The 57,141-nt window shown below is 71.3% G+C and carries 53 protein-coding genes (1 of these 53 only partly in view); 30 read left to right on the forward strand and 23 right to left on the reverse strand.

What is annotated here, in order from left to right:
• The coding region (locus tag VT52_RS15910; RefSeq protein ID WP_071387452.1) for a PP2C family protein-serine/threonine phosphatase at positions 1–1,281 on the forward strand (1,281 nt) is incomplete at its 5' end.
• Between the two features lie 197 nt (positions 1,282–1,478).
• A complete protein-coding gene (locus VT52_RS15915; protein ID WP_046418669.1) occupies positions 1,479–2,939 on the forward strand; it encodes an aminopeptidase P family protein in 1,461 nt (486 codons plus the stop codon).
• A gap of 94 nt (positions 2,940–3,033) precedes the next feature.
• Here VT52_RS15915 and VT52_RS15920 read toward each other — a convergent pair whose 3' ends face one another.
• A complete protein-coding gene (locus tag VT52_RS15920; protein WP_046418671.1) occupies positions 3,034–3,591 on the reverse strand; it encodes a GNAT family N-acetyltransferase in 558 nt (185 codons plus the stop codon).
• A 22-nt stretch (positions 3,592–3,613) separates the two neighbouring features.
• Positions 3,614–4,060, reverse strand: a complete 447-nt coding sequence (locus VT52_RS15925; RefSeq protein ID WP_046418674.1) for an ATP-binding protein — start codon at positions 4,058–4,060, stop codon at positions 3,614–3,616.
• Between the two features lie 212 nt (positions 4,061–4,272).
• Between VT52_RS15925 and VT52_RS15930 the strand changes: the two genes are divergently transcribed.
• The 9 genes from VT52_RS15930 (at position 4,273) to VT52_RS15970 (ending at position 14,134) form a co-directional block, all read left to right on the forward strand.
• Positions 4,273–5,124 (forward strand): hypothetical protein, encoded by an 852-nt coding sequence (locus tag VT52_RS15930; protein WP_046418676.1) that lies wholly within the window; start codon positions 4,273–4,275, stop codon positions 5,122–5,124.
• A 125-nt stretch (positions 5,125–5,249) separates the two neighbouring features.
• Positions 5,250–6,020, forward strand: coding sequence for a YcnI family copper-binding membrane protein (locus tag VT52_RS15935; protein ID WP_046418677.1), 771 nt, complete (start codon positions 5,250–5,252; stop codon positions 6,018–6,020).
• 158 nt (positions 6,021–6,178) lie between these two features.
• Complete coding sequence (locus tag VT52_RS15940) at positions 6,179–6,838, forward strand: SCO family protein (protein WP_046418681.1); 660 nt, start codon at positions 6,179–6,181, stop codon at positions 6,836–6,838.
• Positions 6,835–7,287 carry a copper chaperone PCu(A)C gene (locus VT52_RS15945; RefSeq protein WP_046418683.1) on the forward strand — a complete coding sequence of 151 codons (453 nt, stop codon included), beginning with the start codon at positions 6,835–6,837 and terminating at the stop codon, positions 7,285–7,287. The genes VT52_RS15940 and VT52_RS15945 overlap by 4 nt, the downstream gene beginning before the upstream one ends.
• 14 nt (positions 7,288–7,301) lie before the next feature.
• Positions 7,302–9,209: a copper resistance CopC/CopD family protein gene (locus VT52_RS15950; RefSeq protein ID WP_046418686.1), complete on the forward strand. Its 1,908-nt coding sequence runs from the start codon at positions 7,302–7,304 to the stop codon at positions 9,207–9,209.
• Positions 9,210–9,217: 8 nt separating this feature from the next.
• Positions 9,218–10,492, forward strand: coding sequence for an iron uptake transporter deferrochelatase/peroxidase subunit (efeB, locus tag VT52_RS15955; protein ID WP_046418688.1), 1,275 nt, complete (start codon positions 9,218–9,220; stop codon positions 10,490–10,492).
• A gap of 130 nt (positions 10,493–10,622) precedes the next feature.
• Entirely contained in the window at positions 10,623–11,555 is a 933-nt protein-coding gene (gene pheA / locus VT52_RS15960) for a prephenate dehydratase (protein WP_046418691.1), read from the forward strand.
• A 507-nt stretch (positions 11,556–12,062) separates the two neighbouring features.
• Complete coding sequence (serS, locus tag VT52_RS15965; RefSeq protein ID WP_046418693.1) at positions 12,063–13,340, forward strand: serine--tRNA ligase; 1,278 nt, start codon at positions 12,063–12,065, stop codon at positions 13,338–13,340.
• On the forward strand, positions 13,337–14,134 hold the full coding sequence (locus VT52_RS15970; protein WP_046418694.1) for an HAD family hydrolase: 798 nt from the start codon (positions 13,337–13,339) through the stop codon (positions 14,132–14,134). The genes serS and VT52_RS15970 overlap by 4 nt, the downstream gene beginning before the upstream one ends.
• 166 nt (positions 14,135–14,300) lie before the next feature.
• On the opposite strand, the gene VT52_RS15975 is transcribed toward VT52_RS15970, so the two are convergent.
• From VT52_RS15975 to VT52_RS15995, 5 genes are all read right to left on the reverse strand, one after another.
• Positions 14,301–14,540 carry an SGM_3592 family protein gene (locus VT52_RS15975; protein WP_046418697.1) on the reverse strand — a complete coding sequence of 80 codons (240 nt, stop codon included), beginning with the start codon at positions 14,538–14,540 and terminating at the stop codon, positions 14,301–14,303.
• An 88-nt stretch (positions 14,541–14,628) separates the two neighbouring features.
• Complete coding sequence (locus VT52_RS15980) at positions 14,629–15,348, reverse strand: ABC transporter permease subunit (protein ID WP_046418699.1); 720 nt, start codon at positions 15,346–15,348, stop codon at positions 14,629–14,631.
• Positions 15,349–15,358: 10 nt separating this feature from the next.
• Positions 15,359–16,270, reverse strand: a complete 912-nt coding sequence (locus tag VT52_RS15985; protein ID WP_046418702.1) for an ABC transporter ATP-binding protein — start codon at positions 16,268–16,270, stop codon at positions 15,359–15,361.
• Positions 16,267–17,175: a membrane protein gene (locus VT52_RS15990; protein WP_046418705.1), complete on the reverse strand. Its 909-nt coding sequence runs from the start codon at positions 17,173–17,175 to the stop codon at positions 16,267–16,269. The genes VT52_RS15985 and VT52_RS15990 overlap by 4 nt, the downstream gene beginning before the upstream one ends.
• Positions 17,165–18,157, reverse strand: a complete 993-nt coding sequence (locus tag VT52_RS15995; RefSeq protein ID WP_046418706.1) for an ABC transporter ATP-binding protein — start codon at positions 18,155–18,157, stop codon at positions 17,165–17,167. Before VT52_RS15995 ends, VT52_RS15990 begins: the two co-directional genes overlap by 11 nt.
• Positions 18,158–18,402: 245 nt before the next feature.
• Here VT52_RS15995 and VT52_RS16000 point away from each other — a divergent pair, with 245 nt between their 5' ends.
• The 5 genes from VT52_RS16000 to VT52_RS16020 all read left to right on the forward strand — a co-directional run bounded on the left by VT52_RS16000 (position 18,403) and on the right by VT52_RS16020 (position 23,642).
• The gene (locus VT52_RS16000) at positions 18,403–19,245 is read left to right on the forward strand and encodes a M24 family metallopeptidase (RefSeq protein WP_046418707.1); all 843 of its coding nucleotides are present in this window, start codon (positions 18,403–18,405) and stop codon (positions 19,243–19,245) included.
• Entirely contained in the window at positions 19,242–20,999 is a 1,758-nt protein-coding gene (locus VT52_RS16005) for an SDR family oxidoreductase (protein WP_046418708.1), read from the forward strand. The genes VT52_RS16000 and VT52_RS16005 overlap by 4 nt, the downstream gene beginning before the upstream one ends.
• A 180-nt stretch (positions 21,000–21,179) precedes the next feature.
• A complete protein-coding gene (locus tag VT52_RS16010; protein WP_046418710.1) occupies positions 21,180–21,728 on the forward strand; it encodes an RNA 2'-phosphotransferase in 549 nt (182 codons plus the stop codon).
• A 42-nt stretch (positions 21,729–21,770) separates the two neighbouring features.
• Complete coding sequence (locus VT52_RS16015; RefSeq protein WP_046418711.1) at positions 21,771–22,673, forward strand: LLM class flavin-dependent oxidoreductase; 903 nt, start codon at positions 21,771–21,773, stop codon at positions 22,671–22,673.
• Positions 22,674–22,772: 99 nt separating this feature from the next.
• Entirely contained in the window at positions 22,773–23,642 is an 870-nt protein-coding gene (locus tag VT52_RS16020; RefSeq protein WP_046418713.1) for an HAD-IIB family hydrolase, read from the forward strand.
• Between the two features lie 135 nt (positions 23,643–23,777).
• On the opposite strand, the gene cydD is transcribed toward VT52_RS16020, so the two are convergent.
• The 4 genes from cydD to hisC all read right to left on the reverse strand — a co-directional run bounded on the left by cydD (position 23,778) and on the right by hisC (position 31,365).
• Positions 23,778–27,308 carry a thiol reductant ABC exporter subunit CydD gene (gene cydD / locus VT52_RS16025; RefSeq protein ID WP_046418714.1) on the reverse strand — a complete coding sequence of 1,177 codons (3,531 nt, stop codon included), beginning with the start codon at positions 27,306–27,308 and terminating at the stop codon, positions 23,778–23,780.
• Positions 27,309–27,367: 59 nt separating this feature from the next.
• Positions 27,368–28,372 (reverse strand): cytochrome d ubiquinol oxidase subunit II, encoded by a 1,005-nt coding sequence (gene cydB / locus VT52_RS16030; RefSeq protein ID WP_046418717.1) that lies wholly within the window; start codon positions 28,370–28,372, stop codon positions 27,368–27,370.
• Between the two features lie 15 nt (positions 28,373–28,387).
• Positions 28,388–29,896 (reverse strand): cytochrome ubiquinol oxidase subunit I, encoded by a 1,509-nt coding sequence (locus VT52_RS16035; RefSeq protein ID WP_046418719.1) that lies wholly within the window; start codon positions 29,894–29,896, stop codon positions 28,388–28,390.
• Between the two features lie 389 nt (positions 29,897–30,285).
• On the reverse strand, positions 30,286–31,365 hold the full coding sequence (gene hisC / locus VT52_RS16040; RefSeq protein ID WP_046418720.1) for a histidinol-phosphate transaminase: 1,080 nt from the start codon (positions 31,363–31,365) through the stop codon (positions 30,286–30,288).
• A gap of 429 nt (positions 31,366–31,794) precedes the next feature.
• Between hisC and VT52_RS16045 the strand changes: the two genes are divergently transcribed.
• The 3 genes from VT52_RS16045 (at position 31,795) to VT52_RS16055 (ending at position 35,181) form a co-directional block, all read left to right on the forward strand.
• Positions 31,795–32,907, forward strand: coding sequence for a LacI family DNA-binding transcriptional regulator (locus VT52_RS16045; protein ID WP_078967094.1), 1,113 nt, complete (start codon positions 31,795–31,797; stop codon positions 32,905–32,907).
• Positions 32,908–33,212: 305 nt separating this feature from the next.
• Complete coding sequence (locus tag VT52_RS16050) at positions 33,213–34,292, forward strand: metallophosphoesterase (RefSeq protein ID WP_046418724.1); 1,080 nt, start codon at positions 33,213–33,215, stop codon at positions 34,290–34,292.
• Positions 34,293–34,473: 181 nt separating this feature from the next.
• Positions 34,474–35,181: a hypothetical protein gene (locus VT52_RS16055; protein WP_079175071.1), complete on the forward strand. Its 708-nt coding sequence runs from the start codon at positions 34,474–34,476 to the stop codon at positions 35,179–35,181.
• Positions 35,182–35,262: 81 nt separating this feature from the next.
• On the opposite strand, the gene thiC is transcribed toward VT52_RS16055, so the two are convergent.
• Positions 35,263–37,047 (reverse strand): phosphomethylpyrimidine synthase ThiC, encoded by a 1,785-nt coding sequence (gene thiC, locus VT52_RS16060; protein ID WP_046418726.1) that lies wholly within the window; start codon positions 37,045–37,047, stop codon positions 35,263–35,265.
• Between the two features lie 242 nt (positions 37,048–37,289).
• On the opposite strand from thiC, the gene VT52_RS16065 reads away from it, so the two are divergent.
• On the forward strand, positions 37,290–38,735 hold the full coding sequence (locus VT52_RS16065) for a YibE/F family protein (RefSeq protein ID WP_206306524.1): 1,446 nt from the start codon (positions 37,290–37,292) through the stop codon (positions 38,733–38,735).
• Between the two features lie 162 nt (positions 38,736–38,897).
• Here the strand turns inward: VT52_RS16065 and VT52_RS16070 are convergent, their stop codons facing one another.
• The 4 genes from VT52_RS16070 to VT52_RS16085 form a co-directional block, all read right to left on the reverse strand.
• Positions 38,898–39,335 carry an SsgA family sporulation/cell division regulator gene (locus VT52_RS16070; RefSeq protein WP_046418728.1) on the reverse strand — a complete coding sequence of 146 codons (438 nt, stop codon included), beginning with the start codon at positions 39,333–39,335 and terminating at the stop codon, positions 38,898–38,900.
• Between the two features lie 98 nt (positions 39,336–39,433).
• Positions 39,434–40,204, reverse strand: a complete 771-nt coding sequence (locus tag VT52_RS16075; protein WP_240509772.1) for an IclR family transcriptional regulator — start codon at positions 40,202–40,204, stop codon at positions 39,434–39,436.
• 290 nt (positions 40,205–40,494) lie between these two features.
• Complete coding sequence (locus VT52_RS16080; RefSeq protein WP_046418730.1) at positions 40,495–40,707, reverse strand: DUF5326 family protein; 213 nt, start codon at positions 40,705–40,707, stop codon at positions 40,495–40,497.
• Between the two features lie 152 nt (positions 40,708–40,859).
• A complete protein-coding gene (locus VT52_RS16085; protein WP_046418738.1) occupies positions 40,860–41,177 on the reverse strand; it encodes a cupin domain-containing protein in 318 nt (105 codons plus the stop codon).
• A gap of 59 nt (positions 41,178–41,236) precedes the next feature.
• Here VT52_RS16085 and VT52_RS16090 point away from each other — a divergent pair, with 59 nt between their 5' ends.
• The 5 genes from VT52_RS16090 to VT52_RS16110 all read left to right on the forward strand — a co-directional run bounded on the left by VT52_RS16090 (position 41,237) and on the right by VT52_RS16110 (position 45,012).
• Positions 41,237–41,614, forward strand: a complete 378-nt coding sequence (locus VT52_RS16090) for a phage holin family protein (RefSeq protein ID WP_046418739.1) — start codon at positions 41,237–41,239, stop codon at positions 41,612–41,614.
• A gap of 7 nt (positions 41,615–41,621) precedes the next feature.
• Positions 41,622–42,143 (forward strand): low molecular weight protein-tyrosine-phosphatase, encoded by a 522-nt coding sequence (locus VT52_RS16095; protein ID WP_046418741.1) that lies wholly within the window; start codon positions 41,622–41,624, stop codon positions 42,141–42,143.
• Entirely contained in the window at positions 42,140–43,288 is a 1,149-nt protein-coding gene (locus VT52_RS16100) for a cystathionine gamma-lyase (protein ID WP_046418742.1), read from the forward strand. The genes VT52_RS16095 and VT52_RS16100 overlap by 4 nt, the downstream gene beginning before the upstream one ends.
• 286 nt (positions 43,289–43,574) lie before the next feature.
• Positions 43,575–44,057, forward strand: a complete 483-nt coding sequence (locus tag VT52_RS16105; RefSeq protein ID WP_046418747.1) for an NUDIX domain-containing protein — start codon at positions 43,575–43,577, stop codon at positions 44,055–44,057.
• Positions 44,058–44,145: 88 nt separating this feature from the next.
• A complete protein-coding gene (locus tag VT52_RS16110; protein ID WP_046418749.1) occupies positions 44,146–45,012 on the forward strand; it encodes a GNAT family N-acetyltransferase in 867 nt (288 codons plus the stop codon).
• A gap of 67 nt (positions 45,013–45,079) precedes the next feature.
• Here the strand turns inward: VT52_RS16110 and VT52_RS16115 are convergent, their stop codons facing one another.
• Both VT52_RS16115 and VT52_RS16120 read right to left on the reverse strand, forming a co-directional pair.
• Positions 45,080–45,499, reverse strand: a complete 420-nt coding sequence (locus VT52_RS16115; RefSeq protein WP_046418752.1) for a GlcG/HbpS family heme-binding protein — start codon at positions 45,497–45,499, stop codon at positions 45,080–45,082.
• A gap of 117 nt (positions 45,500–45,616) precedes the next feature.
• Positions 45,617–46,825: an MFS transporter gene (locus VT52_RS16120; protein ID WP_046418755.1), complete on the reverse strand. Its 1,209-nt coding sequence runs from the start codon at positions 46,823–46,825 to the stop codon at positions 45,617–45,619.
• 144 nt (positions 46,826–46,969) lie between these two features.
• On the opposite strand from VT52_RS16120, the gene VT52_RS16125 reads away from it, so the two are divergent.
• Positions 46,970–47,428: a MarR family winged helix-turn-helix transcriptional regulator gene (locus VT52_RS16125; RefSeq protein ID WP_046418757.1), complete on the forward strand. Its 459-nt coding sequence runs from the start codon at positions 46,970–46,972 to the stop codon at positions 47,426–47,428.
• A 9-nt stretch (positions 47,429–47,437) separates the two neighbouring features.
• The gene (locus tag VT52_RS16130; RefSeq protein WP_046418759.1) at positions 47,438–47,890 is read left to right on the forward strand and encodes a GNAT family N-acetyltransferase; all 453 of its coding nucleotides are present in this window, start codon (positions 47,438–47,440) and stop codon (positions 47,888–47,890) included.
• Positions 47,891–47,983: 93 nt separating this feature from the next.
• On the opposite strand, the gene VT52_RS16135 is transcribed toward VT52_RS16130, so the two are convergent.
• The 3 genes from VT52_RS16135 to VT52_RS16145 form a co-directional block, all read right to left on the reverse strand.
• Positions 47,984–49,369: a serine hydrolase domain-containing protein gene (locus tag VT52_RS16135; RefSeq protein ID WP_046418762.1), complete on the reverse strand. Its 1,386-nt coding sequence runs from the start codon at positions 49,367–49,369 to the stop codon at positions 47,984–47,986.
• A 280-nt stretch (positions 49,370–49,649) separates the two neighbouring features.
• The gene (locus VT52_RS16140; RefSeq protein ID WP_046418764.1) at positions 49,650–50,873 is read right to left on the reverse strand and encodes an FAD-dependent oxidoreductase; all 1,224 of its coding nucleotides are present in this window, start codon (positions 50,871–50,873) and stop codon (positions 49,650–49,652) included.
• Positions 50,870–51,331: a hypothetical protein gene (locus VT52_RS16145; protein ID WP_046418765.1), complete on the reverse strand. Its 462-nt coding sequence runs from the start codon at positions 51,329–51,331 to the stop codon at positions 50,870–50,872. The genes VT52_RS16140 and VT52_RS16145 overlap by 4 nt, the downstream gene beginning before the upstream one ends.
• A 99-nt stretch (positions 51,332–51,430) precedes the next feature.
• Here VT52_RS16145 and VT52_RS16150 point away from each other — a divergent pair, with 99 nt between their 5' ends.
• A complete protein-coding gene (locus tag VT52_RS16150) occupies positions 51,431–52,045 on the forward strand; it encodes a PadR family transcriptional regulator (protein ID WP_240509773.1) in 615 nt (204 codons plus the stop codon).
• A gap of 354 nt (positions 52,046–52,399) precedes the next feature.
• Here the strand turns inward: VT52_RS16150 and VT52_RS16155 are convergent, their stop codons facing one another.
• Positions 52,400–53,080 (reverse strand): TetR/AcrR family transcriptional regulator, encoded by a 681-nt coding sequence (locus VT52_RS16155; protein ID WP_046418767.1) that lies wholly within the window; start codon positions 53,078–53,080, stop codon positions 52,400–52,402.
• 68 nt (positions 53,081–53,148) lie between these two features.
• On the opposite strand from VT52_RS16155, the gene VT52_RS16160 reads away from it, so the two are divergent.
• Entirely contained in the window at positions 53,149–54,264 is a 1,116-nt protein-coding gene (locus tag VT52_RS16160) for an FAD-dependent oxidoreductase (RefSeq protein ID WP_046418770.1), read from the forward strand.
• 380 nt (positions 54,265–54,644) lie between these two features.
• Here the strand turns inward: VT52_RS16160 and dnaB are convergent, their stop codons facing one another.
• Positions 54,645–56,123 carry a replicative DNA helicase gene (gene dnaB / locus VT52_RS16165; RefSeq protein ID WP_046418772.1) on the reverse strand — a complete coding sequence of 493 codons (1,479 nt, stop codon included), beginning with the start codon at positions 56,121–56,123 and terminating at the stop codon, positions 54,645–54,647.
• Positions 56,124–56,605: 482 nt separating this feature from the next.
• On the opposite strand from dnaB, the gene VT52_RS16170 reads away from it, so the two are divergent.
• Positions 56,606–57,141: the start of an MATE family efflux transporter gene (locus VT52_RS16170; protein ID WP_046418774.1), read on the forward strand. The gene runs 802 nt beyond the window's last position; 536 of the gene's 1,338 nt are visible here — the first part of the coding sequence; the start codon lies at positions 56,606–56,608; its stop codon lies off the right edge, out of view.

A 57,141-nucleotide genomic window follows, 5' to 3' on the forward strand; every position in this document is an offset into this window, starting at 1 on the left:
GCCCCGCACCCCCCGGTCCCCGCCCCCGGCACCCTCCTCCAGGACCGCCTCGCCGGCTGGGTCTCCGACCTCACCACGCTGCACGAACTCACCGAACGGCTCACCCGTACCAGCGCGTTGGAGCCCGCCCTCGACGAACTGCTGCGGGCCACGGCCGCCCTCGTCGGCGCCCGCCGCGGCCTCGTCGTCCTGGAGCCCGGCGACGGACTCGGCCCCCGCGCCACCCGCGGCCTCGGTCTCGGCCGCGCCGACCTCGGCCACCTGGAGACCGTGCCGCGCGGCGCGCTGCCGTACGACACCGCGGGCAGCGCCGAGATCGTCCACCCCGACCTGTTCGCCGAGGACGACCTCGACCCCCGGCACCGCGAGGTCGCCGCCCGCCTCGGCTACGCCGCCAGCTACGCCCTGCCGCTCGCCACCGACAGCGCCGGCCGCCTCGGCGCCGCCGTCTGGCTCTACGACGAACCCGCCGAACCCCATGAACGGCAGCGCCATCTCGCGGGCCTGTACGTCCGGCACGCCACCGAACACCTGGCCAGGCTGCGGGAGGTGGAGAACACCCGCGCGTGCGTCGCGACGATCACCGAGGAACTGCTGCCCTCCCGGCTGCCCCGGGTGCCCGGCGTCCAGCTCGCCGCCCGGCACCGCACCGGACCACGTGGCGGCGGCGACTGGTACGACGCGCTGCCCCTGCCGGACGCGGCGCTCGGCCTGTCGGTCGGCTCGGTCACCGGTTCGGGGCCGAGCGCCGTGGCCGCCGGCGGCCGGCTGCGCGCCTCACTGCGCGCGTACGCCGTGATGGAGGGCGAGGACCCGGTCGCCGTCCTGTCCGACCTGGAGCTGCTGCTGCGGCTGACCGAGCCCGCCCGCTCGGCCACCGCCCTGTTCGCCTACTGCGAGCCCGCGCTGCGCCGGATCACCCTGGCGGGTGCCGGACACAGCCCGCCGCTGCTGACCGGCGAGCGGCGCACCGAGTTCGCCGAGACCTCCGTCTCCGCGCCGCTCGGCATGCTCTCGTGCTGGGAGGCGCCCAGCGTGGAGATCCAGGCCGAAGCGGGAGAGACGGTTCTGCTCTACACCGAAGGGCTGCTGCACCGCACCGGCGACCGCATGGACCGCGCCTTCGCCCGGCTGCACTCGGCCGCCGCGAGCGTCCCGCGGGCGCTGCGGCAGGATCCGGGGGCCATCGCCGACCATGTGCTGCGCACGGTGCTGCCGGACGGCCCGGACGCCGCCGACGGCACGGAGGACGTGGTGCTGCTGGCGGCCCGCTTCGACTGAGCCGGACGGCACCCCCGGGCCGGCATCACCGCTCAGTGACCGGGCGGTGACCAGGCATGACGTGGCCTCCGCCCCGAATCCCGTCCCGGTACGACCGTACGATGATGGAGGTCCCCGGCTCGGACGCAGTGACCCCATCGTGGCGAGCCGCACGGACCGCCCCGGGGGAGATCACACGCCGTACCGAGGAGGAACACGTGGCCGACGAGCTCATTCCGGAGACCCCGGAAACCGAGTCCGAGGAGCCCATCAAGCAGCGGAAGAACGGCCTGTACCCGGGCGTCTCCGACGAGCTGGCCGAGAACATGCAGTCCGGCTGGGCCGACACCGAGCTGCGTGACCTGAAGCCCGTCGAGCAGGCCGCCGAGACCGCGCGCCGCCGCGCCGCGCTCTCCGCACGCTTCCCGGGCGAGCGCCTGGTGATCCCGGCGGGCAACCTGAAGACCCGCTCGAACGACACGGAGTACGCCTTCCGTTCCTCCGTCGAGTACGCGTACCTCACCGGCAACCAGACGGAGGACGGCGTCCTCGTGCTGGAGCCCGCGGGCGAGGGCCACACGGCGACGATCTACCTGCTGCCCCGCTCCGACCGCGCGAACGGCGAGTTCTGGCTCGACGGCCAGGGCGAGCTGTGGGTCGGCCGCCGTCACTCCCTCGCCGAGTCCGAGTCGCTGTACGGCATCCCCGCCGCCGACGTCCGCGAGCTGGCGCGGAAGCTGGCCGAGGCCACCGGCCCGGTGCGCGTCGTGCGCGGCTACGACGCCGGCATCGAGGCGGCCCTGACCGACAAGGTCACCGCCGAGCGCGACGAGGAGCTGCGCGTCTTCCTCTCCGAGCTGCGCCTGGTCAAGGACGCCTTCGAGATCGGTGAGCTCCAGAAGGCCGTCGACTCCACGGTGCGCGGTTTCGAGGACGTGGTGAAGGTCCTCGACAAGGCCGAGGCCACCAGCGAGCGCTACATCGAGGGCACCTTCTTCCTGCGCGCCCGCGTCGAGGGCAACGACATCGGCTACGGCTCGATCTGTGCCGCCGGCCCGCACGCCTGCACCCTGCACTGGGTCCGCAACGACGGCCCGGTCCGCTCCGGCGACCTGCTGCTGCTCGACGCCGGCGTGGAGACGCACACCCTCTACACCGCCGACGTCACGCGCACGCTGCCGGTCAACGGCAGGTACAGCGAGCTCCAGAGGAAGGTGTACGACGCGGTGTACGAGGCCCAGGAGGCCGGCATCGCCGCGGTGCGGCCGGGTGCCAAGTACCGCGACTTCCACGACGCGGCCCAGCGGGTGCTGGCCGAGAAGCTGGTCGAATGGGGCCTGGTCGAGGGCCCGGTCGAGCGTGTCCTGGAGCTGGGCCTCCAGCGCCGCTGGACCCTGCACGGCACCGGTCACATGCTCGGCATGGACGTCCACGACTGCGCGGTCGCGCGCACCGAGACGTACGTGGACGGCGTCCTGGAGCCGGGCATGGTCCTCACGGTCGAGCCGGGCCTGTACTTCCAGGCCGACGACCTGACCGTGCCCGAGGAGTACCGGGGCGTGGGCGTCCGGATCGAGGACGACATCCTGGTGACGGAGGACGGCAACCGGAACCTCTCGGCCGGTCTGCCGCGGCGCTCCGACGAGGTCGAGGCGTGGATGGCCGCGCTGAAGGGCTGAACCCGTGGCGGGACGGCGGGGTGCCGACGGGCACCCCGCCGTCCTCGTTCCCCGTCGTGTTCGTCCGCGGGTAGGCCGCCGGTCGGCCGTGCCGCTACGGGGCGCCGTCGTGCAGGACGCGCTGGAAGAGCCTGCAGTCCCGCCAGTCACCGTTGATGTGCAGGTACTTGGGCGCCGTGCCGATCGGCTCGAACCCGCACTTCATCAGCACCCGCTGCGATCGGGTGTTCTCCACCAGCGTGGACGCCTCGATCCGGTGCAGGCCCACGGTGTCCCGCGCGAGCCCGCACACCCGCGTGACGGCCGCGCTCGCCAGCCCCCGGCCCTGCCGGTCCGCGGCGACCCAGTAGCCGAGGTAGGCGCTGCAGAAGGGACCCCGGGAGATCCCCGTCAGGGTGATGGTCCCGACGATCCGCCCGTCCGTCTCCTCGAACACCCAGGGCACCACGGAGCCCTCGCCGCGCTGCCGCAGCAGCCCCTCGATCCGCTCCCGCTGCCCCTCCGGCGTGAAGAAGGCGTCCGGCCGCACCGGCTCCCAGGGCGCGAGGTGCTCCCGGTCGACCGTGTACGCCCGCGCCAGCGCCTCCGCGTCCCCGGCGCCGAGCGCCCGCAGCGTCACCCCGGCCGCCGTCTCCCCGTCGTCGATGTTCATGCCCCCACTATGCGGGGCCGGGCTACACCGCCAACAGCGGAGCGTCGTCGCGCCACTTGAGGATCTTGTCGAAGCTCACCAGCGTGCCGTGCCGGCCGGGATCGGGGCCGATGTGGACGTGGTCGGCGAGTTCGCGGATGAGGCAGAGGCCGCGGCCGTGCTCGGCGTCCGGACGGGCGGGGCGCAGTCCACGGGTGGCGAGCGGGTGCTGGAAGCCGGGGCCCGAGTCGGCCACCTCGATGCGGCACTTCTCCCCGTCGAGGTACGCGGTCACCCGGTACACCGCCGAGGTGCCGTCGTCGCCGCCGTGCTCCACCGCGTTCGCGCACGCCTCGCTGAGGGCGACGGAGAGGTCGTAGGAGATGTCCGGATCCACGCCGGCCGTCTCCATCGTGCCGATCAGGAGCCGCCGCGCGAGCGGCACACTCGCGGCCTCGCGGCGCAGATGGAGTGACCACCAGATGCTCATGCTCCAGCCTCCAGGCCGCGGCTCGACATACCGATACCTATTGCCGCCCATAGATGGCCGTAAGCACCGCGTTGACGTGACTCCGCCCATACAGCCGATGTGTCCCGGGAGGAATCAGTGTATGCGGGACGTACCCCTTCGGCCGGAAGGGGCACGTATTGCCCGGACCTGACGTAGGACTGCGCGGGGCGCGATGGGATGATGAGCCCGCCATGTCTGCCCCCCACGCGCGCACGGCGCGTCCCGGAGCCGGGCTCCGGATGCTGCGGGCCGCGGTCTTCGCCGCGGTCTGCGTCGTGCTGGCCGCGGCCGGGCACACCCTGGCCTCCTGCGCGAGCGTGCCGCTGTGGACGCTCGGCGTCGGCTTCCTCTGCTCCCTGCTGCTCGTGATCCCGCTCGCCGGACGGGCCCGCTCGCTGCCGGGCATCGCGGCGCTCCTCGCCCTCGGCCAGATCGTGCTGCACACCCTGTTCGGCCTGGGCCAGCACGGTGCGGGCATGGCCATGGGCGGGACGCCGGCGGCGGGGCAGAGCGCTCCGGGCGCTGCCGCGCTCGGCGACGCCGCCCTGGTCGAACAGGCCACCCGGCTGCTGTGCGGGGCTAACGCCGCCGCGCTCACCCCCGGCCACGCCTTCCACGTCCTGCTCACCGCCCGCCTCATCGACCGCTCGGGCCACCCCGTGGCCGGGGCCCCGCTGCCCGTGCCGCACCCGGCCGACGCCACCGGCGCCTCCGCCGCGCTGCTGCCCTCACTGCCGATGCTGCTCGGCCACCTCCTCGCGGCCGTCGCCGTCGGCTGGCTGCTGCGCCGCGGCGACCTGGCCGTACTGCGACTGCTGCGGCTGTCGGCCCACGAGGTCGCCGAGACCGCGCTCGTACGGTCCCTGCGCGCGGCGCTGGCCCTGGTGGGTGCCCTGTGCGCCGGACTGCTGACCCAGGCCGGGCCCGCCCCGCGCGCCCGTCGCGGCGACCGGGACGAGCCGCCCGCACCCGCCACCCTCGCACTCCAGCACTCGGTGATCCGGCGCGGTCCGCCCGCCGCCGGACTGCGACTCGCCGCCTGACGCGACGCGCCCGCCCCTGCCCCGGGACAGTTCCGGGATCCGGAGAGACGGCCGCCGTCGCGCGGCCCGCGCGCACCCGCGCGCCCTCCTTCCCGACCGGAACTCTCATCAGGAGTGCTCCTGCCATGCAGGCTTCCCAGCTCGTCCCCGGCATCGCCGGCCGTCTCGCCACCCGCCGTACGGCCGCCCGTGTCACCGCCGGTGCCGCCGTCGCCGGCACCGCCGTGCTCGCCCTGTCCGCTCCCGCCTTCGCGCATGTGACCGTGCAGCCCGAGGGCGCCGCGGCCAAGGGCGGCTACGCGGTCGTCGACTTCAAGGTCCCCAACGAGCGTGACAACGCCTCGACCACCAAGGTCGAGGTGACCCTCCCCACCGATCACCCGCTGGCCTCCGTCATGGCCCAGCCCGTCCCGGGCTGGAACGTGCAGCTCACCAAATCCAAGCTCGCCGAGCCGCTGACCGTGCACGGCGACAAGATCGACCAGGCCGTCACCAAGGTCACCTGGACCGCCGACGGCAAGGGCATCGAGCCCGGCTACTTCCAGAAGTTCCCGCTCTCCGTCGGCGCCCTGCCCGACAACACCGACCAGCTGGTGTTCAAGGCGCTCCAGACGTACTCCGACAAGGAGGTCGTGCGCTGGATCCAGGTGCCGCAGGAAGGCCAGGACGAGCCGCGGAACCCGGCCCCGGTGCTCCAGCTGGCCGCCGCGGCCGACGAGCACGGCACGGCCACCGCCCAGGGCGCGTCCGACGACAAGAAGGAGGACACGGCCGCCGCCCCGGGCTCCGGCGACAGCAGTGACACCACCGCCCGGGTGCTCGGCGTCGCCGGCATCGTCGTCGGTGCCGCGGGTGTGGCCTACGGCATCCTCGCCGGCCGGCGCCGCACCGCCTAGGGTCTTTCGTTTGGGTCAGGCCGGATCAGCGAGCCCGGCATGATCCGAACGAGAGGCACTAGCCCCACCGTTCCGCGGCGCGCGCCGGGGCCGTGCCAGGCTTGGCCCCCGTACGACCCCGGCGCGCGCCGGAGTTCTCACATCTGGGACATTTCTCTATGCGCAAGAAGACGTTCGCCGCGGCCGCGCTGCTCGCCGCCGCCACCCTGGCCCTCTCCGCCTGCGGCAGCCAGGACGCCACCAGCCAGTCGCCGGTCTCCGCGGTCTCGCAGGACTCGGGACGACTCGGCCCCGCCACCGTCCTCGACCAGCCCTGGGACAAGCCCGGCCTGGTCCTCACGGACACCCACGGCAAGAAGTACGACCTCCGCAAGGAGACCCAGGGCCACCCGACCCTGCTCTACTTCGGCTACACACACTGCCCGGACATCTGCCCGACGACGATGAGCAACATCGCCGTCGCCGCGCAGAAGTCGCTGACCCCCGCCCAGCGCGACGATCTGCGGGTCGTGTTCGTCACCACCGACCCCGGCCGCGACACCCCGGCCGCGCTCGGCAGCTGGCTCAAGGGCATCGACCCGCGGTTCATCGGCCTGACCGGCGACTTCAAGACCGTCCAGGCCGCCGCCCGCTCCGTCGGAATCTCCGTCGAGGCGACGAAGAAGGACAAGAACGGCAAGCTCGTCTCCGTGCACGGCACCCAGGTCATCGCCTTCTCGCCGAAGACCGGCGGCGGGTACGTCCTGATGAGTGACAGCGCCACGGTCGACGACTACATCAAGGACCTGCCCAAGCTCGTCCGGGGGGCCAAGCCGTGAACCGCCGTCCCCTCGTCCTGGCCACGGCACTCGCGGGCGCGCTGGCTCTCGCGGGCTGCTCCGGCTCGGGCTCCTCGAAGGCCGAACTGTCGGTGAGCGGCTCCTACATGCCGCAGCCCGTCTCCGCCGACATGGCCGCGGGCTTCCTGACGATCACCAACAAGGGCGGCACGAAGGACGAGCTGACCTCGGTGAGCAGCCCCGCCGGCCAGGTCACCATGCACAGCACCATGGGCGGCGAGATGCGGGAGCAGTCCTCCTTCGCCATACCCGCCCACGGCCGGCTCGTCTTCAGAAGTGGTGGCAACCACCTGATGTTCGAGCAGCTCCGGCACCGGCCGAAGCAGGGCCAGACGGTCACCCTGAAGCTCACCTTCGCCAAGAGCGGCCCCCTCACCGTCGAGATGCCGGTGAAGTCCGCCACGTACCACCCGACGACCGGCAACTGAGGGAAGGGACCACCGTGACCCGGACCACCGCCCCCCGCCCGCGGACCCTGGTGCTGCTGTTCCTCGCCGCCCTGGGCGCCCTGCTCGCGGGCGCCGCACCGGCCTCCGCCCACGCGGCGCTGACCGGCAGCGACCCCGCGCAGGGGGCGGTGGTCCAGCAGCCGCCCGCCCAGGTCTCGCTCACCTTCTCCGAGAAGGTCGCGATGAACGGCGACTCGCTGCGCGTCCTCGATCCCAAAGGCAGGGCCGTCCAGACCGGCGCCCCCGGCAACGTCCGCGGAACGACGTACGCCGTGCGGCTCAAGGGCGGCCTCGGCAAGGGCACGTACACGGTCACCTACGAGGTCGTCTCCGCCGACAGCCACCCGGTGGCCGGCGCCTACACCTTCTCCATCGGGGCGCCGTCGCGGACCGTGGTCTCCGGCACCGGACCGACCGTGGGCGGCGGGGTCGTCGGCGGCCTCTACCAGGTCGGACGCTACGTGTCGTACGCCGGTTACATCGTGCTCGTGGGCGGCGCGGCCTTCGTGCTCCTGTGCTGGCGCCGCGGCGCGGGCGTACGGGCGCTGCAACGGCTGGTCGTCGGCGGCTGGCTGGCGCTGACCGCGGCCACCCTGTGGCTGCTGCTCCTGCGCGGCTCGTACACCACCTCCGGGAAGGTCGCCGACGTCTTCGACCTCGGGCTGCTCGGCCAGGTGCTGGAGACCAAGCCGGGGGCCGCGCTGGTCTCCCGGCTGCTGCTGCTCGCCGCCGCCGCGCTGTTCATCGCCGTCCTCTTCGGCACGTACCAGCGGCGCGAGGAGGGCACCGAGAAGCGGGACCTGACCTTCGGGCTCGGGGCCGGGGGCGTGGTCGTGGCGGCCGGGCTCGCGACCAGCTGGGCGATGTCGGAGCACGCCTCCGTGGGACTCCAGCCGGGCATCGCCATGCCGGTCGACGTCGTCCACCTGCTCGCCGTCGCCGCCTGGCTGGGCGGGCTCACGGCGCTGCTGGCCGCCCTGTACCGGGCACCCGCCGGGACACCGGTCGAGGCCGCAGCCGTGCGCCGCTTCTCCCGGCTGGCCTTCGGCTCCGTGGTGGCCCTCGTCGCCACCGGCGTCTACCAGTCCTGGCGCCAGCTCGGTTCCTGGTCCGCCTTCACCGACACCCGGTACGGGCAGCTGCTGCTGGCCAAGATCGCCCTGGTTGCGGTCATGGTGGGCCTCGCGTCCGTGTCACGGCGATGGACGGGACGGCTCGTGGACCAGGGCGCGGAAGGGAAACGGGCCACCGGCGACGCGGGGGCCGAGAAGGCGTCGGTCAGCGCGGCGAAGGCGACCGCCGGCCCCGCTGCCGAGGGCTCCGGCGACTCCCGCCGCGCCGCCCAGCTCGCCCGGCAGCGGGCCGCGATGGACGCCGCCCGGCGAAAGCGGCTCCGGGACGGCGACGTGGGCCGCTTCGGGCTGCGTCGCTCGGTGCTCGCCGAGGCCGCCGTCGCGGTCGTCCTGCTCGCCGTCACCACCGCGCTGACACAGACCGAGCCGGGCCGCACCGAGCAGGAGGCCAAGGCCGCCACCGGCACCGTCACGGCACCCGCGAACGGCAGCCTGTCCCTGAGCCTGCCCTTCGACACGGGCGGCGCGAACGGCAAGGGCGTGGTCGCCCTCGACATCGACCCCGCCCACGCGGGCGCCAACTCCCTGCATGTCTTCGTCCGCAAGCCCGGCGGACAGCTCTTCGACGTCCCCGAGCTGAGGATCGCCCTCACCCTGGAGGCTAAGAAGATCGGCCCGCTCTCCGTGACCCCCGAGCACATCACCACCGGCCACTGGTCGGCGGACGGGGTCCAGATCCCGATGGCCGGTGACTGGAAGATCGACGTCACCGTCCGCACCTCCGACATCGACGAAGTGACCGTCTCCAAGAACGCGCAGATCGGCTGAACCACACCATGACCGAGCAGTCCACCCAGCAGGCCCGTACCCCCGAGGCCCCGGCGTCCGAGGCCCGTTCCGGGGGTGTCTCCCGGCGCGCCCTGCTCGGCACCGCGGGTGCCACCGGGCTGGTGCTCGGCACGGCGGGCGGAGCCGTCGGATATGCCGCCGCGCCCGCCCCGGCGACCCCGCTCACCTCGGTGGGCTCCGACCGCGCGATGTTTCACGTGAAACACCAGCCCGGCATCACCGAGGACCTCCAGGCGTGCGGCCATCTCATCGCCTTCGACCTGGCGGCGGGCGCGGGCCGGAAGGAGGCGGCGGCCCTGCTGCGCCGCTGGTCGGCGACGGCCGAGCGGCTGATGGCGGGCGAACCGGCCCCGCACGGCGACACCGACGTGGCCCGGGACGCGGGCCCCTCCTCGCTGACGGTCACCTTCGGCTTCGGGAACAGCTTTTTCACCCGCACCGGCCTGGAGAAGCAGCGGCCCACCGCCCTCGATCCGCTGCCCGACTTCTCCTCCGACCACCTGGACAAGGCACGCAGCGACGGCGATCTGTGGGTGCAGATCGGCGCGAACGACGCCCTGGTCGCCTTCCACGCCCTGCGCGCGATCCAGAAGGACGCCGGTGCGGCCGCGCGGGTGCGCTGGCAGATGAACGGCTTCAACCGCGCCCAGGGCGCCACCGCCCGCCCGATGACGGCCCGCAACCTCATGGGCCAGATCGACGGCACGGGCAACCCGAAGCCGACGGACGCCGCCTTCGACAAGCAGATCTTCGTGCCCGCCTCGGGCGAGCCCACGTGGATGGCCAACGGCTCCTATGCCGTCGTGCGCCGGATCCGAATGCTCCTGGACGACTGGGAGAAGCTGTCGGTCGCCGCCCAGGAGCAGGTCGTCGGGCGCCGCAAGTCGGACGGGGCGCCGCTGACCGGGGGACACGAGACGTCCCCGATGGAGCTGGAGAAGACCGACGCCAAGGGCGACTACGTGATCGCGCTCAACGCGCACGCGCGGATCACCCGGCCGGACAAGAACGGCGGGGCGGCGATGCTGCGGCGGCCGTTCTCGTACCACGACGGCATCGGCGCGGACGGGGTGCCGGACGCCGGGCTGCTCTTCGTGTGCTGGCAGGCGGACCCGCTGCTCGGTTTCGTGCCGGTGCAGCGCAAGCTCGACCGGGGTGACGCCCTGACCCGGTTCATCCGGCACGAGTCGAGCGCGCTGTTCGCGGTGCCGGGCGGGGCGGCGAAGGGCGAGTACGTGGGGCAGCGGCTGCTGGAGGGCTGAGCCGGGGCTCGCAGATCCCTCAGCCGACTCCCCCTCGGCTCCGCGGATTCTCCATTCCCAAACCACCCGGTCGAGTGGTCATCTTGAGACGCCTGAGCTACGACGGCCCGCGGCCATTAGGGTGAGGACCATGCCAGCGAGCTATGCGTATCTCGGTCCCGAGGGCACCTTCACCGAGGTGGCCCTGCGGACGCTGCCGGAAGCGGCCACCCGGGAGCTGACCCCGTACGTGTCGGTGCAGTCCGCGCTGGACGCGGTGCGGGCCGGCGAGGCCGAGGCCGCGTTCGTCCCGATCGAGAACTCGGTCGAGGGGGGCATCACCGCCACCCTGGACGGCCTGGTCGCGGGCGAGCCGCTGACGATCTACCGCGAGGTGCTGCTCTCCATCACCTTCGCGCTGCTGGTCCGGCCGGGCACCCGGCTCACCGACGTCAAGACGGTCTCCGCCCACCCCGCGGCCCAGCCGCAGGTGCGCAACTGGCTGAGGGCGAACCTCCCGGACGCCGTCTGGGAGTCGGCCGCCTCGAACGCCGACGCGGCCCGGCTGGTGCAGGAGGGCCGCTACGACGCCGCCTTCGCGGGCGAGTTCGCCGCCGCCCGGTACGGCCTGGAGGCCCTGGAGACCGGGATCCACGACGCGGAGAACGCGCAGACCCGGTTCGTGCTGGTCGGCCGTCCGGCCCGGCCCGCCGCGAAGACCGGCGCCGACAAGACCTCGGTGGTGCTCTGGCAGCGCTCCGACCATCCCGGCGGACTGCGCGATCTGCTCGGCGAGTTCGCCTCGCGCGGGATCAACCTGATGCTGCTCCAGTCCCGGCCGACCGGCGAGGGCATCGGCAACTACTGCTTCTGCGTGGACGCCGAGGGCCACATCTCCGACCGGCGCATGGCGGCGGCCCTGATGGGCCTGAAGCGGCTCTGCCTGGAGGTGCGCTTCCTCGGCTCGTACCCGCGCGCCGACATCACGCCGGACGAGGTGCGCGCCGTGGGGCCGGGGACCTCGGACGAGGAGTTCATGCGGGCCGCGGACTGGGTGGCGCGCTGCCAGGACGGCCGCTTCTAGTTATCCACAGAAGTTATCCACAAGCGCAGTTCTCGACCTGGGGACAAGTCGACAGTCAAGCGCGATCCGGTCGACAAATCGCCCCACAGCGCACAGACGGGGTGACCTTCGCCTGACTCACCCTTCGTCCACCTGTTTCCTTTGGTTCATCTTTTGGAGCGACCGTTTTCCACCCGAAAGTGGGTGTCGCTCCACTTTGGCCGGGGAATTCTGCAAGTCGGTCGACGGATCCGGAGTGATCAATTCCCGCATCCACAGAACTTCCCCACACCCTGTGGATAACTCTCCGCCGGGTGTGGATTTCTGTGGACAACCGGGCCGCCAAGTCCCGCCCTCCGCAAGGAAATCGAGTCAACCGAGCGCCCGGGACTTGCTCCGTCCCAGGGAGTGAGACACTTTCCCTTGACACGCTTGGCAATTAGCGCATAACGCACCGTAAGCCGCAAATCAAAGCGCGCCGTAATAGTGATTCGTGAGCGGCCTCCCCACACCGGTAGCCTTGGGCCTGTGATTGACCTTCGCCAGCTCCGTGAGGACCCCGACCGTGTGCGCGCCTCCCAGCGCGCCCGTGGAGAGGACGTCGCGCTCGTCGACTCCCTCCTGTCTGCCGACGAGCGGCGCAGGTCCTCCGGCGTCCGCTTCGACGAACTGCGCGCCGAGCAGAAGCAGCTCGGCAAGCTGATCCCCAAGGCCGGTGCCGACGAGAAGGCCGAACTGCTCAAGCGTGCCGAGCAGCTCAAGGCCGACGTCAAGGCCGCCGACGCGGAGCGCGACGCGGCCGACACCGAGACCCACGAGCTGCTGCTGCGGCTCGGCAACCTCGTCCACCCCGACGTCCCCGTCGGCGGCGAGGAGGACTTCGTCACCCTGGAGACGCACGGCACCGTCCGCGACTTCGGTGCCGAGGGCTTCGAGCCCAGGGACCACCTGGAACTCGGTCAGCTGCTCGGCGCGATCGACGTCGAGCGCGGCGCCAAGGTCTCCGGCTCCCGTTTCTACTTCCTCACCGGTGTCGGCGCCCTGCTGGAGCTGGCCCTGGTGAACGCGGCGATGGCCCAGGCCACCGCGGCCGGCTTCACCCCGATGCTGACCCCGGCGCTGGTCCGCCCGCAGTCCATGGCCGGCACCGGCTTCCTCGGCCAGGCCGCGCAGGACGTGTACCACCTCGACAAGGACGACCTCTACCTGGTCGGCACCTCCGAGGTGGCCCTCGCGGCGTACCACATGGACGAGATCCTCGACGCCGACAAGCTGCCGCTGCGCTACGCGGGCTTCTCGCCCTGCTTCCGCCGTGAGGCCGGTTCGCACGGCAAGGACACCCGGGGCATCTTCCGCGTGCACCAGTTCGACAAGGTCGAGATGTTCTCGTACGTCGACCCCGAGGACTCCCAGGCCGAGCACCAGCGCCTGCTGGCGTGGGAGAAGCAGTGGCTGTCCTCGCTGGAGCTGCCGTTCCGCGTGATCGACGTCGCCTCCGGTGACCTCGGCTCCTCGGCCGCCCGCAAGTTCGACTGCGAGGCGTGGATCCCGACGCAGGGCAAGTACCGCGAGCTGACCTCGACCTCGGACTGCACCGAGTTCCAGTCGCGCCGGCTGTCCATCCGCGTCCGCGACGGCAAGCAGGTCAAGCCGCTCGCCACGCTCAACGGCACGCTGTGCGCCGTACCGCGCACCATCGTGGCGATCCTGGAGAACCACCAGCTGGCCGACGGCTCCGTCCGGGTCCCCGAGGTGCTGCGCCCCTACCTGGGCGGCCGGGAGGTCCTGGAGCCGGTGGCCAGGTGAGCTTCCCCTACGGGCTGGTCGCGACCGACCTGGACGGAACGCTGCTGCGCCCCGACGGGTCGGTCTCCCGGCGCACCCGTGACGCGCTCACCGCGGCCGCCGCCGCGGGCGCTGCGCACATCGTCGTCACCGGCCGCGCCGTCCCCTGGACCCGTCATGTCCTCGACGACCTCGGCTACGACGGCCTCGCGGTCTGCGGCCAGGGCGCCCAGGTGTACGACGCCGGGGCGCACCGCCTGCTGACGTCCGTCACCCTGGACCGTCAGCTGGCGGCGGTGGCACTGGCCAAGATCGAGGCGGAGGTCGGTCCGCTGCACCTCGCCGCGAGCCGTGACGGACTGGACGGCGAGGTGCTCGTGGGGCCCGGCTACGCCGTCGCGGGGCCGCTCCCCGCGGTCCCCTTCACCGACGCGTCCGATCTCTGGGCCGCGCCGCTGAACAAGATCTACATCCAGCATCCGACGCTGGGCGACGACGAGCTGGCGGAGGCTGCCCGGCAGGCGGCCGGCGGCTTCGTCTCGGTCGCGATGGCCGGCGCGGGCATCGTGGAACTCCTGCCGCTCGGCCTCTCCAAGGCGACGGGGCTCTCCCTGGCCGCGCGCCGCCTCGGTCTCAAGGCCACGGACACGATCGCCTTCGGCGACATGCCGAACGACATCCCGATGTTCGGGTGGGCCTGCCGGGGCGTGGCCATGGCCAACGCCCACGAGGAGCTCAAGGCGGTGGCCGACGAGGTGACGTCCTCGAACGAGGAGGACGGGATCGCGGCGGTGCTGGAAGGTCTGCTGGCGTAGGCCGTCCGGCCCTCCGCCCTACGGCTCCCCGCGGTGCGGCTTCCCGCCGTCGCGTCTCCCGCCGTCCGGCGTCCCGCGCCGCCGACCACGGCTCCGTCCGTGGCCCGTCGCGCCCGCGGGGGGGGCGTCCCGACGTGGCCCGCGCTCCTCGCGGGGCGCCGCGGGCTCACCGCCGCCGACGCCACCCCCGCCGCCGTACCTTGCTGAAGAACCACCCCGCCGGCGGCTCGTCGGAGCGCCAGGGCTGGGGCTGTGGGGCCTCCGCGCGCCAGCGGGCGGCCAGCATCCGGGCGCGGGCGGACGGCTCGGAGGCCTCGGCGGCCCGCACGAAGTCCTCGTCCAGGACCAGCCCCTCGAAGGCGTCCCCCGCGGACGCCCCGCCACCCCCCGTTGTCTCCTGTGCCATCCCCGGCCTCCTAGCCGTACATCACGATCTGCCCAGTGTGCCCGGCCGGGGGTGAAGTCCCCGTCAAAGATCGGGGACCCCGCGGCCCCTACTCCTCCCCCGCCAGCTTCAGCGAGCGCAGCTTCTGCCCCGCGTACCAGGTGGCCAGCACGGTCACCACGACCAGCAGCACCACCGCCGTCGTCAGCCCGACGTCGGAGGTCACCAGGTCGCCCCCGGTCACCTTGTGCGCGACCGCGAGCGCCCACTGCTGCACGCTCAGCGTGCGCGCGCCCGGCACCAGGGAGCCGAACAGCGCCTCCCAGACCAGCGCGTACACCAGGCCGAAGACGACCGCGTGCCGGGACACCGTGCCGAGCAGCAGGAACAGCGCGGAGTAGGCGATGGAGGCCACCAGCGCGGCCACCGTGTAGGCGACGGCGATCTGCTGGCCGTTGCCGTTGAGGATCAGCCCCGCGATCATCGTGGGCACCGCGGAGAACACCATGGTGACCGCGATGGCCACGATCAGCTTGGTGAAGATGATCGTCGGCCGCTTCAGGGGTTTGGCCAGCAGATAGACGACAGAGCCGTCATCGATCTCCGGACCGATGGCGCCCGTACCGGCGATGACGCCGATGATCGGCACCATCGTGGCGATCGCGAACCCGCCGAGCACGTCGGCGGCCGTCTGGTCGTCCGCCCCGCTGAGGGCGCGCACGGCCACGGCGATCACGATGAGCAGCAGCGGCAGCGCGCCGAGGATGAGGGCCCGGCGACGGCCGAGCAGGGCCCGGTAGGTGAGCCGGGCGACTGTGGGGTCGTACATCTTCGGCCTCCTACGCCGCGACCAGGTACGAGAAGACGGACTCCAGGGACTCGTCCGACGGCGAGACCGTGAGCAGCCGGATGCCGTGGTCCCTGGCGACCTTCGGCAGCAGAGTGGTGAAGCGGCCGAAGTCGACGGCCTGGACGCGCAGCGCGCCCTCCGTGTGGTCGACCTCGATGCCGGCGGTGGACGGGTCGGCGATCAGCGCCGCCGCGAGGGCCCGGTCGTCGCTGGAGCGCACCAGGTAGCGGTGCGGGCGGTCGGTCATCAGGCGGCGGATCTTGCGGTAGTCGCCGCTGGCCGCGTGCCGTCCGGCGACGACGACCTCGATGTGCCGGGCGAGCTGCTCGACCTCCTCCAGGATGTGCGAGGAGAACAGCACGGTGCGGCCCTCGTCGCCCATCCTGCGCAGCAGGTCCATCAGCTGCATGCGCTGGCGCGGGTCCATGCCGTTGAACGGCTCGTCCAGCAGGAGCAGCGACGGGTCGTGCACCAGGGCGCTGGCCATCTTCACGCGCTGGCGCATGCCCTTGGAGTACGTGGCGATCCTGCGGTCCTGCGCGGACTCCATCTCGACGGTCGCCAGGGCCCGCTGGGCGGCCTTGTCGCCGAGGCCGTGCAGCTCCGCGTTGGCCACGACGAACTCGCGCCCGGTGAGGAAGTCGTACATCGCCTCGCGCTCGGGGACGATGCCGATGTGCCGGTAGATCTCCTCGTTGCGCCACACCGGCCGGCCGTCGAGCGTGACCGAGCCGGTGGACGGGGCGAGGAAGCCGCCCATCATGTTGATCAGGGTGGACTTCCCGGCGCCGTTGGGGCCGAGCAGGCCGGTCACGCCGGGTCCGATGGTCATGGTGATGTCGTTGACGGCGACCACGTTGCCGAACCAGCGGGAGACGTGGTCGATGCTGAGGGTCGTCACAGTCCCACCTTCTTGTAACGGCGCACCAGGAGGCCGTAGCTGCCGGCGATCAGTGCGAGGGCGACGAGGACGTAGACGATGCCCTCGCCGGTCGAGGGAGCGACCCCGCCGGGGTTTCGGGCGGTGGCGCCGAGGAAGGCGGACTGCACGCCGTCGATCAGGGTGACCGGCGAGAACAGGCCGATCCACGGGATGGCGCCGGAGTGCCCCCGGACCTCCGCGATGGCCTGGAGGGTGGAGACCGCCCCGTAGGTGATGACCAGTACGGCGATCACGGCGGCGATGCCGAAGCCGCGGCGCGGGGTGACGGCGGCGATGACCAGGCCGATGCCGGCGAAGAGCAGGGAGAGCAGGGCCACGGAGACCAGTCCCTCGGCGAATTCCTTCGTCTGGTGGGCGAAGCCCAGCTTGGACAGCAGCGCCCCCAGGTACATCACCAGCAGGGGGGCCGCGGTCAGGATGAAGACCGCCGAGGCGAGCGCGGCGAACTTGGCGCGCACGTAGTCGGCGGTCTCGATCGGCCGCGAGAAGTACAGCGGGACCGTCTTGAAGCGCAGGTCGCGGGAGACGGCCTGGGGCGCCTGGGAGGCGACGTACAGACTGATGACGGCCTGGAGCATGATCGCGTACCGCGTGTAGGCGACCGGCAGTTCGTGCGCCTTGGTGGCGACGGCGACGGCGACCATGATGGCGGCGGGCACGCACATGACCGCGAACAGCAGCATGGGCAGCACCTTGGACTTCACCGAGCGGCCGAGGCCGTAGGCACCGCGCAGGGACTGCGAGTACAGGGAGCGGCGGGCGTAGGCGCGACCGAGGCGCGGGCCGTCGTAGCCGCGGTAGCCGATGTCGTGGATCCGGGTCGTCTCGCCCGGGGGCGGGGTCAGGTGCTGCTCAACCGCCATGGCCGACGGCCTCCTTCCGCTGCTCGTCACCGCGGTGGCCGCTGCCTTCGGCGGTGTCGGTGGTGAAAACCTCGGAGATGTGGTGCCGGCGCTGCTCCATGCGGACCAGGCCGAGCCCGAGATCCGCGACCACGTCGCGCACCAGGTCGTACGTCTCCTCGCCCGCGGCGGTCAGCAGCAGGATGTGGCCGGCGCCGGGCAGGCCCGCGCCCTCGTGGTGGGTCTCCACCCCGCGTCCGCGCAGCGCGTCGCGGACCGCGGCGGTGCCGTCGGGGTGGGTGTCGCTGTCGGTGACCTCGATCGCGAGGGTGGTCGTGGTCTGGGTGAAGTCGGTGGTGGAGCTGGAGCGCAGCAGCTTGCCGCCGTCGATGACGACCACGTGGTCGCACGTCCGCTCCAGCTCGCCCAGCAGGTGCGAGGTGACCAGGACGGAGATGCCGAAGTCGGTGTGGACACGGCGGATCAGGCCGAGCATCTCGTCGCGGCCGACCGGGTCGAGGCCGTTGGTCGGCTCGTCCAGGAAGACCAGCTTGGGGTCGTGCACCAGGGCCTGCGCGAGCTTCACGCGCTGCTTCATGCCGGTCGAGTAGCCGCCGATGGGGCGGTAGCGCTCCTCGTAGAGGCCGACATGGCGCAGGGTGTCCGCGGTGCGCTCGCGCGCGGCCGTGGGCGGGAGCCCCGACATGCGGGCCATGTGCACGACGAACTCGGTCGCCGAGACGTCCGGCGGCAGGCAGTCGTGCTCCGGCATGTAGCCGACCTGTTCGCGGATGGCGGCGCCCTCGGTGGCGATGTCCATGCCCAGCACCCGGGCGTTGCCCTCGGTGGCGGGGGACAGCCCCAGCAGGATTTTGATCAGGGTGGACTTGCCGGCGCCGTTGGCTCCGACGAGTCCGGTCACCCCGGGCCCGATGTCCACGGACAGCCGGTCGAGCGCGGTCACCCGGGGGAACCGCTTGCTCAGGCTTTCGGTCGCGATCACAGTCACCCACCGAACGGTAGTGATCCCGGCCACGCCGGTCGTCAGACCACAGAGCCGTCTTCGGGTCCGACCCAGGTATTACAGACCCTAGGGGCCGCCCCTCCCCGAGGGGCACCCGGAGTTGTCCCGGAGCCGCGCCCCCGCCTATTGACGCGAACTCTAACAACTGCCAGATTCTCCTCTGTCAAGTTACGAACGCGTACCGGAGCCGAGGCGAATCGGCCGGGACCACGGGACGAGGCGGCATGACGACGGCAGTGAGCAGTGAACTCCCCACCGAGCTGCGGGGATTCAGAAAGGTGCAGCGCCTCGCCTACGAGTGCGCGGAGGCGGTCGCGGCGCGCCTGGAGCCGGGCGTGACCGAGCGCGAGGCCGCGCGGATGCAGCGGCGGTGGCTGCGCGAGCGTGGGGTGCGGGACTGGTTCCACCTGCCCTTCGCCTGGTTCGGGGACCGTACGGCGTTCACGGACTTCCGGATCCCGCTCCAGTTCTTCCCGACCGACCGCGAGCTGGCGCCCGGCATGCCGTTCATCCTGGACATGGCCCCGGTGTTCGAGGGATACACGGCCGATGTCGGCTACTCGGGGTCCCTCGGGGGGAACCCCGTGCAGGACCGGCTGATGGCCGACCTGGAGGCGCACCGGGAGCTGATCCTGCGCGAGGTGCGCGAGCGGCGTCCGCTGCGCGAGATATACGAGGACGTGGAGCGGCTGATGGCCGGCCAGGGCTATGCCAACCGGCACCGGGCCTACCCCTTCGGTGTGATCGCCCACAAGGTGGACAGGGTCGCGCAGCGCCGCTGGTCACCCCATGTCTTCGGGTTCGGCACCCGGTCCCTCAGGGGCCTCGCCTCGGACGCGCTGCACGGCCATCGTGAGGGCTGGTCGCCGCTGTGGTCGCCGTACCGCTTCTCGGACCACCCGCCGCGGCCGGGTCTGTGGGCGGTCGAACCGCATCTGGGCTTCCGGGGCACGGGGGCGAAGTTCGAGGAGCTGCTCGTGGTCACCGACTCGAAGGACCCGGAGCAGAGCGCGTTCTGGCTGGACGACGAACTGCCGCACGTGCGGCGCTGGGCGGAGGAGAAGTGACGACCCTTGCGGGTGCGCGCGAGCGCACGGTACGGACCGGCGGCATCGAACTGTGCGTGGCCGAACTGGGCGACGCGCGGCAGCCGACGGTGGTCCTGGTGCACGGCTATCCGGACAGCAAGGAGGTGTGGTCCGAGATGGCCCCGCGCCTCGCGCGGCGCTTCCACGTGGTGCTGTACGACGTCCGGGGCCACGGCCGCTCCACGGCGCCGCGGCCGTTGCGCGGCGGCTTCACGCTGGCCAAGCTCACGGACGACTTCCTGGCCGTGGTGGACGCGGTGAGCCCGGACCGCCCGGTGCACCTCGTCGGCCACGACTGGGGCTCGGTGCAGTCCTGGGAGTTCGTCACGGTCGGCCGCACCGAGGGCCGTATCGCCTCCTTCACCACCATCTCCGGGCCCTCCCTCGACCACTTCGGGCACTGGATCAACGACCGCCTGAGGCGTCCGACGCCCCGCCGGGTGGCCCAGCTCCTCAGCCAGGGCGCCAAGTCCTGGTACGTGGGCATGCTGCACACCCCGGCCCTGCCGGAGCTGGCCTGGCGCGGGCCGCTCGGCAAGCGCTGGCCGAGGATCCTGGAGCGGGGCGAGGGCATCCCCGCCGGCGACTACCCGACCGCTTCCCTGACCGACGACGCGGCCCACGGCGCCTGGCTGTACCGGGACAACGTGCGGCCGCGACTGGCCCACCCCCGCCCGGACGCGTTCGCGCACGCGCCGGTGCAGCTGATCACACCCGAGGACGACGCGTTCCTCTCCGAGCGGCTCTACGACGACCTGGACCGCTGGGTGCCCCGGCTGACCCGGCGCACGATCCCGGCCGGGCACTGGGCGCCGCGTACCCGGCCGGACCAGCTGACCGCCTGGATCGAGGAGTTCGTGGGTTCGGTGGAGGGCGGCCACCCCGAACCGACGGCGAGCGGGCCCCACTCGGCGCGGTTCGGCGGGCAGCTGGTGCTGATCACCGGCGCGGGCAGCGGCATCGGCCGGGCGACGGCCTTCGCGTTCGCGGAGGCGGGCGCGCGGCTGGTGGCCGTCGACCGGGACGCGGAGGCGGCGGCCCGCACCGCGGAACTCGCCCGGCTGATCGGTGCGCCGGAGGCATGGGCCGAGACGGCGGACGTCTCCGACGAGCAGGCCATGGAGAAGCTGGCCGAGCGGGTCCACCGCGCGTACGGCGTGCTGGACGTGCTGGTCAACAACGCGGGCATCGGCCTGTCCGGCTCCTTCTTCGCCACGACCACCGAGGACTGGCGCACGGTCCTCGACGTCAACCTCTGGGGTGTGATCCACGGCTGCCGGCTCTTCGGGGCGCGGATGGCCGAGCGGGGCCAGGGCGGCCACATCGTCAACATCGCTTCCGCCGCCGCGTTCCAGCCCTCCCGAGTGCTGCCCGCCTACAGCACCTCCAAGGCGGCGGTCCTCATGCTCTCCGAGTGCCTGCGCGCGGAACTGGCGTCCCGGTCCATCGGCGTCACGGCGATCTGCCCCGGCATCGTCAACACCAGCATCACGTCGACGGCGCGCTTCGCAGGGGCCGACGAGTCCGAGGAGCGCCGCCTGCGGAAGAGCTCCGCCCGCCTGTACGGACTGCGCAACTACCCGCCGGAGAAGGTGGCTTCGGCGATCCTGGACGCGGTGGTCCACAACCGCCCGGTGGTCCCGGTGACCCCCGAGGCGCGGGGCGCGCACCTCCTGTCCCGGGTACTGCCGGGGGCGCTGCGCCGGCTGGCGCGGGTGGAACCGAAGGTGTGAGCCGGGTGGGGGCGTTGGGGACGATGGCCCTCAACGCCCCCTATCGGCAATTCAGTTGTCCACAACTCCGCGGATTTCCCTGTGGATAACCGGGGCCGCCTGTGGATCAAACCTCTCCCGCGAAAACCACCTGCGTGATCCGCGTCTCCCGCGCACCCTGGATCCATGAACGAAGAGCAGGTGGGCGAAAGACGTACGGTCAAGGTCTCGAAGTACCTCTCCCGGCACCTCCGCCACCAGCCGGCCCGCATCGGCCTCACCCTCGACCCGGCCGGCTGGGTGGACATCGACGCCCTGATCACCGCGGCGGCCGAGCACGGCTTCCCCTTCACCCGCGAGGAACTCGACCGGGTCGTCGCCACCAACGACAAGCAGCGCTTCACGATCGAGGGCACCCGGATCCGCGCCAACCAGGGCCACAGCATCTCCGTGGACCTGAGCCTGCCGCCGGCCACCCCGCCGCCGTACCTCTACCACGGCACCCACCCCCGCGCCCTGGAGTCCATCCGGGCCACCGGTCTGAAACCCATGAACCGGCATGCCGTGCACCTCTCCTCCGACCGTGGCACCGCCACCCGTGTCGGTGCCCGCCGGGGCCGCCCGGTCGTCCTCGTCGTCGACACGGGCGCCATGCACCGCGACGGCCATGTCTTCCACGTCAGCGCCAACGGCGTCTGGCTGACCGCCGCCGTGCCCCCGCGCTATCTGTGCTTCCCGGGCCCCCGCTGACCCCGCCGACCCCGCCTCGCCCCACCGCTTACCCTCGAACGCATGAGTCTGCGTCTGAGCACCGTGATCCTGCCCCACCGCCGCTGGCACGAGGGCGGCCGTGCCACCTGGGTGCGCGCCGAGGAACTGGGTTTCCACACGGCCTACACCTACGACCACCTGTCCTGGCGCAGCTTCCGTGACGGCCCCTGGTTCGGTGCCGTCCCCACCCTGACCGCCGCCGCGGCCGCCACCGAGCGAATCCGCCTCGGCACCCTGGTCACCTCACCGAACTTCCGCCACCCGGTGACCCTCGCCAAGGAACTGATCTCCCTGGACGACATCTCCGGCGGCCGGATCACCCTGGGCATCGGCGCCGGCGGTACCGGCTTCGACGCCACCGCCCTCGGCCAGGACCCGTGGACCCCGCGCGAGCGCGCCGACCGGTTCGCCGAGTTCGTGCCGCTGCTCGACCGGCTGCTCAGCGAGGGCGCGGTGACGCACGAGGGACGCTTCTACTCGGCGGACGAGGCGCGCAACATCCCGGGCTGCGTCCAGCGCCCCCGGCTGCCGTTCGCCGTCGCCGCCACCGGCCCGCGCGGGCTGAGACTCGCCGCGCGCCACGGCCAGGCGTGGGTGACCACGGGCGACCCGAAGCTGTACGAGACGGGTACCCCGGAGCAGTCGGTGGAGGCGCTGCGCGGCCAGCTCGCCCGGCTGTCCGACGCCTGCGCGGAGGCCGGCCGGGACGCCGCCGGCATGGACAAGGTCCTGCTCACCGGCTTCACCCCGGACCGCGGCCGCCCGCTCACCTCGCTGGACGCGTTCGTGGACTTCGCCGGCCGCCACCGGGACCTCGGGTTCACCGAGATCGTCCTGCACTGGCCGATCCCGGACTCCGACTTCGCCGCGGACGAGAAGATCTTCGAGCGGATCGCCATGGAGGGCCTCGCCCAGCTGGGCTGACGCGCTCCCCGTGGCCGGCAGGGCCCCCGGAGCGTCATCTGTGTCTCATCTGTGCACAGTTCCGCACGCCCGTGCGGGCATATGCGCGAGAATGACCGGATGACCTCAGCGACCAGGCAACCCGGGACCCCCGCCGCCGCGATCCGGCCGCGGCTGATCGCCACCGACCTCGACGGCACCCTGCTGCACGACGACAAGTCGGTCTCCCCGCGGACCGTCGCCGCCCTGGCCGCCGCCGAGCAGGCGGGCGTCGAGGTCTTCTTCGTCACCGGCCGCCCGGCCCGCTGGATGGACGTCGTCAGCGACCATGTCCACGGCCACGGCCTGGCCATCTGCGGCAACGGCGCCGCCGTGGTCGACCTGCACGGCGGCCCCGGCGCCCACCGGTTCACCAAGGTGCGCGAGCTGGCCCGTGCCAACGCCCTGGACGCCGTCCGGCTGCTGCGCGAGGCCGCGCCCGGCACGGTGTTCGCGGTCGAGCAGACCTACGGCTTCCACCAGGAGCCCGCCTACCCCCGGCTGCACATGGAGGTGCCGGGCCACCGGATGCCCGCCGAGGAACTGCTCGCGCCGGACGGCCCGACCGCCGCGCAGCCCGTGCTCAAGATCCTCGCCCATCACTCCGCCCTCGACCCGGACGCCTTCCTCACCCTGGCCCGCCTGGCCGTCGGCGAGCGCGCGGCGGTCACCCGCTCCAGCCCCAGCGCCCTGCTGGAACTCAGCGGTCCGGGGGTCTCCAAGGCCAGCACGCTCGCCCTGTGCTGCGCCGAGCGGGGCATCTCGCCCGAGGAGGTCGTCGCCTTCGGGGACATGCCCAACGACATCGAGATGCTGACCTGGGCCGGGCAGTCGTACGCCATGGGCAACGCCCACCCCGACGCCGTGGCCGCCGCCTCCGGCCGCACCGCCGCCAACACGGAGGACGGCGTGGCGATCGTGATCGAGCGCCTGCTCGCCCAGCGCGGCTAGGGTCTTTCGTTCGGATCAGGCCGGGGGACACGGTCAGGGAGACACGGCTGGGGGCGGGTGGGCACGGCCGCTACGGCACCGTCCGCCGCAGCACTGTCCGCCGAGGCACCGTCCGCCGACGACGCCTCGGGGACGTCACCCCGCTCCCACCAGCGATTCCGCCTCCGCCTCGCGGCGCGCCATCTCGCGCAGCGGGCCGTCCACCGCGGCGAGTTCCGCGTAGGTTCCCCGCTGCACGACGCGGCCCGCGTCGAGCACGAGAACCTCGTCGACCTCGTCGAGACCGGCGAGCCGGTGGGTGATCAGCAGCGTCGTACGGCCCTCGGTGGCGGCCAGCAGATCGGCGGTGAGGGCGTCGGCCGTCGGCAGGTCCAGGTGCTCGGCCGGCTCGTCGAGGACCAGCACGGGGAAGTCGGCGAGCAGCGCGCGAGCCAGTGCGAGGCGCTGCCGCTGGCCGCCGGACAGCCGCGCCCCGTGCTCGCCGACCAGCGTGTCCAGGCCGTCGGGCAGGCCGTCCACCCAGTCGAGCAGCCGGGCCCGCGCCAGCGCCCCGCGCAGCTCGGTCTCGGTGGCGCCCTTCCTGGCCAGCAGCAGGTTCTCGCGCACCGAGCTGTCGAAGAGATGCGCGTCCTGGGCACAGAGCCCGACCAGCCGCCGCACGTCGTCGCCGGACAGCTCGCAGGCGTCCACCCCGGCGAGGGTGTAGGAGCCGGAGCACGGGTCGAGGAAGCGCAGCAGCACCTGGGCGAGGGTCGTCTTGCCGGAGCCGGATGCGCCCACCACGGCGATCCGGCGGCCCCGCTCCAGCGTCAGGCCGACCCCGGCCAGCGCCTCCCCGCGCTGCCCCTCGTGCCGCGCGGTCAGCCCCTGGAGGACCACCGGGAACGGCGTCGCGGGCGCCGGCCGGGGCCGCTCCGGCTCGCGCACCGGCTCCGGGGCGTCCAGCACCTCCCGCACCCGCTCCGCGCTGCGCCGTACCCGCTGCCGGTGACGGACGGCGAGCGGCATCCCGAGCACGGCCTCGAACGCGGCCAGCGGGGTGAGGACGACGACGGCCAGCGCGACACCGCCGAGCCGCCCGGCCGCCACCGCCTGGACGCCGAACAGCGCCATGACCGTGACGGTGAGGCCGGAGACCAGCGCGGTGAGCCCGTCGCCGAGGGCGGTGACGGCGGCGGCCCGCGAAGCGATCCGGGTCAGCGTGCCGTCCGCCCGCCGGGCCGCGTCGGTGCGGGCGGGCAGCGCGCCGGCCACGGTCAGCTCGGCGGTGCCGGTGAGCAGATCGGTGACGCGGGTCGCCAGTTCGCCGCGGGCGGGTGCCAGCCGGCGCTCGGTGCGCCGGGCCGCGGCCGCGGTCACCAGGGGCACACCGGCCCCGGCCGTGAGCAGGCCCACCGCGAGGGCGGCGCCCGCCTCGGGAAGCAGCCAGGCCATGAAGCCGACGGTCGCGCCGGAGACGAGCAGGGCGACGGAGGCGGGCAGCAGCCAGCGCAGCCAGTAGTCCTGGAGTTCGTCCACGTCCGCGACCAAGCGGGTCAGCAGATCACCGCGGCGGGCGTCGCGCAGCCCGGCGGGCGCCAGGCGTTCGAGCCGCCGGTAGACCGCGACCCTGGTGTCGGCCAGCATCCGCAGCACGGCGTCGTGGGAGACCAGCCGCTCGGCATAGCGGAACACCGCCCGCCCGATCCCGAACGCCCGCGTCGCCGTCACGGCGACCATCAGATACAGCACCGGCGGCTGCTGCGAGGCCCGCGAGATCAGCCACCCCGAGGTCGCCATCAGCCCCACGGCGCTCCCGAGCGCGAGACTCCCCAGCACCAACGCCAGCACCAGCCGACCCCGCCGGGCCCCGGCCAGGCCGCGCACCCAGCCGAGGACGCCGCGGGTGCGGTCCGGCGTGCTGTGCGGCGCGGGCATCGGCAGCGGCTCGGAGGGTGTGGCAGACGGCGCCTCGGGCCTGACGCCCGGTTCCCCGAGCCCTTCGGCCGGGGCCGGCGGTCGTGCCCCGGTCCCGCCTTCCTGTGCCGGGTTCCGGGTCACGGGCTCCAGCCGTACGACCCGGTCTGCCACCTCCAGCAGCGCGGGCCGATGCACGACCACCAGGACCGTGCGGCCCACCGCGAGCCGCCGCACCGCAGAGACGACCTCCGCCTCGGTCACCCCGTCCAACGCCGCCGTCGGCTCGTCCAGCACCAGCAACGGCCGATCCGACAGAAACGCCCGCGCCAGCGCCAACCGCTGCCGCTGCCCCGCCGAGAGCCCCGCCCCGTCCTCCCCGAGCACCGTGCCGGCGCCCTCCGGCAGCGCGGCCACGAACTCCCACGCACCCGCGTCCCGCAAGGCCCGCCGCACCGCCTCGTCGTCCGCCGAGGGCCGCGCCAGCCGTACGTTCTCCGCGATCGTCCCGGCGTACAGGTGCGGCCGCTGCGGCACCCACGCGATCCGCGACCGCCACTGCGCCAGGTCCAGCTCGGCGAGATCGGCACCACCGACCCGCACCCGGCCCGCGGCGGGCCGTACGAACCCCAGCAGCACGTTCAGCAGCGTGGACTTGCCCACCCCGCTGGGCCCGACCAACGCCACGGTCTCCCCGGGCTCGACGGTGAAGGACACCTCGCTCACCGCGTCCGCGGACCGCCCGGGATACCGCACCGTGACCGACTCGAAGGCCACGGCCCCCGACGGCACCGCAGCGGTCCCGGACACCGGCACCGGCGTCTCCAGCACCTCGAAGATCTCCTCCGCCGCGGCCAGTCCCTCCGCGGCCGCGTGGTACTGCGCCCCCACCTGGCGCAGCGGCAGATACGCCTCCGGCGCCAGCACCAGGATCACCAGCCCGATGTACAGATCCATGTCGCCGTGGACCAGCCGCATGCCGATCGTCACGGCCACCAGCGCCACCGAGAGCGTGGCCAGCAGCTCCAGCGCGAAGGAGGAGATGAAGGCGATCCGCAGGGTGCGCATGGTCGCCTGGCGGTACTCACCGGTGATCCGCCGGATGGAGTCGGCCTGCGCCTTGGCCCGGCCGAACACCTTCAGCGTGGGCAGTCCCGCGACCACGTCCAGGAAGTGGCCTGACAGCCGGGACAGCAGCCGCCACTGCCGGTCCGTCCGCGCCTGGGTGGCCCAGCCGATCAGCATCATGAACAGCGGAATGAGCGGCAGGGTGCCGACGATGATCGCCGCCGACACCCAGTCCTCGGTGACGATCCGCGCCAGCACCGCCACCGGCACCACCACCGCGAGCCCCAGTTGCGGCAGATAGCGCGAGAAGTAGTCGTCGAGGGCGTCGACCCCGCGCGTGGCCAGGTTGACCAGCGAGCCGGTGCGCTGCCCGCCGAGCCACCCGGGACCGAGTTCCGCAGCCCGCTCCAGCAGCCGCCCCCGCAGCTCGGACTTCACCGCCGCGCTCGCCCGGTGGGCGGCACGTTCGGTGAGCCAGGCGATCAGGGCCCGCCCCGCGGACACCGCCACCAGGAGCAGCAGGGGAGTGGTCAGTTCGGCCAGGGAGCGGCCGTGCTGGAAGGCACCGACCACCACCTCGGCGACGAGCATCGCCTGGGCGATGACCAGCCCGGCGCCGACGGCGCCCAGGGCGACGACCGCCACCAGGAAGAAGCGAGTGGCGCGGGCGTACCGCAGCAGACGAGGATCGACTGGTTTCACGTGAAACAGGCCCTTCGGTCCAGAGGGTGCGTTTCACGTGAAACACACCCCCGACGGACTCAGTGTGCGGTTTCGGCGATGTGCTGCGTGCCGATCCGCTTGCGGAAGACCCAGTAGGTCCAACCCTGGTAGAGCACCACCAGCGGGGTGGCGATCACCGCGAGCCAGGTCATGATCTTCAGGGTGTACGGGCTGGACGAGGCGTTGCTGACCGTCAGGCTCCACTCGCTGTTCAGGGTGGACGGCATGACGTTCGGGAAGAGCGACAGGAAGAGCATCGCCACGGCCGCCACGATGGTGAGTCCGGAGAGGCTGAACGCCCATCCCTCGCGCCCGAGCTGGTTGGCGACGAGCGCGCCCACCAGGGCGACGGCCGCCACGACGAGGGCGATGAGGCTCTTGCCGTCACCGCTGTCGGCCTGCGTCCACAGCAGGAAGCCCACCGCCAGCACGGCGGCGACGAGACCGGCCCACAGGGCCAGCTGCCGAGCCCGCACCCGGATGTCCCCGATGGTCTTGAGCGCCGTGAACACCGCCCCGTGGAAGATGAACAGCGTGAGCGTCACCAGCCCGCCGAGCAGGGCGTAGGGGTTGAGCAGGTCCCAGAAGCTGCCGACGTATTCGAAGTGCTGGTCGATCTTGACGCCCCGCACGATGTTGCCGAAGGCCACGCCCCACAGGAACGCCGGGAGCAGGGAGGACCAGAAGATCGCCGTCTCCCAGTTGCGCTGCCAGTTCTCCTCGGGCCGCTTCGCGCGGTACTCGAAGGCGACGCCCCGCACGATCAGGCAGACCAGGATGGCCAGCAGGGGCAGATAGAACCCGGAGAAGAGCGTGGCGTACCAGTCGGGGAAGGCGGCGAAGGTCGCGCCGCCCGCCGTGAGCAGCCACACCTCGTTGCCGTCCCAGACGGGCCCGATGGTGTTGATGAGCACCCGCCGCTCGGCCCGGTCCCGGGCCAGCAGCTTGGTGAGGATCCCGACCCCGAAGTCGAAGCCCTCCAGGAAGAAGTAGCCGGTCCACAGGACGGCGATCAGGACGAACCAGACGTCGTGAAGTTCCATGACTGTCCCCTCGGCCTAGTACGAGAAGGCCATCGGCCGGTCGGCGTCACGGGTGTCGCCGCCGATCTTCGTGGGCGGGTTGAGGTCGTCCTCGGTCAGCTCGGGCGGCCCGGCCTTGATGTACTTGGCGAGCAGCTTGACCTCGACCACCGCGAGAACCGCGTACAGCGAGGTGAAGACGATCATCGAGGTGAGGACCTCGCCCTGGGAGACACCGGGGGAGACCGCGTCCCGGGTCTGGAGCACGCCGTAGACGACCCACGGCTGACGGCCCATCTCGGTGAAGATCCAGCCCCAGGAGTTGGCGATCAGCGGGAAGGCCATGGTCCAGGTCGCGATGCGCCAGTACCAGGGCGTCAGCGTGGTGCCCAGCGCCTTCTTGCGGAACAGCACCAGATGCGGCACCTCGTCCTCACCGACCCGCAGATGCTCCGGCAGCATGAACTTCTTGCGGGTCAGCCAGAGTCCGGCCAGACCGATGGCGAAGGACGCCATCCCGAACCCGATCATCCAGCGGAAGCCCCAGAAGGCGACGGGGATGTTGGGCCGGTAGTCGCCGGGTCCGAACTGCTGCTGCTCGGCCTTGTTGACGTCGTTGATCCCGGGGACCTCCGACGTGAAGTTGTCGTTGGCGAGGAAGGAGAGCAGGCCCGGTATCTCGATCGCGACCGTGTTGTGGCCCTTCTCCACATCGCCGTAGGCGAAGATCGAGAACGGCGCCGGCTTCTGGCCGTCCCACAGCGCCTCGGCGGCGGCCATCTTCATCGGCTGCTGCTTGAACATGACCTTGCCGAGGGTGTCGCCGCTGACCGCCGTGAGCATGCCGGCGATGACCACGGTGATCAGACCGAGCCGCAGCGAGGTCTTCATCTCGCGGATGTGCTTCTTGCGGGCCAGGTGGTAGGCGGAGATGCCGACCATGAAGGCACCGCCGGTCAGGAAGGCGGCGGCCAGCGTGTGGAAGGCCTGGCTCAGCGCGGTGTTCTGGGTGAGCACCGCGAGGAAGTCGGTGAGCTCGGCGCGCCCCCTGGCCTTGTCGATCTTGTAGCCGACCGGGTGCTGCATCCATGAGTTGGCCGCGAGGATGAAGTAGGCCGACAGGATCGTGCCGATCGAGACCATCCAGATGCAGGCCAGGTGGATCTTCTTCGGCAGCTTGTCCCAGCCGAAGATCCACAGCCCGATGAACGTGGACTCGAAGAAGAACGCGATCAGGGCCTCGAAGGCGAGCGGGGCGCCGAAGATGTCACCGACGAAGCGCGAGTAGGCGGACCAGTTCATGCCGAACTGGAACTCCTGCACGATGCCGGTGACCACGCCCATCGCGATGTTGATCAGGAAGAGCTTGCCCCAGAACTTCGTCGCTCTGAGGTACTTCTCCTTCTCCGTGCGCACCCAGGCCGTCTGCAATCCGGCCGTCAGGGCGGCCAGGGAGATCGTCAGCGGGACGAACAGGAAGTGGTAGACGGTCGTGATGCCGAACTGCCAGCGCGCCAGTGTCTCCGGCGCCAAAGCCAGGTCCACGTCGTCACTCTCCTTACTACGCCGTGGTACTGCGGCGATTCGCCCCGACTGTCACCTACATACGGGGCAAACGGGACGCGCTTGTGAACGCGTTCACATTCACAAGCCATTATGGCGCACTGGTTTTCGGCCAGGAAGTCCGGGGGCGCCCCCTTGCCCCGGAGTCAAGATCCGGGCGGCCCCCCGGGTGTCCCTCCGATGGGACCGCAGGGCGCACATGGACCTCCGGAAGACGGGTAACTCCCGCCCCTGGCCTGGGAGTTACCCGCCATACCCGTCGTTTCACGTGAAACGGGCGCCCGGCAGAGCCGGACGCCCGTGATCTCCTCCGGCGTGAGCCGGATTACAGCTGTTCCGTGAACCGGTCGACAGCCAGTGAGTGAGCTGGGTCACATCTCCTTGTGAAAGGCCTCCGAGACCTTCAGGAAGATGTCGTTCGCCTCGGTCTCGCCGATCGTGACCCGGACCCCCTCGCCCGCGAACGGCCGGACCACGACGCCGTGCTCCTCGCAGGCCCCCGCGAACGCCGTCGTACGCTCCCCCAGCCGCATCCACACGAAGTTGGCCTGGGTCTCCGGCACCGTCCAGCCCTGGGCCCGCAGCGCGTCGACCACGCGGGTGCGCTCGCAGACCAGCGAGCCGACCCGGCCCAGCAGCTCGTCCTCGGCCCGCAGCGAGGCGATCGCCGCCTCCTGCGCCAGCTGGCTCACGCCGAACGGCACCGCCGTCTTGCGCAGCGCGGCGGCCACCGGCTCATGGGCGATCGCGAAACCGACGCGCAGCCCGGCGAGGCCGTACGCCTTGGAGAAGGTCCGCAGGACGCAGACGTTGGGCCGCTCCCGGTACAGCTCGACGCCGTCGGGCACCTCGGGGTCGCGGATGAACTCACGGTACGCCTCGTCCAGCACCACCAGGACGTCCTTCGGCACCCGGTCCAGGAAGCGCTCCAGCTCGGCCCGCCGCACCACCGTGCCGGTCGGGTTGTTCGGGTTGCAGACGAAGATCAGCCGCGTCCGGTCGGTGATCGCCTCCGCCATCGCGTCCAGGTCGTGCACGTCACCGGGCGTGAGCGGCACCCGCACCGACCGGGCCCCGCTGATCTGCGTGATGATCGGGTACGCCTCGAAGGACCGCCAGGCGTAGATCACCTCGTCGCCCGGACCGCTGGTGGCCTGGATCAGCTGCTGGGCGACGCCGACCGAGCCCGTGCCGGTGGCCACGTGGGAGGCCGGCACCCCGAAGCGCTCCGCCAGCTCCTCCGTCAGGGCGGCGCACGCCATGTCCGGGTAGCGGTTGAAGGAGGAGGCGGCCGCGGTCACGCTCTCCAGCACGCCGGGCAGCGGCGGGTACGGGTTCTCGTTCGAGGACAGCTTGTAGGCGACCGGTCCGTCGGACGCGGCCGGCTTGCCCGGCTTGTAGGTGGGGATACCCTCCAGCTCGGCGCGCAGCTTGGGGCTCGTCTCGCTCACCGCAGTCCTCCTCGCGACCACCGGCGGACCGTCGACGCCGCCGGCTTCCAATACTGCTCACCATATGAGGATTCGGCTGCCCTGAGTACTGGCCGTGGGCAAAGCTCCCGGGCCCGCAGCCACAACAGGGGCATCACCGGGCATCACCCCATGAAGGCGGATCTTTCGGGGGCGCGCCGTACATATATCTATGCGCCGGTGGCTCGCGCCGTAGCGCGCATCACCCGTGCAGGTGAGTTGAGACCTCTTCGAAACATCGGGCCATTGGCAGGCTCATGCGCGCCGTCACGCTATGTCTTGCTAAGAAAGCGCTCAACTACCTTTCATTCGCAGGTAGTTAACGCAGTATCACCATGCAGAAACGTGCCTGTCAACGAGTGCATATGCGTCCGCACTACCCCACCGCATGAGCCCTACTATCGGCTCGCCATGACAGCAGCAGGGAAGCACCAGGTGAGCCGCGCGGAAACCTCACGTCGAGGCAGCCGGCCGGGCCGGGCGGGCATCAGGGACGTGGCCGCCGCCGCCGGGGTCTCCATCACGACCGTCTCCGACGCCCTCAACGGCAAGGGCCGGCTCCCGGACGCCACCCGGCGCCATGTCCGCGAGGTCGCCGACCGGCTGGGGTACCGTCCCTCGGCCGCCGCCCGCACCCTCCGTACCGGCAAGTCGGGTCTGATCGGCCTGACCGTGACCACGTACGGGGATGAACCTTTCACCTTCACGGAGTTCGCGTACTTCGCCGAGATGGCGCGGGCCGCCACCTCGGCGGCGCTGGCCCGGGGCTACGCCCTGGTCATCCTGCCCGCGACCTCCCGCCACGACGTGTGGTCCAACGTCGCCCTCGACGGCACCGTCGTCATCGACCCCTCCGACCAGGACCCGGTGGTCAGCGAGCTCGTCCGCCAGGGCCTGCCCGTCGTCTCCGACGGCCGCCCGGCGGGCGCGCTCCCGGTCACCGCCTGGGTGGACAACGACCACGAGGCCGCCGTCCTCGGCATCCTCGACCATCTGGCCGCCGCCGGTGCCCGCCGTATCGGGCTGCTCACCGGCACCTCGACCGACACGTACACCCATCTGTCGACCACGGCCTATCTGCACTGGTGCGAGCGGGTCGGCCAGGACCCGGTCTACGAGTCCTATCCGGCGCACGACCCGTGCGCGGGCGCCGTCGCCGCCGACCGGCTGCTCGCCCGCCCCGACCGGCCCGACGCGGTCTACGGGCTGTTCGACCCCAACGGCACCGATCTGCTCGCCGCCGCCCGCCGCTACGGGCTGCGCGTCCCGGACGATCTGCTGCTGGTGTGCTGCAGCGAGTCCACCGTGTACGCCAGCACCGAGCCGCCGGTCACGACTCTGTCGCTCAAGCCGCGCCGCATCGGCACGGCCGTCGTCCAACTGCTCATCGACGCCATCGAGGGTGTGGAATCGGAGCAACCGGTCGAGCAGGTCATACCGACCGAGCTGATCGTGCGCACGTCCTCCCAGCGGCGGCCCCCGCGCACGACGGTCAGCCCCCCACGGTCCCCGGACGACACGTAGGACGGGCCGCGCGGCGGCGCGGGGGGTGTCCGAGGACGGCACGGACAGCGTTCGGCGGCGTCCCCGGACACCGTTCGGCCGCGGCGCCGCGCGGGCCGCACAGCGCCGGCGGTCCCCCGACCATCGGCGAACACCTGCCCAAACGGGGCGAAAGCCGCGGCGAAGCGGAGTCTTGTTCCGATTCACCACCCCTGGGTCATCACATGGCGCGACGCGCATTCCTATGATGGGCCCACGACACCGCGGACCGCTGCGACCAGGCAGTCCGATGCGGTGCAGATGCGGCGCGATGGTGGAGGGGTCTGATGACTCAGGGGGCCGGTCAGGGACCCGAGACGGAGCGGACGGCGACGCTGCGCGACTTCCGGGTGCCCGCGTACGTCCACGAGTCCGGTCCGTACGTCCCCCACACCCAGCAGGACGAGGTCGCGCCGCCCGCCGAGGAGTCGTACCCCGAGGCGTACACGCCCACCCAGCGCGACCTTCCGGTGATCAACCGCGGCGACACGCTCCAGGTCCCCGTCGACCCGGCGCCCGCCGCCCCGGCCCCGCAGACCGCGGCGGGGCCCGGCCCGCTCTTCGTCGTCGGTGACGTGCACGGCTATCTCGACGAACTGATGACCGCGCTGCGGGAGCAGGGGCTGGTCGACGAGGCGGGCCAGTGGTGCGCCGGCACCACCCGGCTGTGGTTCCTCGGGGACTTCACCGACCGCGGTCCGGACGGCATCGGCGTCATCGACCTGGTGATGCGGCTGTCCGCCGAGGCCGCCGCGGCCGGCGGCTACTGCAAGGCCCTCATGGGCAACCACGAACTGCTGCTGCTCGGCGCCAAGCGGTTCGGCGACACGCCCGTCAACTCCGGTGCGGGTACCGCCACGTTCCAGGCGGCCTGGCTGCTCAACGGCGGCCAGAAGACCGACATGGACCGCCTTCAGGACCACCATCTCCAGTGGATGGCACGCCTCGACGCGCTCGAAGAGGTCGACGGCTATCTGCTGGTGCACTCCGACACCACCGCCTACCTCGACTACGGCGACTCCATCGAGGCCGTCAACGACACCGTCCGCGAGCGACTCACCCGTAACGACGCGGACGAGTGCTGGGACCTGTTCCGCAAGTTCACCAAGCGCTTCTCCTTCCGTGACGAGGGCGGCGCCGACGCCGTGCGCTCCCTGCTGGACACCTACGGCGGCACCCGGATCGTGCACGGCCACAGCCCCATCCCCTACCTGCTGGGCGAGGTGGGCTCCGAGGACGGCGAGGAGAGCAGCGATCCGGTGGTCGAGGGACCGCATGTCTACGCCGACGGGCTCGCCATCGCCATGGACGGCGGAGTGACCATGGCCGGAAAGCTGCTGGTGAGGCAACTCCCGCTGGAACGCTGACCTTCCCCGGGCGGGCCCCGCCGCAGCGGAGTACGCGCAGGCCGGGACGCAATTTCCGGCAATCCCCTGTCACCACGCGCCGTCACGGCTCTACCATCGGCTTATCCGTAGCAGGCTCCCCTCCGTCTCTGCCCGACGGCTCGCCGCTGCGCGAGCCCCAAGCCCTACGGAGCATCGGGGGATGCACATGAACAGCCTTCCGCAGCACCTGCGGAATGAGGACCGCCGGGAGTTCGAGCGGATCCTCGACGAGGTTCTGCGCTCCGCGCCGCACCGACCGGAACTGGCCGCCGTGGGACAGCGGCTCAGCCCCGCGCAACTGCGCACCATGGCCCTCGCCGCGTCCGCGCTCATCGCGGCGGCCGCGGCCGCCGAGTACCAGCGCTACGTACGGATCCGCGACGAACTGCGCCACCCGGAGCAAGCCCTGGGCGCGACCGACGCCGCCTCTGCCGAGCCGGACCCGGCCACGACGGATCTCGCCGCCGCGCACGGCGCGGGCGCGGTCGCGGTCGTCGCCGTCCTGGCGCCGCTGCTGTCCGCGACCGCGGCGGTGATATTCCTGCTCATCGGCTACATCCTGAGAACCCTGGACCCCGGACAGTCCATCGCCCGCACCATGCTCACCGCCGGCTGGGTGTTCGGCGCGTTGACCGTGGCCGCGCTTCTCGTCGCCGCCGCCGGACTGCTCCTCACCGCCCTGCGCAACGGCTCCTCCCCCGAATCCCGGGCCCGCGACGCCGCCACCGAGGAAGTCGCCAGAGCCAGAACCGCCTGGGAGACCGCGCTCCTGGAACGCGGCATCCTCCCCTTCCTCCAGGAAGCCCTCGCCGAACACCCCGACTACACCGGCTCGGAACACGCCGACCCGGAACACCAGCCGGACTGACCCCGCCGGGCGGGGGTCCGCGGCCCGACGCGACGCCGCTCCGGAGCCGGTGTCCCGGCCGGAGCGGCGCCGACGTCCTCGTCAGTCCGCGATCGGCAGGTACACCCGGTTACCGGCTTCCGCGAACTCCTTCGACTTCTGGGCCATGCCTTCCTCGATCTCGGCCCGGTTGCCGCCGTGCTCGCGGCGGATGTCCTGGGAGATCTTCATGCTGCAGAACTTCGGGCCGCACATGGAGCAGAAGTGGGCCGTCTTGGCGGGCTCGGCCGGGAGGGTCTCGTCGTGGAAGTCGCGGGCCGTGTCCGGGTCGAGGGCCAGATTGAACTGGTCCTCCCAGCGGAACTCGAAACGCGCGTCCGAGAGGGCGTCGTCCCAGTCCTGCGCGCCCGGGTGCCCCTTGGCGAGGTCGGCCGCGTGGGCGGCGATCTTGTAGGTGATGACGCCGGTCTTGACGTCGTCCCGGTTGGGCAGGCCGAGGTGTTCCTTCGGCGTGACGTAGCAGAGCATCGCCGTGCCCCACCAGGCGATCATCGCGGCGCCGATGCCGGAGGTGATGTGGTCGTACGCCGGCGCGATGTCCGTGGTCAGCGGGCCGAGCGTGTAGAACGGCGCCTCGTCGCAGATCTCCTGCTGGAGGTCGATGTTCTCCTTGATCTTGTGCATCGGGACATGCCCGGGGCCCTCGATCATCGTCTGCACGTTCAGCCGCCGGGCGATCCGGCCGAGTTCCCCGAGCGTGCGCAGCTCCGCGAACTGTGCCTCGTCATTGGCGTCCGCGATGGACCCGGGCCGCAGTCCGTCGCCCAGCGAGTACGTGACGTCGTAGGCGGCGAGGATCTCGCACAGCTCCTCGAAGTTCTCGTACAGGAACGAGTCCTTGTGGTGCGCCAGGCACCACGCGGCCATGATGGAGCCGCCCCGCGAGACGATGCCGGTCTTGCGGTTGGCCGTGAGCGGCACGAACGGCAGCCGTACGCCCGCGTGGACGGTCATGTAGTCCACGCCCTGCTCGGCCTGCTCGATGACGGTGTCCTTGTAGATCTCCCAGGTCAGTTCCTCCGCCCTGCCGTCGACCTTCTCCAGTGCCTGGTACAGCGGCACCGTGCCGATCGGGACGGGGGAGTTGCGCAGCACCCACTCGCGGGTGGTGTGGATGTTGCGGCCGGTGGAGAGGTCCATGACCGTGTCGGCGCCCCAGCGGGTCGCCCAGGTCATCTTCTCCACCTCCTCCTCGATGGACGACGTCACCGCGGAGTTGCCGATGTTGGCGTTCACCTTCACCAGGAACCGCTTGCCGATGATCATCGGCTCGATCTCCGGGTGGTTGACGTTGACCGGCAGCACCGCCCTGCCGGCCGCGATCTCCTCGCGCACCACTTCGGGGGAGACGTTCTCCCGAAGGGCCACGAACTCCATCTCGGGCGTGATCTCGCCCCGGCGCGCGTACGCGAGCTGCGTCACGGCCTGCCCGCCGCGGCCCCGGCGTGGCTGGCGCGGGCGGCCCGGGAAGACCGCGTCCAGGTTCCGCAGCCCGCCACGCGGCGCGGTGTGCTTGATCCCGTCGTCCTCGGGACGGACGGGACGGCCCGCGTACTCCTCGGTGTCGCCGCGGGCGATGATCCAGTTCTCCCGCAGCGGCGCCAGTCCCCGGCGGACATCGGTGTCGACGAGCTGATCGGTGTACGGGCCCGAGGTGTCGTACAGCGTGACCGACTGCCCGTTGGTGAGGTGCACCTGACGGACCGGCACGCGCAGGTCGGGGCGCGAGCCCTCGACGTACGCCTTGTGCCAGCCGATGGACTTCCCGGCCTCCGAGGACATGTCGTCCTGGACGGAGGCAGGCGTGCGTGCGTCCTTGTTGGTCATGAGACCTACTCCCTACGCCGGCATTACCCGGTAACAGGTTCGGCGGTCGACGCAGCGGCTTCCGTCGTGCGAGGTCTCCCGGGGAACATCGCATGTTCCACGTGAAACATCACTTCTACGGAGGTCAGCGCCCTCTCAGCCCGGTGCTCCGAGCTCCCGCGTGTGCAAAGGTGTCTCCACGCTAGCGTCATCCGTGAGGCGATGAACAGTGGGCCCTCCCTGGTTCTTGCGATGATCTGGCGATGACCCGGATGGACCAGCACCCGTACCAGCCGCCGGGGCCGCGTCGGCACGACGGCTCGGAGCCTCCGATCCAGGCCCACCGTCCCGACCACGGTCGCTCTGAGGCCCCGGCCCACGACCACGGCCACGGCACGCGCCACGGCTCCGGCCACGGGCACGGGCACGGGCACAGCCATGGCCCCGCCGCGCCCGTCTCCCGGCATCTGCGGAAGGTGATCGCGGCGATCCTCGTCCCGTTCACCGCGGCGGTCGTGGCCGGTCTGGTGGTGCTCTGGCCCGGTGGCGCCCCCTCGCACAAACACAGCGGCGTCGGTTTCGACCGGCAGACCCAACAAGCCACCGTGACCCGGGTGGCCGAGGTGAGCTGCGCCTCGGTGAGCGCCGGCGGCGGGGCACCGAGCACGGATGCCTCTGGCGGCGCCCCGACGGGTCAGCGGTCCGGCACCTGCAAGAAGGCGACCGTCCGGGTCGACACCGGCAAGGACGAGGGCCGTACGTTCACCGAGATCGTGCAGCCCGACCAGCCCCGGCAGCTGCACCAGGGCGAGCAGGTCATCGCCGCCTACGAGCCGACCGCTCCGAAGGACCTCCAGTACTCGGTCGCCGATGTGAACCGCAAGTTCCCCATGGCGCTGCTCGCGGGCATCTTCGCGCTCGCCGTCGTGGTGGTGGGCCGGCTCCGCGGGGTCATGGCCCTCGTGGCGCTGGCGGTGAGCTTCCTGGTGCTGAACCAGTTCATCCTGCCCGCGATCCTCCAGGGCTCCGATCCTCTGCTGGTGGCGGTGATCGGGTCGAGCGCCATCATGCTGATCGCCCTGTACATGTGTCACGGTCTGTCGGCCCGCACCTCGGTGGCGGTGCTCGGCACGCTGATCTCGCTGACCCTGATCGGTCTGCTCGGCTCCGTGTTCATCGGCTGGGCCGCCCTGACCGGCAACACCGACGACAGCACCGGTCTGATCCACGGCCTGTACCCGAAGATCGACATGAGCGGTCTGCTGCTGGCCGGTGTCATCATCGGCTCGCTCGGCGTCCTGGACGATGTGACGGTCACCCAGACGTCCGCTGTGTGGGAGCTGCACGAGGCCAACCCCACGATGGGCCCGCGCGGGCTGTACCGGGCGGCCATCCGGATCGGCCGCGACCACATCGCGTCCGTCGTCAACACCCTCGTGCTCGCCTACGCCGGTGCCGCGCTGCCGCTGCTGCTGCTGTTCTCCATCGCGCAGAGCAGTGTGGGGACGGTGGCCAACAGCGAGCTGGTGGCCGAGGAGATCGTGCGCACCCTGGTGGGCTCCATCGGGCTGGTCGCCTCGGTACCGGTCACCACCGCGCTCGCCGCCCTGGTGGTGGCGGCCGACCGGAGCGCCCCGGGCGGGCAGACCCCTGCCGGTGCCCAGTCCCTGCCGGCCCGCGGCGGCCGGGGGCGGCGCCGGAAGCGGTGAGGCGGGGCGGGCCGTCCGGCAGAGGACCGGGCACCGCCCGCCATCCCGCGCGGAAGCCCGCGTGGTGGGCTGCGTGGAAGCCCGTGCGGGACCTCCTGAAGAAGCGTTACTGCACAGTCCCGTAGCACTGGGCGGAGCGTCCGCGCCCCGTCCCGCGGCGTCTCAGCCCGCGCTCTGCTCCTCGGCGAGAATCCGGTCCAGCGCCTGGTCCAGATGCGCGTCGAAGTCGGCGAGCGCGCCCTCCTGTCCGAGCGGCACCAGCTTGTCCGTGCGGTCGAGGAAGGCCACGAGCGGCGCCGCCGACGAGCGGAACAGGGCCTGGTCACAGCCGACCTGAAGCCTGATCAGCACCTCGCCCAGAACCTCGGCCTCGACGGGGGAGATCCGCACATCGCCTTCCCCGCACGGCCGGCCGACGCCGTCGATCAGCAGTTCCCGACCGAAGACCCAGGTCACCGGGGCATCTCCGGGCAGATGGAAGGTGAGCCGCACGGCGTAGGGATCGCCGGTCTCGTAGCGCAACTCCACCGGAATGCGGAACGAGAGCTCCTCCGAGACGAGAAAGCTCATCATGACCTCTGCCTGTACGGACTCGCGCATCGCCTACCCCGTCATATGACATCGACTGGCCGGGTTTGATCCCTCTGACCGTGGTAAATCTTGCTGAAAGTGCACAGCGGATCACAAGGAGTAAGTTTTCAGATACTGATAGAGAGGGCCAGAGATCCCAGATGCCGTCCGATCTCCGCCTGCAGGCGCTGCGCCGCGGGCAGCAGCCGGTCGGCCTGATGGGCCGGGAGCGAGATGGCCACGGTGGCCGCGGTCGTGCCGACCGTGATGGGGACCGCCGCGCAGACCGTGCCGAGCGCGTACTCCTGGCGCTCCGTCACCGGCTCCATGCGCCGCACCCGGGCCAGCCGCCTCAGCAGGGCGTCGCCGTCCCGCACGGTGTAGGGCGTGAGGGGCTGCACGGGATAGCGGGCGAGGTACTCGCGCCGGGCGTCCTCGTCCAGCTGGGAGAGCAGGCACTGCCCGATGGCGTGCGCGTGCCCGGTCTCCCGGAAGTCGGCCCACTCCTCGGCCGCGGGGGACTCACGGGAGTCGGCGACGCAGAGAACCTCGACTTCGCCGTCCCGGTACATGGCGTAGTACGTCGGGGCGCCGATGGAATCGCGCCATTGCGCGAGGGCGTCCGCGACTCTGCCGCGACGTTTCTCCTGTGCTCCGCTGCTGCTCAGCCGCTCGGCCGCGTCACCGAGGAAGAAGAGCCCCTTGTCCCGGCGCAGGTAGCCCTCGTGCACCAGGGTGCGCAGCAGGTGGTAGGTGGTGGGCAGCGCCAGGCCGGTCGCGCGGGCGAGTTGCTTGGCGGGAGCGCCGTACGGATGGGCCGCGACGGTCTCCAGCAGTCGCATGGCGCGCTGCACGGAGCCGATGAGGGTCGCGGGGGCCGGCTGCGGTGGGACGGCCATCCCGGACGGCCGCCGGGGCGGTGGGGTGCGGGGGCGGGGCTGGGCGGGGAGTGCGGGGGGTTTTGCCGGTGCGGTGTCGACCGTGGCCAAGGGTTACTCCGGGAGCGCGAGGGGGCAGCCCGTGCGTGGGCGGGGAGCACGGATGGGTTTCTGCGCCACCCACGGGGCCGCACCCCGTGGGGAGTTCCGGACTCTAACCGCCCGGCACCGCGTGCGGCCCGGCTCACGGGGAAACTTCCCTCCCCCGAGGGAACCGGCACCCCCTTACCGGTCACCGGCTCCCGTGTGCCTCACCAGTCGCCGTGCGAGGAGGAGTTGGACATGAACTTGCGCACGATGTAGATCAGGCCGCCGACCAGGGCGACGAAGACCAGCGCCTTGAACAGCAGACCGATCACGAAGCCGACGACGCTCGCTATCAGGCCGCCGAACACGACCAGGGCGATGACCGGCACCGCGACCCACTTCACCCACCACGGCAGTCCCGCGAAGATCCCTCGCATGGCCCTCGTCCTTCTCGTCTCGTGCGTACGTGTACGTCGCGTACGGTCCCGATGTCCTGCACTCGATGCTAGAGCCGCGGCAGGGTCCCGCGGGGGCCTCGCAGCCCTTGTCCTCCCCTGAGCCGTCCCCTAGGGAACCCGGAGACGGACCCTCACGCCTCGGGTGGAGAGAAGACGACGAGGACCCTCAGGTCCTCGCTGACGTGGTGGAACTTGTGGGCGACACCGGCGGGCACGTACACCACGCTGCCCCGCGCCACCTCGGTCGTCTCCAGGCCGACGGTGATCGACGCCCGGCCGCTGACGACGAAGTACACCTCGTCCTGCTTGTGCGGCTGCTGCGGATCGGGCGCGCCCGCGTCCAGGGCGTAGAGGCCGACCGACATGTTCCGCTCCCGCAGGAACTGAAGGTAGGCACCCTCGTTGGCGGCCCGCTCCGCCTCCAGATCGTCCAGCCGGAATGCCTTCATCCGCTTTTCCGTCCTCGTCTCGCTGCTCGCTTCCGATCGGGTCTGCCACGATCGGACACATGAAGAACTTCGTAGTCAAGACGATCGTGAACGCGGGTGCCCTCGCGGTGGCCGTCTGGCTCCTCGACAAGATCACCCTGACCGGTGCCGGCACCGCCGAGAAGGCCGGCACGCTGATCGTCGTAGCGCTGATCTTCGGCCTGGTGAACTCGCTGGTCAAGCCGATCCTGAAGGTGCTCACCTTTCCGCTGTTCATCCTGACCCTGGGTCTGATCACCCTGATCGTCAACGCGCTGATGCTGCTGCTGACGTCCTGGGTGTGCGGCAAGCTCCAGCTGAGCTTCCACGTGGACGGGTTCTGGACGGCCGTGCTCGGCGGTCTGATCATCTCGGTCGTCTCCTGGGCCCTGAACATGATCCTGCCGGACGAGGACTGAGGACCGCATGACCTACCGCGTCTGCTTCGTGTGCACCGGCAACATCTGCCGTTCCCCGATGGCCGAGTACGTCTTCCGCGCGCGGGTGGCGGAGGCCGGACTGGCGGAACGGGTGGAGATCGACAGCGCCGGCACCGGCGGCTGGCACGAGGGCGAGGCCGCCGACCCGCGCACCGTCGCCGTCCTCCGGGACGGCGGCTACGACTGCGACCACGTCGCTCGCCGTTTCCAGCCGTCCTGGTTCGCCCGGCGCGACCTCGTGATCGCCCTCGACGCCGGTCACCTGAGGGATCTGCGCCGCCTGGCGCCCACCGAGGACGACGCGCGCAAGGTCCGCCTGCTGCGTGCGTACGCCCGCCGGTCGCCCGGCGCCCTCGCGCCGGACGAGCCCCCTGTTGACGATCTGGACGTGCCGGACCCGTACTACGGCGGCCCGGACGGCTTCGAGGAATGCCTTGAGATGGTGGAGGAGGCGAGCGCCGGACTGCTCGCCGCCGTACGGGAACACCTGGAGGGACGGGCCGCATGAGCGACGCAAGCGCGGACGAGGGGCCCGTGGGCGACGGCACGCGTGTGGTCCGGGCCGGGCTGCCCGAGCCGGTCAAGCACGAGCCGACGCTGCCGGGCCCCGTCTTCGCCGCGCACTTCCATCTGCCGGGTGAGGTGGCGGGGCCGTACTCGTACGGCCGTGACGACAATCCGACCTGGACCCTGCTGGAGAACGCCATCGGCGAGCTGGAGGCTCCCGGACGGCCGGACGTCGAGACGCTGGTGTTCGCCTCCGGCATGGCCGCGATCTCCGCCGTGCTGTTCTCCCAGCTGCGCGCCGGGGACGCGGTGGTGCTGCCGTCCGACGGTTACCAGGCGCTGCCGCTGGTCCGCGCCCAGCTGGAGGCGTACGGAGTCGAGGTGCGCACCGCCTCCACCGGCGGGGACGCCCAGCTGGAGGTCCTGGAGGGGGCCCGGCTGCTGTGGATCGAGTCCCCGTCCAACCCCGGACTCGATGTGTGCGACATCCGCCGTCTGACGGTCGCGGCGCACGCCCAGGGCACCCTGGTGGCCGTCGACAACACCCTCGCCACCCCGCTCGGCCAGCGCCCGCTGGCCCTGGGCGCCGACTTCGCCGTGGCCAGCGGCACCAAACAGCTCACCGGGCACGGCGACGTCCTGCTCGGGTACGTGGCCGGCCGGGACGCCGAGACGATGACGGTCGTACGCCGCTGGCGCAAGATCGTCGGGGCGGTCCCGGGGCCGATGGAGGCATGGCTCGCGCACCGCTCCATCGCCACGCTCCAACTGCGCGCCGACCGCCAGAACGCCACCGCGCTCGCCGTCGCCGAAGCCCTGCGGCAGCGGCCGGAGGTCTCCGGTCTGCGCTATCCGGGGCTGCCGGACGACCCTGCGCACAAGATCGCCTCGCGGCAGATGCGCCGTTACGGCTGCGTCGTGTCGTTCACCCTGCCCACGCGCGCGTGGGCCGAGCGTTTCCTCGCCTCCCTGCGCCTGGTGGAGGACGCAACGAGCTTCGGCGGGGTGCGCTCCACGGCCGAGCGCCGCGGCCGCTGGGGCGGGGACGCGGTCCCGGACGGCTTCGTCCGGATGTCCGTCGGCGCCGAGGACCCCGAGGACCTGGTGGCGGACATCCTGCGCGCTCTGGACGAGTCCGCGGGATAACCCGGCAACCCTCGGCCGACGCATCCCGAGAGGTACGTGTACGGCCCGATTTCGCACGACGGTCCGAGCCCCCCTCGTGGCTCGGACCGTCTCCGGTTCCCCCTGCGAAGAACCGCGCCGCCCCCGGTCCGTACCGGTACGCTCGCCCTGCGATCCGTGACCCATGCCCATGAAGGACTGCTGCGGGCGGCCGCGAGGTCGGCTGACGGGCCCGGGTGACATCCCCCGGTCAACCGGCTCCGCTTTGCGATGTTTCACGTGGAACAAGCTGGGCCACATTTCTCCCATGACCGTCCGACCCGTGGTCAAGCGCACCGCCCGTGCCGTTCTGCTGGACGGCGACGACCTGATCCTGATCAAGCGCACCAAGCCCGGTGTAGATCCCTACTGGGTGACCCCCGGAGGCGGGGTCGATCCGGAGGACCCGACCGTCGTGGACGCCCTGCACCGGGAGGTGTACGAGGAACTGGGTGCCAAGATCAGCGATGTGGTGCCGTGTTTCGTGGACACCGTGGAGCACATCGGTGAGGACGGCGGCGCGACCGGTGTGAAAGTGCAGCACTTCTTCGTCTGCCGACTGGCATCCATGGACCCGTCCCTGCGCCATGGACCGGAGGTGGAGGAGCCGGTCGGCGAGTACGAGATCGTCCGCATCCCGTTCACCCGTGTCGGCATCGCGTCCGTCCATCTCGTCCCGCTGTCGCTGCGGCACTATCTGGACGGCAACATCGAGGGCGTACGCGCCATGCACGCCCCGGATCTGGGATAGCGGGCACGTCCGGCCGGGTGGCCGACGGAGCGATGTTTCACGTGAAACGGGTGGACGCCGGGGGTCTGCTTCGGACAGCCTGACGTGCGTGCCAACTCCTTCCCTCGACGCACTGCCCATCCGCCGTCTGACGCTGCGCGATCTCACCGCCTGCGCCGATCTGTCCGAGGACCGGGGGTGGCCACGCGAGGAACACAAGTGGGGCTTCCTCCTCACCGCCGGCCGGGGCTTCGGCATCGACGACCCTCAGGGCGGGCTCGTCGCCGCGTGCGTCATCACCGAGTACGGCTCCTGGGGACAGCCTGAACTCGGCGCCGTCGGCATGGTCCTGGTCGCCGAACGCCATGCCCGCCGGGGTGTCGGCCGCCGCCTGATGCGGCATGTGGTGTCCGCCGTGGACGGCACCCCGCTGACCCTGTACGCCACGGAGAACGGCCGTCCCCTGTACGAGGAGCTGGGCTTCAAGGTGACGGGCCGGGCGGAAATGCTCAGAGGCCGCTTCACTCCCGGCGGCCCGGAGCACGGGGTCATGACTCGGGCCGCCACCGCGGCGGATCTCCACCGGATCCTGCGCGTGGACGAGGAGGTGTTCGGCGCCGACCGGACGCCGCTCATCGCGCGGCTGCCGGCCTTCGCGGATCAGCTGCGGGTGGCCGAGGAGAACGGCCAAATCACCGGGTACGCGGCCGCGTGGCCCAACATGGACACCCATGTCGTCGGCCCGCTGATCGCCTGCGACACGGAGACCGCCCAGGCGCTGACCGCCTCGCTGGCGGCCGGCACCGACCGTCCGCTACGCACCGACATCGACGTACGCCACGAGGAGTTCCTGGCCTGGGCCAAGGCTCGGGGGCTGGCCTCGGTGGCGCACAACTCCGTGATGACCTACGGCATCACAGAGCTCCCGGGCGACTGGACGCGCCGGTTCGCACCGCTGACGGTGGCAGCCGGCTGAGGCGTCGTACGGCATCGCCGGGCCCCGTCGCTCGAAGCGGCGGGGCCCGGCCGCAGGCCGGGAGTGATCAGGCGAGGGCCAGTACGGCCGCGGTGGCGAAGCCGTGGTCCTGTTCCGGGGCCCCGCCGCCGACGCCGACGGCGCCGATCAGCCGGCCGTCGCGGTGGACGGGGACGCCGCCCGCGATGAACAGCAGCGGCCGGTCCAGCGCCGTGGGCAGCGTGTGGAAGAGGCCGCCCGGCTGGACCGCGTCGACCAGATCGGCGGTGGGGGCGTTCAACTGGAGCGCCGTGTAGGCCTTGCGAGTGCTGGTCTCGCCGGAGATCAGCACCGCCCGGTCGTCCCGGCGGAAGGCGAGCAGATGGCCTCCGGCGTCCAGGACGGTGACGCTGACGGTGACCCCCGCCTCCTCGGCTGCCCGGCGGGCCGTGGCGACGAGCAGTTCGGCGTCCGCGGTGGTGAGCGGGGCGACGGCGGTGGTGCTCATGGAAGGTTCTCCTCGGGTGGTGCGGTGGGGGATCTTGCGGTGTGGAGACCGCACTCGGTGCGGTGCGGGTGACCGTGGGCCGCGGGTCCGGTTCGGGTGACCGCGGACCCCGGTGGCTCAGTGGTGGACGGTGGTGGACAGGTCAGCCGGCACGGCGGCGGCCACGGTGGCGCTGTGCGGGGTCTCACGGCGCTCCAGGACGGCCGAGAAGGCGGCGAGGACCAGAGCGGCCGAGGCGAGCGCGGCACCGACCCAGTTGGGGGCCGTGTAGCCGAGGCCGGCCGAGATCACCAGACCGCCGAGCCATGCGGAGAGGGCGTTGCCCAGGTTGAAGGCCCCGATGTTCACGGCCGAGGCGAGTGTCGGTGCGCCGTGGGCGTGGTCGAGGACCCGCTTCTGCAGCGGCGGTACGGTGGCGAAGCCGAGGGCGCCGATCAGGGCGATGGTCACGGCGGCCGCGATCTTGTCGTGAGCGGTCAGCGTGAAGAGGGCGAGGACGACGGCGAGGGCGCCGAGCGAGATGTAGAGCATCGGCATCAGGGCGCGGTCGGCGAACCTGCCACCGACGAGGTTGCCGCCGACCATGCCGAGGCCGAACAGGACCAGCAGCCAGGTGACCGAGCCGTCGTCGAAGCCGGCGACGTGGGTCATCATCGGCGCGATGTAGGTGACGGCCGCGAAGACGCCGCCGAAGCCGAGGACGGTCATCGCCATGGCGAGCAGGACCTGGGCGTTCTTGAAGGCGGCCAGCTCGTGGCGCAGGTGCACGCCCTCGGGCCTGGGCAGCTCGGGCACCAGCTTGGCGATGCCGGCGAGACCGATGACGCCGAGCGCGGCGACGACCGCGAAGGTGACGCGCCAGCCGATGTGCTGGCCGATCAGCGTGCCCAGCGGGACGCCGACGACATTGGCGACCGTCAGGCCGGTGAACATCATGGCGATGGCGCCGGCCTTCTTCTGGGGCGCGACCAGCTCGGCCGCGACGACCGAACCGATGCCGAAGAAGGCGCCGTGCGCGAGCGAGGCGATCACCCGTCCGATCACCATGATCGCGAAGGTGGGGGCGAGGGCGGACAACAGGTTTCCTGCGATGAAGAGGCCCATGAGCAGCATCAGCATCCGCTTGCGCGGGATCTTGGTGCCGAGCGCGGTCATCAGCGGAGCGCCGATGACCACGCCGAGGGCGTAGCCGGTCACGAGCAGGCCGGCCGTGGGAATGGAGACGTCGAAGTCGCCCGCGACTTCGGGCAGCAAGCCCATGATCACGAACTCGGTGGTGCCGATGCCGAAGGCCCCGATCGCGAGGGCCAGAAGCGCGAGAGGCATGTGGGGGTACACCTTCCCAGAAGATTGCATGAGCACTTTATGCGCTCTAACAATACTTGCAGACGCGCCTTAAGTGCAAGAGCTGGCTATTGCGGACGGTGGTCTACCCTGGGAGCAACCGCTCCGAGACGGAGGAGAACGCCCATGACAGCGACGGACCCAGCGCTCACCGCCCTCGCCCAGGGCTGGTGCGCCCTCTCTGCGCTGCACGGAAGGATCGAGGCGCACATCGAGCGCGCCCTCCAGGCCGGGCACGACCTCAGCGTGCGCGAATACTCACTGCTCGATGTGCTGAGCCGGCAGCACGACGGCGAGGGCGGGCATCTTCAGATGAAGCAGGTCGCCGAGGCGGTCGTACTCAGCCAGAGCGCAACCACACGCCTGGTGACCCGTCTGGAGGACCGCGGCCTGCTGGAGCGTTACCTGTGCCCCACCGACCGTCGCGGCATCTACACCAACGTCACCGAGGCGGGCCTGCGACTCCTCGAAGAGGCGCGCCCCACCAATGACGGCGCCCTGCGCGAGGCTCTGGACGGGGCTTCCGAGAACCCCGAACTGGCGCCGCTGGTACGGGCGGTGGAGTCACTGAACGTCCCCGCATAGGGTGCGGACATGGGAGATCTTGAGATACGGGCCGCGGCCGACGACGACCTTCCGGCGATCGTCGCGATGCTCGCCGACGATCCACTGGGCGCTCAACGAGAGTCTCCCGACGACCTGGCCCCGTACCGGACGGCGCTGGAGCGGCTGGCGGCGGACCCGAACCAGCACCTCGTCGTCGCCGTTCGCGACGGCCGGGTGATCGGCACCCTCCAGCTCACGATCATCCCCGGGCTGTCCCACCGGGGCGCCACCCGTGCACTGATCGAGGCGGTTCGCATCCAGGCCGACGAGCGGGGCAGCGGGCTGGGCACCGAGCTGATCCAGTGGGCCGTCGGCACGGCCCGACGACTCGACTGCGTGATGGTGCAGCTGACGTCCGACAAGAAGCGTCCGGACGCCCACCGCTTCTACGAGCGACTCGGATTCACCGCGTCGCACGAGGGCTTCAAGCTGCGCCTCTGACCGTCCTCGCTCCGACGGCGAGGAGCAGAGCACGGCAAGGGGGCGTCGGCTGTTTCACGTGAAACAGCCGACGCCCCCCATCTTTTGCTCGGCCTAGTCGATGCCCCGCCAGCCCTGCGGGTCCACGCCGCCCGGCACCGGCGCCTCGGGGTCGTACGGCTGCCGGGTGAACACGAACGAGCCGAGGTCGAGGTGGCTCAGGGACCCGTCCGGCCGCCGTACGGGCCGCAGCAGTTCGCCGGCGTAGTAGTCCTCCAGGCCCGTCCAGGTGCCGTCGCCGTTCTGCCGGAAGCGGGACCCGCGGCCTCCGCCGGTCAGCGGGCCGAGCGAGATATGGCCGTCGGCCGTCACCCGCAGGCCGAAGGCACCGGTCCCCCAGTACCACTGCCCGGCCAGTTCCAGCACCTCCGGGTCCACCTCGCGCAGCGGACGCCAGGGCTCGGGGATGCGGGGCTCCGCCTCGGCGACGATCCGTACGAGGTCATCGCCCACCGCGCCCAGGGACGGTCCGCTGGTGCAGTTGGTGAGCACCACCGCGGCCACGTCGTCCTCCAGGCTGATGGTGAGGTTCGCAAGGAAGCCGGGCAGGGAGCCGGAGTGACCGAACAGCAGGCGCCCGTCACGGGCGTGGAGCTGCAGGCCGAATCCGTAGGTGACCCCGTTCACCACATCGGCGGCCTCGGCGGGCGCTGCCGGGGTCCGCATCTCGCGCACCGACTCCGCGCCGAGCACCCGCTCATCCCCACGGGCCAGGAACACCGCGAACTTCGCCAGGTCCCCCGTGGTCGACCACAGCTGCCCGGCGGAGGCCATCCGGCCGAGGTCCTCGGCCGGCTCCGGCAGCAGGGCGTCGGCCCACGGGTGCACCGCCCAGCCTCTCGCGTACGAGGCCTCCGGCTGGGGGGTGGTGCGGTGCAGGCCGAGCGGTTCGAGGATCTCTCGGCGCAGCACCTCCTCCCAGGGGGCGCCGCGCAGTTCCTCCACCAACGCGCCGAGCAGCGTGTAGCCGGGGTTGGAGTAGTGGTGGAGGCGGCCCACAGGGTGCAGCAGGGGCTGTTCGCCGAGGACATCGCCGAGTTCGGGCCGCAGGGAGCCCGGCGTCCGCTCCCACCAGGGTCCCGGTGACTCGGCCGCCACCCCGGAGGTGTGCGCGAGCAGTTCGGCGATCGTGGCCTCGCCCACGCCGGTGCCCGGCAGATGCTTGTCCAGCGGATCGTTGAGGTCGAGCACCCCCTCGTCGCGGAGCCGCATCACCAGGACGGCCGTGAAGGTCTTGGTGATCGAGCCGATCCGGTACTGCACGTTCTCGTCCGGCGCGTGTCCGTCCACCGAGCTGCGCGCCCCGTGCCACACGGTCTGCCCGTCCCGCACCACGGCGGCGACCAACGACGGCGCCCGCCCCTCGCTCTGCGCGACGGCGATCCTGTGCGACAGCGCGCGCCGCGTCCCGGGGAGCAGCGCATCCTGTGAAGTCGTCATTATCCCAGTCCACCTGCTGGAACGCCGTGCGTCGAATCCATTTCCGACGCACGGTCCGCGTACGGGAGGGCAGCCGGGAGAAGTGGGCGACCGGTTACCCGGCGTCGCGCGCCCTGGAGAAAACCCCCCGATAACTGGGGTGTTGGCCGTAATGCGCCGACTGTGCCGGAAACGGGAGAGTCGGAGCATGAACATCTTCCGGTCCGGCGAAAGCCTCGTCAGCACTCGGCCCTCTCCCCGGCGGTCACGGACACCGCGGACCCCACGGACGTCACGACCGTCACGGAGCGCCGTACCCGGTGGGCGGGGATACCTTCGCGTCCCAGTCGATGTGGTGGCCGAACTGCCAGGCCGACTTCTCAGGGTCGATCAACTTCATGCCCACCGGCATCAACAGGTCGCGCAGCACCCGGCCGACCGGGCCCGGAGTCTTGTTGCTGTTCGTGCGGGCACCAAACTTGATGACGCGTTCGACGCGGGGCCGGCGGAGTCGTTCGTACGCCGCGAAGGCCTGGTCGTACGGCAGGTCACGGAGGCAGCGCGCCAGTTCGACGGCGCTTTCGACGGCGATGGAGGCACCCTGCCCGGAGCTGGACGAGGGGGCGTGAGCCGCATCGCCGATCAGGGCCAGGCGGCCGCGGGTCCAGGTCGGGACGCTGGGCATGTTCTCCATCGGGCCGGTGATCAGGAAGCGGCCGGGGTCAGTGGCACTGATCATCTCCAGAGCCGGGATGCTGTCGCCGGCGAAAGCGGTGCGCAGGGTGCGCAGCCACTGCCTCGCGTCGATCGCCCGAGCCTCGGCGGCCGTCATCGGATCGGGGTGCGGCAGGTTCACGAACCACACCGCCGAGGAGTCGTCGAAGACCTGGTAGCCGAAGAAGGCGCGCTTGCCGAAGCACATGTGCATGACGCCTTCGGTGGAGGGCAGACCGCACTCGTCCAACCGCGCGCCGAAGCAGACCAGGCCGGCGTAGTTCGGCCGGGGTGCGGCCGGGTCGATGAGGGGGCGGACCGTGGACCGGATGCCGTCGGCGCCGATCAGGATGTCGGCGCTCGCCCGCGTACCGTCGGCGAACTGGGCGGTGACGCCGGAGTCGGTCTCCGTCACGCCGGTCAGCCGCTTGCCGTGGTGGACGGGCACGGAGCGGCGTTCCGCCTCGTCGTGGATTCCCCGGTAGAGGTCGGCGCGCCAGACGAATCGCTGAGCTGCAAGACGCGGGGGCGGGGCGAACCGCGCGAGCCGCCGGCCCGTCCCGCTTCGCAGCACCATGGCGGTGACCGGGGTGCCGATGGCACGGACGAGGTCACCCATGCCGATGGCGTCCAGGGCGTCCTGGCCGTTGGGGGCGATGGTCATACCGCCGCCGACGCCGTCCGCCGTGGAGTCGTACGCCTCGTGGACGGTGGCCTCGACGCCGGCCCTGCGCAGGGCCATCGCGGCCACCGGGCCCGCGATCCCACCTCCGATGACGAGCGCGGTGCGGGCTTTGCCGGTACTGGTCATGACCGGTGCCCCCGCATCGGGTCGTCGACCGTCGGTACGCCGCCGGTCCGGTGGGCACGGCAGACATCCCGGACGTACGCGCGGGAGAACATCGCCGACAGCAGCGCGACGCCACCGCGGTGGACGCGGATCTCGCTGTTCATCGCGGAGCCGGACAGATGGACCATGCGGCAGGCCGCCTTGTCGCCGTGGCGCGGGGACGCGACGTTCTTGATCCGGCCGCGGGCGGTCCAGCTCAGGTTCCAGTGGTCGATGGCCGTCTCGTCGTCGACGAGCAGCTTGATCATGGCCCGGTCCATGTCGAGGTGGATCTCGATGTCGTCGGGAAGGCCGGCTGAGCGGAGGTCGAGGACCGCCAGGCCCTGGCGGGCCTTGACCTCGAAGCGGCCGGCCGCGGTCCAGTCGCCGAGGTGCTTGACGATGCCGTGATCGGAATGGATGCGCTCGGTGAGGGACATCTCGGAGTCTCTCTCTTGGTGGTGTTGCGCTGACGAACTCATAGTTGCGCTGAAACTAGTCTCACGTCAACTAGTTCTTCTGGAGCTAAAATCGGATCCGTGATCCCAACTGCCCCCCGCAGCTCCCCGCTCGCCCTGACCGTCCTGGCGTTGCTGCACTACAAACCGCTGCACCCCTACGGCGTCCAGCGCCTGATCAAGGACTGGGGCAAGGACCAGGTCGTCAACGTCAGCCAGCGGGCGAGCCTCTACCGCACGATCGAGCGGCTGCACGGCGCCGGACTGATCGCCGTCCGCGAGACCGGACGCGATCAGCAGTACCCGGAGCGGACGGTGTACGAGATCACCGACGCGGGACGCCGCACGGCCCGCGCCTGGCTGGACGAGATGCTGTCCGTGCCCAGGCAGGAGTTCCCGGAGTTCCCGGCCGCCCTGTCGAACCTGCTGCTGCTCACGCCGGAGGAGATGGCTGACGTACTGGACCGGCGGGTCGACGCGCTCGCGGAAAAGCTCGACGGGCTGGAATCCGCCTTGGCGGAGGGGAAGGAACGCGGACTGCCCCGTGTCACCCTCCTGGAGACCGAGTACCTGAGGGCCGTGACGGCCGCGGAGCTGGAGTGGGTGCGCGCCGTGGCCGAAGACCTTCGTACCGGTGGGTTCTCATGGTCGAAGGAGCAGTTGGACGCCCTCGCGGGGAGCCCGGTCGAGCAGTGAGCCCGCCCCGGTGCGACCGAGGCGGGCGGGCCGGGCGCGAACAGCCGACCCCCGAGCGCGCCGAGCCGACCCGCCGCGCCCTCGGCTGGGCCCGGGTCGCGTCGCTTCCCGGTCGAGCGCCTCGCGGACCTGGACCGCGGTCTCAGAGGAATCGATGGTGCGAGTGATGCCCACGGCGACGACAGAGCCGTAGCCGAACGACCGACCGTACGGGGCCGTGCCGGCATGGCGCGGCACGAAGTGGGCCTCCAGAACGACCTGCGGGCAGGTAGCCCCGACGGACCTACCGGCCTCGACCCCGGACGCCGCGCGCGTCACCGCCTGTCAGGACCGGTACCGCCCTTCCGCCGCCTGTCACCTCGAGATGCGGGCTTCGATGCCGTCGAGCAGGAAGTCGAGGCCGGTGAGGAAGGTGTCGTCGGCGTCCAGGTGCGCGGCATCGCGCACCACCGTGGCCAGCGCGGGGAACCGGCCGGTGGCGAAGGTCCGCTCCAGATAGGGCCCGAGTGCGGCCTGCCAACGCCTCTCGTCCATCCCGGTGGCCCGTTCGGCACGCCGCTCGGCGATCTCCCGGCGTACCGCGCCGATCACATACGCGTTGACCGCGGCGACCACCGGCATGATGTCGTCCAGGGAGACTCCCTCCAGCCGGGCCACCACGGTCTCGCCCACGGCCAGCGCGTGCGGCCCGAGCTGCGGTCGGCCACCGAGCAGATCGGCGAGCCATTCGTGATCATGGGCGGCCTGCCGGGTGGTCTCGGCGAGAGACCGCAGCACCTCCCGCCAGCCGTCTCCGACGGGTCGCATCTCCGCATAGGCCCCGTCGACCATCAGGTCGAGCAGTTCCTCCTTGCTCGCGATGTAGCTGTACAGCCGCATCGGCCCGACGCCCAGCGCGGTGGCGACCTTGCGCAGCGACACCGCCTCCAGGCCGTCCTCGTCGGCCAAGCGGATCGCCGTTCGCACGATCCGTTCTCGGTTCAGCGGGGCCGGCACGGGTCGTTCCGGTGGCTCCGGTCTCTCCCACACCAACATGCCACTTACGATACATCGCATTGATCGATACAGTGTATTGGACAATACAGCGTATCGATGAGGTGACCATGACCATTGCGATCGTCGGAGCCGGCCTCGGCGGCCTGGCTCTCGCCCGTGTGCTGCACGTGCACGGCATGGATTCCGTGGTGTACGAACGTGAATCGTCACGTGGTGCGCGCGGTCAGGGCGGCATGCTCGACATCCACTCCGGCCAGCGGGCGCTGCGCGAGGCCGGTCTCATCGACCGGTTCCATGCGATCGCCCGCGGCGCGGGCCAGGACATGCGCCTTCTCGAACCGGACGGCACCCTTCTGCTCCAGGAGGACACACCCGACGACGCCCCGCTCGGCCGACCTGAGGTCGACCGCGCCGACCTGCGCGGCCTGCTGCTGGACTCCCTCCCTGGGGACACGGTGCGCTGGGGGCACGAGTTCGCGTCCGCCGGCGACGGCCGACTGCACTTCGCCGACGGCAGCGGTGCGACGTACGACCTGCTGGTCGGCGCGGACGGCGCGGGCTCCCGGGTCCGCGCGCTGCTCACCGACGCCCGCCCCGTGCACATCGGCCAGAACGTCGTCGAGGTCGGCATCCCCGATATCGACCGCACACACCCCGACCTCGCGGCGATGGTCGGGCGCGGCAACTACTGGGTGCTCGGCGACGGGACATCCCTGGCGGCACAGCGCAACGGCGACGGCCGCGTCCGCATCGGCCTCAGCTTCTACAACACCGACGAGGACTGGTTCGCGGCCGGCGAGATCCCGTTCGACGACCCGGCCGCCGCCCGAGCGCGGCTGATCGACCTGCTCTCCGACTGGGACTCACGGTTCACCTCGCTGATCGCGGCCTGCGACGACACGATCGTGCCGCGGGCGATCACCGCTCTGCCGATCGGCCTGACCTGGGCGTCGACGCCTGGCGTCACACTGCTCGGCGATGCCGCGCACCTGATGCCGCCGGTGGGCCAGGGCGCGAACATGGCGTTGCTCGACGGCGCCCTGCTGGGTCTCGCGCTGGCCGCGCGCCCGGACGACTTCCCCGCCGCCGTCGAACAGTACGAACACGAGATGTTCGAACGTACCAGCGCCGCCGCCCGGATGTCCGCGGAGATGAAGGAACTGCTGATGTCGCCGGACGCCGCCCGGAAAATGCTCGCGTTCCTCCGGCCTGACGGGTCCTGAGCCCCGTGTGATGTCGAGCTGCACCGGCACGGTACTGGGGACGCCGGGGAGCCTGAAGGCCAAGCCTCCCCGGCCGTCCGGTCGGGGCAGCCCGGTCACCGGACGGTCAGAAGCTCCAGCTGCAGAGACCGGCGCCCGTGTTCACCGCGGATGCCGCAAGCCGGGACACTCCCTCCGGAGCGATCTCGCGGGCCATCTCAGCATGGTGGCAGCATGTGCCGGACGCTCGAACGTGCCGCTGTACTCATCGGATCCTGTGCACGGGGAGGGGAACCACTCGATCAAGAGACTTGATTTTCCAGCCCGCGTCCTATTGGCGACGCAGTGACCATCGCCGGTGGACAGCGGCCACGGGATCTGGAAACCTACGCGCGCGCCGATCAGGTCTGTGCCATGTCCACGAAACGTGAGTAGTGGCCCTGGAAGGCGACCGTGATCGTGGCCGTGGGGCCGTTACGGTGCTTGGCGACGATCAGGTCGGCCTCGCCGGCGCGGGGGGACTCCTTCTCGTAGGCGTCCTCGCGGTGCAGCAGGATGACCATGTCGGCGTCCTGTTCGATCGAGCCGGACTCACGCAGGTCGGAGACCATCGGCTTCTTGTCGGTGCGCTGTTCGGGGCCACGGTTCAGCTGGGACAGCGCGATGACCGGGATCTCAAGCTCCTTGGCGAGGAGCTTGAGGTTACGGGACATGTCCGAGACCTCCTGCTGGCGGCTCTCGGCGCGTTTGGAGCCGCCGGACTGCATCAGCTGGAGGTAGTCGATGACGACGAGTTTCAGGTCGTTGCGCTGCTTGAGGCGGCGGCACTTGGCCCGGATCTCCATCATCGACAGGTTCGGGGAGTCGTCGATGTAGAGCGGGGCGGCCGAGACGTCGGGCATCCGGCGGGCGAGCCGGGTCCAGTCCTCGTCGGTCATCGTGCCGGAGCGCATGTGGTGCAGGGCGACCCGGGCTTCGGCGGACAGCAGACGCATCGCGATCTCGTTGCGCCCCATTTCGAGCGAGAAGATGACGCTCGGCAGGTTGTGCTTGATCGAGGCGGCCCGCGCGAAGTCCAGCGCCAGCGTCGACTTACCCATGGCGGGACGGGCCGCGATGACGATCATCTGGCCGGGGTGCAGTCCGTTGGTGAGCGAGTCGAAGTCGGTGAACCCGGTGGGCACACCGGTCATCTCGCCGCTGCGGGAGCCGATCGCCTCGATCTCGTCGAGGGCGCCCTCCATGATGTCGCCCAGCGGCAGGTAGTCCTCGCTGGTGCGCTGCTCGGTGACGGCGTAGATCTCGGCCTGGGCGCTGTTGACGATCTCGTCCACGTCGCCGTCGGCCGCGTATCCCATCTGGGTGATCCGTGTGCCGGCCTCGACCAGGCGGCGCAGTACGGCACGTTCGTGGACGATCTCCGCGTAGTACTCGGCGTTGGCCGCGGTCGGAACGGTCTGGACGAGGCTGTGCAGATACGCGGCGCCGCCGACCTTGTTGATCTCGCCACGCTTGGTGAGTTCCGCGGCGATGGTGATCGGGTCGGCCGGTTCACCCTTGGCGTAGACGTCCAGGATGGCCTGGTAGATCGTCTCGTGCGCGGGCTTGTAGAAGTCGTGGCCCTTGAGGATCTCGACGACGTCGGCGATGGCGTCCTTGGACAGCAGCATGCCGCCGAGCACCGACTGCTCGGCGTCGAGGTCCTGCGGGGGCACCCGCTCGAAGGAGGAACCGCCGCCGTCCCAGCCGGCGTTGTCCCGGCCCCGGTCGTGCTGCTCGTCACGACCCCGGCCGCCCTCGGGTCGCCGACGGGAGGCCGGCAGACGATCGCTGGGTCCGCTGTCGGCCCACGGATCGTCCAAGGGCTCGGAAATGCTCACCGAGCCACCTCCTCACGTCACACGGCGGACCTCGCCGTGTCCTCTTTTGTACGGCACGACACTGACAAATCGAGAGGCCCAACTCCGCTCAGGGCGCGTCGTTTTTGTGCCGTTTCCCGAACCTCGGAAGCATCGGCTTCCGAGGCCCGGAGAAGGAGCGGGCGCCGGACAACGGTAGGCCCGTCGGCACCGTCAGCCAATCTGGTTATCCACAGGCCATGTGGACGACGGCCCCGATGCTGTGGAGAACTCGCCGAAACCTGTGCACGACCCGGTGGACAGCCCTGTGAACAAGCCCTCGATGCTCTCGGTGGCACGCCTCTGACCTGCGCCTTCGGCGTCCACCGGCTGTGCAGAAGAAAAACTTTCCCGGTCGGACCAAGATCGGTTCGAACGGTGCGCGAGCAGAGGCCGGTCAGGATCACAGGTAAGGGTCACATCGCAATTGCATCTCTTACCTGTGGACGATTACATTAGCGGCCATGACCCAGGCTCCCGAGATCCCCGAGGCCACCCGCCGACGGCACGACCGAGAGATCGTCGCGCTGGCCGTCCCGGCCTTCGGCGCGCTCGTGGCCGAGCCTCTCTTCGTCATGGCGGACAGTGCCATTGTCGGCCACCTCGGCACCGCCCAGCTCGCCGGTCTCGGCGTCGCCTCCGCCCTCCTGACCACCGCCGTGAGCGTGTTCGTCTTCCTCGCCTACGCCACCACGGCCGCCGTGGCCCGCCGGGTCGGCTCGGGTGATCGCCAGGGCGCCATCCGCCAGGGCATGGACGGCATCTGGCTGGCACTGCTGCTCGGGGTCGCCGTCATCGCCGTCGTCCTCCCCCTGGCACCCGCCGTCGTGGACCTCTTCGGCGCCTCCACCACGGCGGCTCCCTACGCCACGACCTATCTGCGCATCTCCTCCCTGGGCATCCCGGCCATGCTCGTGGTGCTCGCCGCCACCGGGGTGCTCCGCGGTCTCCAGGACACCAGGACATCGCTCTACGTGGCCGTCGGCGGTTTCATCGCCAA

Source organism: Streptomyces malaysiense (assembly GCF_000980885.2).
GTDB classification, from domain to species: Bacteria; Actinomycetota; Actinomycetes; order Streptomycetales; family Streptomycetaceae; genus Streptomyces; species Streptomyces malaysiense.

Excerpts from the sequence above, each read along its gene's own strand:
- VT52_RS15920 (WP_046418671.1), bottom strand. The coding sequence starts at position 3,591 with ATGAACATCGACGACGGGGAGACGGCGGCCGGGGTGACGCTGCGGGCG.
- VT52_RS15925 (WP_046418674.1), bottom strand. The coding sequence starts at position 4,060 with ATGAGCATCTGGTGGTCACTCCATCTGCGCCGCGAGGCCGCGAGTGTG.
- VT52_RS15930 (WP_046418676.1), top strand. The coding sequence starts at position 4,273 with ATGTCTGCCCCCCACGCGCGCACGGCGCGTCCCGGAGCCGGGCTCCGG.
- VT52_RS15935 (WP_046418677.1), top strand. The coding sequence starts at position 5,250 with ATGCAGGCTTCCCAGCTCGTCCCCGGCATCGCCGGCCGTCTCGCCACC.
- VT52_RS15940 (WP_046418681.1), top strand. The coding sequence starts at position 6,179 with ATGCGCAAGAAGACGTTCGCCGCGGCCGCGCTGCTCGCCGCCGCCACC.
- efeB (WP_046418688.1), top strand. The coding sequence starts at position 9,218 with ATGACCGAGCAGTCCACCCAGCAGGCCCGTACCCCCGAGGCCCCGGCG.
- pheA (WP_046418691.1), top strand. The coding sequence starts at position 10,623 with ATGCCAGCGAGCTATGCGTATCTCGGTCCCGAGGGCACCTTCACCGAG.
- VT52_RS15975 (WP_046418697.1), bottom strand. The coding sequence starts at position 14,540 with ATGGCACAGGAGACAACGGGGGGTGGCGGGGCGTCCGCGGGGGACGCC.
- VT52_RS15980 (WP_046418699.1), bottom strand. The coding sequence starts at position 15,348 with ATGTACGACCCCACAGTCGCCCGGCTCACCTACCGGGCCCTGCTCGGC.
- VT52_RS15990 (WP_046418705.1), bottom strand. The coding sequence starts at position 17,175 with ATGGCGGTTGAGCAGCACCTGACCCCGCCCCCGGGCGAGACGACCCGG.
- VT52_RS16000 (WP_046418707.1), top strand. The coding sequence starts at position 18,403 with ATGACGACGGCAGTGAGCAGTGAACTCCCCACCGAGCTGCGGGGATTC.
- VT52_RS16015 (WP_046418711.1), top strand. The coding sequence starts at position 21,771 with ATGAGTCTGCGTCTGAGCACCGTGATCCTGCCCCACCGCCGCTGGCAC.
- VT52_RS16020 (WP_046418713.1), top strand. The coding sequence starts at position 22,773 with ATGACCTCAGCGACCAGGCAACCCGGGACCCCCGCCGCCGCGATCCGG.
- cydB (WP_046418717.1), bottom strand. The coding sequence starts at position 28,372 with ATGGAACTTCACGACGTCTGGTTCGTCCTGATCGCCGTCCTGTGGACC.
- VT52_RS16045 (WP_078967094.1), top strand. The coding sequence starts at position 31,795 with ATGACAGCAGCAGGGAAGCACCAGGTGAGCCGCGCGGAAACCTCACGT.
- VT52_RS16050 (WP_046418724.1), top strand. The coding sequence starts at position 33,213 with ATGACTCAGGGGGCCGGTCAGGGACCCGAGACGGAGCGGACGGCGACG.
- VT52_RS16055 (WP_079175071.1), top strand. The coding sequence starts at position 34,474 with ATGCACATGAACAGCCTTCCGCAGCACCTGCGGAATGAGGACCGCCGG.
- thiC (WP_046418726.1), bottom strand. The coding sequence starts at position 37,047 with ATGACCAACAAGGACGCACGCACGCCTGCCTCCGTCCAGGACGACATG.
- VT52_RS16065 (WP_206306524.1), top strand. The coding sequence starts at position 37,290 with ATGACCCGGATGGACCAGCACCCGTACCAGCCGCCGGGGCCGCGTCGG.
- VT52_RS16070 (WP_046418728.1), bottom strand. The coding sequence starts at position 39,335 with ATGCGCGAGTCCGTACAGGCAGAGGTCATGATGAGCTTTCTCGTCTCG.
- VT52_RS16075 (WP_240509772.1), bottom strand. The coding sequence starts at position 40,204 with ATGGCCGTCCCACCGCAGCCGGCCCCCGCGACCCTCATCGGCTCCGTG.
- VT52_RS16080 (WP_046418730.1), bottom strand. The coding sequence starts at position 40,707 with ATGCGAGGGATCTTCGCGGGACTGCCGTGGTGGGTGAAGTGGGTCGCG.
- VT52_RS16085 (WP_046418738.1), bottom strand. The coding sequence starts at position 41,177 with ATGAAGGCATTCCGGCTGGACGATCTGGAGGCGGAGCGGGCCGCCAAC.
- VT52_RS16090 (WP_046418739.1), top strand. The coding sequence starts at position 41,237 with ATGAAGAACTTCGTAGTCAAGACGATCGTGAACGCGGGTGCCCTCGCG.
- VT52_RS16095 (WP_046418741.1), top strand. The coding sequence starts at position 41,622 with ATGACCTACCGCGTCTGCTTCGTGTGCACCGGCAACATCTGCCGTTCC.
- VT52_RS16100 (WP_046418742.1), top strand. The coding sequence starts at position 42,140 with ATGAGCGACGCAAGCGCGGACGAGGGGCCCGTGGGCGACGGCACGCGT.
- VT52_RS16105 (WP_046418747.1), top strand. The coding sequence starts at position 43,575 with ATGACCGTCCGACCCGTGGTCAAGCGCACCGCCCGTGCCGTTCTGCTG.
- VT52_RS16115 (WP_046418752.1), bottom strand. The coding sequence starts at position 45,499 with ATGAGCACCACCGCCGTCGCCCCGCTCACCACCGCGGACGCCGAACTG.
- VT52_RS16120 (WP_046418755.1), bottom strand. The coding sequence starts at position 46,825 with ATGCCTCTCGCGCTTCTGGCCCTCGCGATCGGGGCCTTCGGCATCGGC.
- VT52_RS16125 (WP_046418757.1), top strand. The coding sequence starts at position 46,970 with ATGACAGCGACGGACCCAGCGCTCACCGCCCTCGCCCAGGGCTGGTGC.
- VT52_RS16130 (WP_046418759.1), top strand. The coding sequence starts at position 47,438 with ATGGGAGATCTTGAGATACGGGCCGCGGCCGACGACGACCTTCCGGCG.
- VT52_RS16135 (WP_046418762.1), bottom strand. The coding sequence starts at position 49,369 with ATGACGACTTCACAGGATGCGCTGCTCCCCGGGACGCGGCGCGCGCTG.
- VT52_RS16140 (WP_046418764.1), bottom strand. The coding sequence starts at position 50,873 with ATGACCAGTACCGGCAAAGCCCGCACCGCGCTCGTCATCGGAGGTGGG.
- VT52_RS16145 (WP_046418765.1), bottom strand. The coding sequence starts at position 51,331 with ATGTCCCTCACCGAGCGCATCCATTCCGATCACGGCATCGTCAAGCAC.
- VT52_RS16155 (WP_046418767.1), bottom strand. The coding sequence starts at position 53,080 with ATGTTGGTGTGGGAGAGACCGGAGCCACCGGAACGACCCGTGCCGGCC.
- VT52_RS16160 (WP_046418770.1), top strand. The coding sequence starts at position 53,149 with ATGACCATTGCGATCGTCGGAGCCGGCCTCGGCGGCCTGGCTCTCGCC.